We start from the raw sequence: 57,671 nt of genomic DNA on the forward strand, positions 1-57,671 counted from the left end.
CTTAGATAATTGCGAGTTATTCGTAACTTTCAAGGATATAAAATATAGGAGACAAGACTGGATATGGGGTTTTTCGACTTTCTTACAAGTGACATTGCAATTGACTTGGGTACAGCAAATACCCTTATCATACATAAAGATAAAATCGTTGTAGACGAACCGTCTATCATTGCTATAGATAGAAACACAAATAAGGTGTTGGCTATTGGAAAGGACGCGATGAACATGCATGAAAAAACGCATGAAAACATTAAAACCATTCGTCCTTTGAAGGATGGCGTAATTGCGGATTTCGAAGCTGCCGAGCTAATGATCAAGGGAATGATCAAAATGATTGATTTGAAACGAAGAAGCTTTATGCCGTCATCGCATCGAATGGTCATTTGTATTCCTTCTGGAATTACTGAAGTAGAAAAAAGAGCGGTTCGCGATTCGGCCGAACATGCCAACGCCAAAGAGGTGTACATGATTTACGAACCAATTGCTGCGGCCATTGGAACAGGAATTAAAATTGACGAGCCTATGGGCTCAATGATTGTAGATATTGGGGGAGGAACAACAGAGATTGCAGTAATCGCCCTTTCTGGAATCGTTTGTGACCAATCGATCAGAGTAGCAGGAGACACCTTTACCAAGGATATTCTTGATTACATGAGGAGACAGCATAATCTTTTGATTGGAGAACGATCTGCTGAAAAGGTAAAGATTGCCATTGGATCTGCCTTAACAGAATTAGATGATGCACCAGACGACTACGAAATCCGAGGACGTGATTTAATGACTGGAATTCCAAAGGTGATTAAAATCTCTTATTCCGAAATTGCCTTTGCGCTAGATAAATCTGTTTCTAAAATTGAAGAGGCAGTGCTAAAAGCCCTTGAAATTTCTCCACCAGAACTTTCTGCCGATATTTATGATCGCGGAATTCACCTCACAGGTGGTGGTGCAATGCTTAAAGGTTTGGACAGGCGTTTGGCTTTGAAAACCAAATTACCAATTCACATTGCAGACGATCCGTTAAGAGCGGTAGTGCGTGGAACTGGTGAGGCCTTGAAAAACATTGATCAATACAGAGCGGTGTTAATGACTTGATAATGAATGGGTCAGTTATTTGTTTTTCTTTATAAGTACCGAGCTTTTTTTACATTTCTAACACTGGAGTTGCTATGTATTTGGATGATTGTTCGAAACAACAATTACCAAAGGGCGGCATACTTCAGTGCAGCTTCTGGTTTTGTTGGAAACATCAATGAAAGGACAAATAATATCAGCGACTACTTCAGCCTGAAAAAAGTGAACAGCGACTTAGCGGAAGAGAACGCTATGTTAAGAGCGCTTCTTTTAAGGGTAACAGAAACTCCGATAGATTCCCTTAAAACTTTTGATATTGACACCGATACTACTGACGCTATCCATTATAAATTAATTGCAGCTGAAATAGTAGATAATTCTATCCGTCTAAGCCATAACTTCTTTAAAATTAATAAAGGAAGCAAAGACGGGATTCAACCTGGGATGGGTGTGATTAGCCAGAAAGGTGTGGTTGGTAAAATTAGATCAGTTTCTAAAAACTATTCCAGCGGTATTTCCCTACTCAACTCCAGAAATCAAGTTTCAGCTAAACTTAAAAACTCCAACAGAACGGCTACTATTCAGTGGGATGGTGACGGCCGTAATCCAAGGATAGCAAAACTCTTATACATTACTCGAGAAGATGATGTGAATGTCGGAGACACTGTTGTGACTTCTAGCTTTAATGCTGTTTACCCAAAGGACATCATGATTGGAACCGTGGCCAGTGTCAAACCCGACCAAAATCAGCGTGATTTAGAAATTGAAGTAGCCCTAAGTGTTGACTTTGGAACCTTGGCTTATGTCTATGTTATTGAGAATATATATAAGAACGAAGAGGATTCTGTTTCTATCAACAACCCCATAGATTTTAATGAGTAGAAACCTGATCATATTGACTTTTACGGCAATAGTACTGATGCTTCTTCAGGTGCTTATCCTAAAATACTTTGTGCTTTTTGGTATTGGATTTTGTTTTCTGTACCTCATGTTTTTGCTTTTTCTACCATTAGAAATCGGCTTTGCTTCGGCCATGGTCATTGGCTTAATCGCTGGCCTAATCGTAGATTTATTTTATAACACACTCGGTATACATGCCTTCGCATGCGTTCTCATTATGTTCCTTCGTCCTTATTGGATGAAATGGAGCAAACCCAGAAGTGGCTACGAAGTCAATGACTTACCCATGATTACCAATTATGGGCTTGGTTGGTTTGTGATTTATGCGTTACCGCTCATCTTTATTCACACCCTCACCGTATTCTTAATTGAATCAGGAGGAAATCAGTTAATGGGCTTATCAATTCTTAAATCTATTGTTACAACCCTCATTTCGCTGGTTTTTATGATCGCTATTCAGTATCTTTTTTACTCTAAGGCGAAGCGGTAATGTGGGACAACAGAAGGTATATTATACAAGGGGCATTTATTTTGATTGGATTGATCTTTTTGATCAAGCTGTTTGCCATTCAAGTATTAGATAAAGATTATACCGTAAGAGCAGAGCGAAATATCATTCAGCCTATTGTCCAATACCCTTTCCGCGGACTTATTTACGATAGAAACAAAGAGCTCATTGTTTATAATGAACCTGTCTATGACCTTATGGTCGTTCCTAAAGATGTTTCTATTGCCGATACCACAGAGTTTTGTGAGTTGTTGGGAATTGAAAAGGAGGTTTTTCTAGAGAACATGAGGATAGCTAAGACTCTTCCACGCGGAAGACCATCCGTATTTCTAAAGAAAATATCGCATGAGGAATATGGCAAGATTCAAGACTTGCTGTATAAGTTCAGCGGATTTTTTGTAAACCCAAGAACAGTCAGAGGATACACTTCTCCAATTTTGGCCAACGAGTTGGGCTACACGGGCGAAATTAGCAGGCGTCAATTAGACAGAGATACAACAGGCTACTACAGATCTGGTGATAATATTGGAATTACTGGTTTAGAAGAGCAGTATGAAAGACTGTTGAGCGGGAAAAGGGGAGTAAACTATAAACAAGTAAATGTAAGAGGCATAGAAAAGGGCTCGTTCAAGGATGGTGCTCTCGATACTGCATCTGTACCTGGCACAAACTTGATTACCACTTTCGACCTTGAGTTGCAGACCTATGCCGAGAAACTTTTAGAAGGAAAAACTGGTAGCATAGTGGCTATTGATCCTTCTACAGGAGAAGTATTGGTTATGGCCACTGCCCCTACTTATGAGCCTAAAATGCTTTCTGGAAGAGAGTTTGGAAAGAACTTTAGCCAAATAGCTTTAGATAGCTCCAAGCTTTTATTCAATAGAGCACATATGGCCACCTACCCTGCGGGCTCTGTGTTTAAAACCGTGCAAGCACTTATTGCCTTAGATGAAGGCGTTATTAGGGCAGATGAGCAAATCTTTGTCAACTTAAATGGAATTGGAGACCATGCTCCAGCAGGTTACTATGATGTAGCCAGAGGAATAGAGAAATCTTCAAACAACTATTTTCTCGAGGTAATGAGAAGGGTAGTAAATCAGAAAAAAGACCCAAGTATTTTTACCGATTCTCGAATAGGTTTGGCCATATGGGCAGAGGCAGTAAAGAAGTTTGGTTTTGGTGCTCCACTTGGAATTGATATTCCCGGTGAGGCTTCTGGCTTGGTGCCTGATGTAGCCCATTATGATAAGATGTATAAAAATAAAGATTGGGCTTATAGTACCATTAAGTCCTTATCAATAGGTCAAGGAGAGATTTTAGTAACACCTCTACAAGTAGCTAACCTAGCGGCTATTATTGCCAATAGAGGCCATTACATTCAACCACATTTGGTGAAGGGTTTTGAAAAGGACGGAATTGTAACTTTGAAACAGTTTGAGAAGAACTTTACAGGAAAGGGAACGGATTATTATCCTGCGATTATTGAAGGTATGAAACTGTCAGCTAAAGGCACTTTTAGGTCGTTAATCAAAGATATTACGATTGCCAGCAAAACGGGAACTGCTGAGAATGGAGCGAAAGACGAGGCCTTAGACCATTCCGTATTTATGGCTTTTGCACCAGTGGCTGACCCAAAAATCGCTATTGCGGTGTATATCGAAAATGCGGGTTGGGGTGGACGAGCTGCCGCTACCACAGCCAGTTTAGTAATGGAAATGTATCTTAAAGGGGCTCTTGATAAGAGTTCTCAATACAAAGAGGAATACGTTCTCAAGGGTGACTTCTTGGATGAAGAGCAGAAGAAGGAAATTGAGAGAAAGAAATTGGAAAAGGCGAGAAAGAACGCTTTAGTGCAGCATTGAGGAAAAGAGACTCCATATTAAAAAACCTAGATTGGCCTATTGTTTTCCTGTACATCATTCTCGTGATTATGGGTTGGTTCAATATTTTTGCATCAGTTTATGATCCCGAAACCGCATTCAATATTTTTGATATAGACCTAAGCTCAGGCAGACAGCTTTTGTTTATTGGCGGTTCTGTAATCCTGATTATCGTTATTTTACTTTTAGACTTTCGTATTTACGAGTCTTTTGCCCCCTACCTCTATATTTTATTTATCCTTTTGTTGATGGGAGTTTTAGTTTTCGGAGCTAAAATTAACGGGGCAAGAGCTTGGTTCGACTTGGGCATTTTTCGATTACAGCCTTCAGAATTTACCAAGCTAGCCACCGCCCTTTTGCTGGCTAGGTATATTTCTAATAACAATGTTAAGCTTACAGAATTTAAACATCAGCTGATAGCCCTGTTTATCATTTTCTTACCCGTTGGGTTTATTATGCTTCAACCTGACTTGGGTTCATCTTTGGTGTTCTTTGCTTTCGTTCTCCCTCTTTTTAGAGAAGGCTTACCCGCTATTTATTTAATTGTAGCAGGAGCTTTCGCTTTGGTTGGTGTATTGACAATTTTATTGCCTATCCATATCATAATTATTATAGTGTTAGTTGTAGGCGTTATTTGGGTTTTGGTTACCTCAAGATCAGTTTCCAATATTGTGCTTACCTCGTTGTTGATACTTTTGAGTGTCGGCTTTTCGTATGGCTTCGGCTATGCTTTCGAAAACCTAGTACCGAAGTATCAGAAAGACAGAATACTTGTCATTTTCGATTCAACTGCGGTAGACCCTCTGGGAGCTGGCTATAACTTAAATCAATCTAAAATTGCCATTGGATCAGGCGGATTTTCAGGAAAAGGCTTTTTAGAGGGAACGCAAACCAAATATGGCTATGTACCAGAACAAAGTACCGACTTTATTTTTAGCACACTGGCCGAAGAGCACGGGTGGTTAGGAAGTTTCATTGTGATTGCCCTGTTTGTAGTTTTGATGATTAGAATAACCATAATTGCTGAAAGGCAGAAGTTTAAATTTGCACGGTTTTATGGCTATGCGGTGGCCTCTATTATCTTTTTCCACTTCACCATAAATATCGCCATGACCATCGGCCTGTTTCCTGTGGTGGGTATTCCACTGCCATTTTTTAGCTATGGGGGCTCATCTCTTTGGTCATTTACCATAATGCTCTTTGTGCTCCTTAAAATGGATATGCACAGAACTCAGGTGCTTTCTAGGTGATCCGTTCCTAAACCTTTACCGTTTTTTGGAATGAATACTCTGATTATTTAATAAATCTGTATCCTTTTTTTCGAAGTTCACTTGGGTCGGTTATTATTACTTCCGTGGTAATTTTTGTGGCCTCATAGTAGCTTTTAACATCACCTGATTCGTCTAATAGATCAATTCTTAGTGGGAGTCCTTTACTCAGTTCTCTTACTGAGGAAACGCTACTCAAGTCTGCTGTAATACTCGCTATTTTGTCCAAGTTCTCAAACTCTAAGTCTCCCGCAATCCAATGCCAACCAAGGGTTGTTCGACCGTATTCTGTATTGTACTTTTCGATTATGTATTTTCTACATCGGTAGCCTTGAATCTCTCTAAACTCTTCTGTTTCTATGATTTTATCAGGCCTTGCACTACTTGTTTTAGGTTCAGCACCCAACCTCTTCATGGTTCTTTCTTTGTGGGAAATCGAGAGTCTTTCTTTTGTTGAAAATAGAATCAGCAAATCACCGAGGTTTAACATAGCGTTAGTGCTTAGGAGTGTTTTTTCATAAGCGTTATCACTGAAAATGTGTTTTTCTTGCCAAAATATTTGACCACTTCTGAAATAGTTGTACTCAATACTGCCTTCAAATGAGTCGGTTTGAGCTAGAACGGAGTGATTATAAAAACCAATTATGGAGAGTATTAAAAGTATCTTTTTCATCTTTCTTTTTTGATTTTCTGTGGTCAAGTTCTAAATGTAACGCACCTACTTTTTAGTGTTTTGAATGGTTCTTGTAATCAGATTCTCTACTTGAGTTGAAGAGGGTCTTGGTGCGTTGAGGTGAATTATTTCTCCCTTGCTGTCTAAAAGTAAATACCTAGGAATTGAATTGAGGTTGAGTTGTTCAAAGAGCTTTGTGCCTATTCCCTGCTTAATAATGTAGCTATTCTCTTTGGTGCCGTATTTCTGAATTACACTTAGCCATTTTTCGTAATCATCATCTACTGAAATATGAATGTACATAAACTCTGACGGATGGTACTTTGCTATAAGTGCTTCTATATATGGAAATTGCTGATAGCACGGAAGGCACCAAGTAGCCCAAAAATCTAGGTAAATAACCTTTCCTCTATTGACTTTAATTAGCTCTTCCAACCCTATTTCCTTTTGATCAGAGTCAATTAGCCTCGAAGATAAATCAAGCGCTTTTGGATTAATTTTACTGGAATTATAGTACGCTTTGAACGCAGTATCATTGTGGTTTTGGCTGTATTGATCAACCATCATTGTTTCCTCTTCAACCGATAGTTTGGGAAGGTTCTCAAGCAATGCTATTCGACTAATTATTGTTTTTTCTATTGCCGAAATACTTTGATTGGTCAGAATAGGCGGAAGCACATGATAAAGGTCTTCTTTGGTGTAAATGGGTTGAGGTGGAGCGAAATTTTTAGTGTAGATGGTGGTCATTAATTCGCGGTACTCAAATGCATGATGAATCAGTTGAATAGAGTCTTCATCATAAATAGTGGAGAGGAAGAATGAATCGAGCGGAAAGGGATTTTTATTAACAATATCATTTGCATTGAGTAAAACCTTGAACTTATCAAGTTCATTCAACCAAGTGTAGTAATAGTAGGCTTTTACAGTAAGTCTTTGTTCCCTTAGCAAGGAGTCAAGTAAGTCTGCCTCTTTGCTGATCTCTATCAAAGCCTTCTCCCTTAAGTTAAGAATGTCTTTGTTTAGCTCTTCATCCTCATTTTGGGGTTGAATTTTGTTTTGATCGGAGTTCTTAAAATTTAAGAAATCGTAAAAATAAGATTCACTTGAAATCGTATTTGAAAAGAGTGCTGAGTCTCTAAACGCTATATAATCGAAGATTTGATTGCTAGGTTGAAAATAGAAAGGAATACTATCGGGAAGGATATTCAGTTTTTGCGAACCGAAGAGCGAAAGGTTTTGACTCTTTCGGTTATAGGATGCTTGGATAGACAAAGCTTTATCGAGAGGGGAGATACTTTTTATACTCCCGTTATCTGTTGAGTCAAAGCGTATCTCTTCCTCCAATAAGTCATCGTTGATATAATGAAACTTTAAAGCTCCTTTGCGAATAAGTGATATGATTGCTTGGTCAGAGAACTGAAGTACAATGGCCTTTTCGCTGTGGTTAACAGTAGCTTTTTTGCATGAACTAACTGTGACAAAAAGAACAAGAATTAAAAGGGAGTACCTCATATTTTTTGAGGAGTTAGTTCGAGGATTTTTTGATAAACTGCTGGTATAAGGGCTGCTTATTTTTTAAGCTTTCCTTTACCCAATCGGGTAGCGGAATCGGGTAACTTTCCCAAAATCCTGAATTGTAAGGTAATTCGGGTAAGCTATTATTTCTTGGAGTAATTTCCTTGAATTTGATTTTTTTGAAGTCATCCGTATGCACGTTTGGAAATTCTATATAATGAATTTCCATTTCGTCATCGTCCGAATTTCTGTTGATAAAACGAGGGCTAACGCTCTTAATGGATTTGGGATAATAGCGACCTTCTACCTTCTGAAATTTGACTTCAACATCATTCATAAGATGTTCTTGGTTGTATTGAAATCGCCTAAATTCCAAAATAGCATAGTCCCTCAGATCAATTTTAATGGAGGTGCTGCCCCAAAGCGTTGGGTAAGAAATATGACATATGGAATCGTTGAATTCTAAAATCTCGAACTTTTTGTTTTCTATATTTTTAAATGAACCAAATACAGTTGATGGGTTATTAAAAAGGCGAATGTAGTTTCTTTCGTAAACGTTCTGAATAGGGTTAACGGGAGCCTCTTTAACAGGGCTTACTCTATTGAAAAACCGAATGGCAGTACTGTCTATATTTCCTGAATCGGTGGTTTCCCTTTTCTCATTCAGCTTTATCTTAACGTTATCCTTGGCGGGTTTTTTATACCCAGCATCTTGTAGCGAGAAGTCAGCTTCGGTAACCTTGGTTATCTTATCTCCTTCCGTAAAAAGGGATCTATAATAGCCATCTAGCATATGCGCACGGTTGGGGTAATTCGTGCCAAAGAGGTCGAATGTTTTTTCGAGTATTGGAAGTATTTCGATCTTTTTTCCTTCAACAATAAAGTCTTTGAGGATGATTGCGTTAGGAGAAAGCTCAATTTTAAAAGGAATGTCTGTATATGAAATGTCCTTTAAAGGAATCAACACCTGTTGGTAACCTAACACCGAAACCAATAGCCTATCGTTGAGAAAAGAACTATCAAATGATAGGCTGAAAACTCCAGTTGAATCGACCAATTTACCGATGTGGTTATTTTCCTGCAAAAACACGATGACGTTTTCTATCGGTTGCTGATTGGCTTTATCGACAATAAAGGCCTTTAATGTGATTTTGTTAGCCTCTTGGGCTTGAGCGAAAGTCACAATAAAAGCATATAGCAGAAGTGCGATGGCCTTTTTCATATTGCATCAGTCATGAGGAATATATTTCTCCAAAATTGTTTTAATATTCGGATCCTTTGGCCCAGGGGCATCGGATTCTACTAATTTTCCATTGGTATCAATAATCAGGTACCTAGGGATGGTTTGGATTTTTAGGCTTTGAACCCAATCTGAATTTTTGTGATTTAAAGACAGGTAACTGTTTTCCAGATTGCTTAAACCATATCGTTCAGCGGCCTTTTTCCAAGCGCTTTGGTCGTTGTCGGAAGAGAGGTAAACGAAAATGATATTCTCGTTCGCATACTCATTTCTAAGCGCTTCCGCATATGGCATGGCCTCTATACATGGAGCGCACCAGCTGGCCCAATAATCGATGTAGATTACTTTGCCTTTGTTCTCAATTAAAATATCTTGAAATCTAATTACACTACCATCTGCTTTTAACAAGTTCAACCCAACTTTCTCACTAATTTGTTGCTCATAACCCAAAAGGAATTGGGCGGTAAACTCTTGTAAAAAAGTAGAGTCCTGATAAGTCATCATATACTCATTCAGGTAATCGGAGATTTCTACATACGGCTCCTTATATTCGACCATTTTAAATAACGATGTTTCTCTACCTAATTTCAAAAGTTCTCCTTCAGGCATATGGTTGGGAAGTTTATCGTAAGCCTCTTTGTAATTGATGTATTCCATTGACCTACTCCGATCAGTTTTACCTTCTAGCACTACCTGTATGATGAAATTTTGAAAATACCCCATGCCAAAACGACTGTTCACTATAGACTCATCTGTGAACATAGTAGAAGCAAAAGCCTTGTCTTTGATTTCTTCACTTTTTGTCCAACGCAGAAGGCTCATTAGTCTATAAAAGGCCTTTCTTTTTTCTAAATCCAGCCTAAGGTCCTCCCAATCACTTGAGCGTGAAACCCCTTCTTCTAATATTATTTGTTCCGAAAGCTCACCTAACAGGCCGTCAACAAGTAAGTTAAACGCGTCTGGGTTGCTCTTTAGCAGCTTCTTATTGAGAGTGTGCGGAAACCCAAGGTTAATTTTCTCAAAACCTGAGTTGATCTCCATAGGTTTAAACTTGTTGTTTGAGATCATGAATAACCTATATAGAGAGTCGAGGTACGTCTGTTTAGCACCTGATGTTGAAATGCTCTTTTTACCACCACTTAATTGAAAGGCTTCTCCACTTTGCGGCAGCAGAATGCGAATTGAGTCACCTTTGGTCACATAAAGTGTATCGCTATAAATGCTCTTATGGCTTACTAGAACTACTTCCGGCTGATATATAGGAAAGGTAAGGGTGTCTTTTCCTTGGTAAGCATAATAGTCTGCCTCAAGGCTGTCGGCCATACTTCTAAAAAACCTGATTCTGATGGGCGAATCGCTATAGTTATCAACGAAAAAAACGACTTCATTTTTTTCAGGAATGATTATCTCTTCAATAACGGCCTTCTGCTTACAACCAAAGCTCAAGCAAATGATAAATGATAAACTCAGCTTATTGATAACTTCCATATTGAATTAATTTTTTTCGTTGCTTTAAAAGCACACAGCATTTAAAGTACTTCTTAATGTTTTGGGAAGATAAAACTAAAAAATAAGTTATCAAGTGAATTCGTTTTTGATGTTGGCACTTTACTTACATCTTTGATGATTAAACCTCAATTCTTTATTGCCCTTAGCAAAGCAGTTAAAAATCCCTTAGCTTTCTTTTATGAAAGTACTGTTTATCCAAGTAGGAGGGACTATTGATAAGGACTATCCAAAAGTAAATAAAGGTTATGCCTTTGAGATAGGTGAACCTGCCATTTCACGAATTCTAGAACGGAATTTTTTAGGCTTTGATTATGAAATTGTAAGCCTCATGAAAAAGGACAGCCTTGATATGACGGATCAAGATAGAAGCCAGATTCGGGACTTTTGTAATAAGTCTGAGTATACAAAAATTGTCGTTACACATGGGTCAGATACACTAGTAGAAACCGCCAAAACTATTGGGCAGATCAGAGGAAAAACCATTGTACTTACTGCAGCGTATAGGCCTGAAAGATTTTCGAACTCCGATGCAGACTTCAATGTTGGAGTGGCGGTAGGCGCCCTCAGTAATATATTAGAAGGCACGTTTATTGCCATGAATGGGCTGCTGATTCACCCAGACCGATGTTATAAAAATGAAAAAACAGGAAGGTTTGAACAGCTCTAATACTATATTTAAGACCAAGAATTTTAAAAAGATGAAGAAATATACAATATGGATGATTCTCTTGTTCGTTGGCCTTCAGGGCTATGCGCAACAAGGTGTATTAAGTATCCCTCCAAAAAACTGGTTCAACCTAGACCCAGTAGAAAACAAGGTAAATGGAGTAAGCAGCGAAAAAGCTTACAATGAGTTATTGAAAGGAAAAACTTCCAAAAAAGTACTGGTGGCAGTTATCGACTCAGGTATAGATATCGAGCACGAAGACCTTAAGGATGTGATTTGGACTAACCCAGGCGAAATCCCAAACAATGGTATTGACGATGACAATAATGGTTTTATTGACGATGTGCACGGTTGGAATTTCATAGGAGGTAAAGACGGCCGCAATGTGGGCAAAGACAGCTATGAAGTAACGCGCTACTATAAAATTCTTAGTAAGAAATATGAAGGCAAAGAGCTGAAAGACATCGATAAAAAGGATAGAGAAGAGTTTATTACTTGGCAAAAAGTAAAAGGTGAATTCGAAGAAGCATATGGAAAGGCACAAATGGAGTTTGAGCAGTATGGAAGCTTGGCTCGTCAGATTGAGCGCTTCAATAAATTGTTTGAAGCCTATTTGGATGTTGAAGAGGTAACAGCCAAAACTTTGCAAGAAATAGATTCAGACGATGCTGTAATTGATTTAGGTAAGAACTATATGAGTCAAATATTACAAGCTGTTGATGGAGAAGTATCGCTTGACAGTGTTTTAGTATTGATTAATATGGACCTGAAGGAGTTAGAGGCCAATGCTACGATTTCTTATGATTTAAATTTCGACTCTCGAGAAATTGTGGGCGATGACCCAAATAAACTCGATGAGAAAGGTTACGGTAATAACGATGTGAGCGGTAAAGGAACAGATAATTTTCATGGTACTCATGTGGCTGGAATTATTGCCGCCAGCAGAGGCAACGATATGGGAATTGATGGTGTGGCTAGCAACGTGAGTATTATGGCAATTAGGGTTGTGCCCGATGGCGATGAGCATGATAAGGATGTAGCAAATGGTATTCGCTATGCAGTAGATAATGGCGCCCAAATTATTAACATGAGTTTTGGAAAAGCCTACTCTCCCAATCTTCAATATGTGTATGAAGCCATTGAATATGCCAATTCGAAAGGCGTTTTATTAGTGCATGCTGCAGGAAATAGCGGAGAAGATATTGACGAGGCGAATAACTTTCCAAACGATAAATTTGGCAAAAGTGGCGATTGGTCAAACTGGATTGAAGTGGGAGCTTCTTCATGGGGCGGAGATGGCCAATTTGTAGGTAGCTTTAGTAATTACGGAGATAAAACGGTAGATCTATTTGCGCCAGGCGTAGCCATATATTCAACCGCTCCAAATAATGACTACCAAGATGCCCAAGGAACAAGTATGGCATCGCCTGTAACCGCTGGTGTGGCAGCTATGCTTTTATCTTATTTCCCCGATTTAAAGGCAGATCAACTTAAAGATATTTTGATGAAGTCTGTTCGCAAGCTGGACGGTGTTAAAGTAACCAAGCCAGGAACATTCGATCAAGAAGTGAATTTCTCAAAACTGTCAAAATCAGGCGGAATTATCAATGCTTATGAAGCTGTGAAAATGGCTGAATCTATGAAAGTAGGTAAGAAGAAATAGAGGTTCGCTAAAATACACAATGTACAAAAAAGGGCACTTGAATTATTCTCAAGCGCCCTTTTTGATTTCTAATGATACTCTATTTCTCAAGAATCAATTTTCTATGTAAAAAGAAGGAGGAAATAAAGCCAACACCTAACATTAAGAAGATAGTGAAAAAGTAAGCGCCTGGGTGGTCATTTGACCTATAACGATCGAATTGAATATTTGACTCGCTCATGTTACTGAGCAGATTGTCTAATAAGTATCCTAATCCAATTCCTAATGAAAGGCACACAAGCAAACAGCCCAGAATTATCGTAAAGAATAAATTTCTCTTTTTCGGTTCTGTCTGAAATAGGCTTGCATCTGCTCCTTTTTCTATGAGCATGGTACGTTCTCTGTGTCTTGTTAGTAAAGAGAAGAATATCAAACCAGCTATACCAAGCCAAAAAATGACCATAAATAATCCAAATATTAAATCTTCATCCATGATGTCTATGTTTTAGGTTTCATTGTTGTGCTCTTATAGATGCACATTCTAAAATTTAGGTTACACCCTGTTCCAAAGTTTAATTTTTAACTTGGTATAAAAACGAATCTCTAAACTTTAATGTAACCTCAAACCCCGCCTTGTAGTCAAACATAAAAAATGAAACCTCAAAATGAACGATATGCAATGGAGCTAATCATCGCGAAAGTAAAAAAAGGCGATGTTGCGGCTTTCAATGTATTGGTTGACGAGCATAAGGCCATGGCTTTTACGCTGGCTTTGCGTTTGTTAAAGTCGAGGGAAGATGCTGAGGAGGTAACACAAGATTCATTTTTAAAAGCCTATAAAAATATAGGTCAGTTTAAAGAAGAAGCTAAATTTTCCACTTGGCTGTATACTATTGTGTATAATACTGCTTTAACCTCTTTGAGAAAGAAAAAGCTAAAGACCACGGAAATTGACGACCTGTCTTCTGAAAACTTGCTTCAGCTGAGTGAGCCAGATTCAGAATGGAGAAGACTTCAAAAAGAAGAAAGGTCTGGTTATATTAAACTGGCCTTGGCGCAACTTTCAAACGATGATCAGGTAGCGATTACGCTGTTTTATCTCAATGAAAATTCGCTCCAAGAAATTTGTGAGATTACGAACTGGGAGCTTTCAAATGTTAAAGTTAGATTGCAGAGGGCCAGAAAAAGATTATTGAGTGCGTTAGAGCATTTATTGGACAAAGAGGTGAGAGAATTATTATGAAAGAGTTCGATCTATCAGATAAAGAATTAAAGGAATTACTACAAATGGAAGGTTTGGAAGAGCCCTCTATGGGTTTCAATCATGCCTTACTTGAAAAAGTAACACAATACGAAAAAACTAAAATCCGACCTGTTTATATTCCTAAATGGCTCAAGGTAGCTTATTTCTCAATTATCATTGTGGCAGTAGGCTTTCTTTTACTCTCCAAAAAGAACATTGATTTAGAAGGGCTTGGTATATCTAAAATTACAGAGCTCTTTACTCTTAATATCGATTTGTCCTTGCTTGTCCTAGGCTTACTTGGGGTGATTGTAGTTTGGATGGCCTTTCTTTTGAACCGATATTTTAAACACCAAGAACTAGAAAGGGCGGTTAAAAAAAGTTAAATACCAATTTTAGCTTAGGGTTATCTATCAATCAAACGTTACTTTGTAACGTGTTCAAAACCATCACTATCGTATGTCTGCTTTTCTTTTGTTTTTGCCTTAGCGCACAGCAACAAGAAACCTATGTATTGAAAGGGCAACTGGTAGACAAAACGACCCTAGAGCCAGTAGTGTTTGCTACGGTTTTGGTGGTAAACAAAAAACAAGGTGTAGCATCTGATAATAATGGGAAGTTCGAATTTCCTGTTCAGCTGAACGATAGCATCAAGATTACCTCCATTGGTTATAAACCCATCACTTTTTCAGTAACAGCTTCATTATTAGAAACTCATCCAGATGGATTATTTATTCAGTTGGAAGAAGGAACCTATCTGCTCGATTCGGTAGTAGTAACCGCTTTCGCGAAAGGCTTTTATCTTAATCGTCCCGAACGCGTACCTATGGATATGGGCTTTGTAGACCCTAACGCACCCAAAACCGATTGGTCTAAACCACAGCTGGAGACTTTAGAGCAAGGAGGTGTTGGTATTTCTGGCTTACTCAATTTCTTGGACAGAAAGTTTATAGAGAAGCGGAAGTTGAATGTGCTGTTGGCCGCTCAGCAAAAAGAAAAAACACAGAAAGAAGCCGTTGAGGCTAAATTCAATAAGGAGTTCGTGAAATTCGTTACGCGAATAGACGACCGCGTGATTGATGAGTTTATGGAATTCTGTAACTTCTACGATATCGAAATCCTTCGTGTCTCAGAATACCAACTGGCACAAAAAGTACTGAACAAGTACGATGCTTTTTTAAGGCGTTGAAACTCGACTTTCTATTTTTTATCCCTCAGGGAAAATAATTTCTCTTTAACACAGACTCCTAAAGAGTATTTTATTTTATACAGGTGCTATGCGCTACTAAAATAAACCGTTTATTTTAGTAATAGAATAAGCAACATCTGAAATCAACGGAATTGAGTGAGTGTTTGAGAGGAAAAAGATGATCGTTTTCAAAAGTTACCAATGCAAATTAGAAGGGTTTGAACCATGAACAATGAATTAAATAAATTTAGCTTCTACAGGACGCCTAATGGTGATGTGATATTAAGTGTAATCATAGAAGATGAAACGGTTTGGCTTACGCAACGGTCAATGTCAGTGCTTTTTGATACTACTCCTCAAAACATAACTACCCATTTAAAAAACATTTTTGAAAGTGCCGAATTGGATGAATTGACAACTTGTAAGGAAATTTTACAAGTTCAGAAAGAGGGTGAACGTGAGGTAAGTCGAAATCAAAAATTTTACAATCTTGATGCAATAATCTCAGTTGGCTATAGGGTAAATTCTGCCAAGGCTACCCAGTTTAGAATTTGGGCTACCAAAACGCTGAAGGAATTTATTATTAAGGGCTTTGTGCTAGACGATAACCGACTAAAGCAAGGAGAGAGCACTTTTGGAAAAGATTATTTTAGAGAGTTATTAGAGCGTGTTCGTTCTATCAGGGCCAGCGAAAGAAGAATTTACCAACAAATCACAGATATTTTTGCGGAATGTAGTATTGATTATAACCCTCAATCAGAAATTACGAAGAGTTTTTACGCGATGGTTCAAAATAAATTTCATTTTGCCATTACTGGAAAAACGGCCGCTGAAATTATCTATGCAACTGCCAATGCTACCAAACAGAATATGGGCTTGACTACCTGGAAAAATGCTCCAGAAGGTAGAATCTTAAAAACCGATACCATCATAGCCAAAAACTACCTTCAAGAAAAAGAGATAAGACGATTGGAGCGCACTGTAACGGGGTACTTTGATTATATCGAAAATTTGATTGAGCAAGAAAACACTTTTACTATGGAAGGTTTGGCAAAGAGCATAGATAAGTTTTTGAACTTTAATGAATTCAAAATTTTAGAAGGCAAGGGAAGGATTTCGCATAGTAAAGCCTTATCCAAAGCAGGAACTGAATACGATCAATTTAACAAGACACAAAAAATCATTTCTGACTTTGATAAAGAAGTTAAGCGATTAAAGGATTTATGATTTTTCAAACAAGATAGGCTTCACCTCACATACTTCTCCAAATACATCCACACGGTTTCTGCTACAATTTTATGCCCAGCGTGGTTAGGGTGAATTCCGTCCGATTGATTTAAATCTTCTTCCCCTCCTACGTTTTCAAGCAGAAAGGGAATTAAATCTACTTTTTTGTCTTTCGCTACTTTGGCAAAAACCTTACGGAATGATTCAGTGTATTCCTGCCCCAGATTAGGTGGAATCTGCATGCCCGCCAAAAGGATTTTAGTGCTCGGTTTGGCCTGACGCACTTTGTCGATCATGGCTTTTAAGTTGGCTTCTGTTTCTTGAATGCTTAAGCCGCGCAGGCCATCGTTTCCGCCTAATTCCAATACAAAAATATCGGGCTTACCTTGCAGTATCCAGTCAATTCTGTCCAAACCACCAGCCGAAGCTTCACCACTTAAACCAGCATTGATCACCTCATAATTCAGCCCCAAAGAATCTATCTTTTTCTGAATAAGGTTGGGGAAAGCTTCCTCCAAGCTTATACCATAACCAGCCGTAATGCTGTCACCAAAAAAGATGATTTTTTTCTTTTCCTGACTGTTCGGGCTGATCCAAAACGCAACAATGAAAGTTAGAATACTGAGGATCGGAAGTTTTGAAATCATATGTTTCTACACTTAATTGAAAGATCATTAAACATTCAAGAAGGAAAAACGTCTTAAATGTTCACATCCCTATTACTACATGGCAAGTATACTGAAGGTTCAAGACCTAACGAAAACTTACAAAAGCGGTTCTAAAAATTTAACCGTACTCAAAAATGTAAATTTTGAAATTGAAAAAGGCACAAGTTTCTCTATAGTTGGCCCTTCGGGCAGTGGAAAAACCACTTTGCTTGGACTTTGTGCTGGCCTCGACAGAGCCTCATCAGGTACAGTGGTATTAAACGGCCATGCCTTGGAAACCCTCAATGAAGATCAAAGAGCCGCAGTGCGTAATCAGAATGTTGGTTTTGTGTTTCAAAATTTTCAATTGTTACCCACGCTTACCGCGCTGGAAAATGTGATGGTACCGATGGAGCTGAGAAAAGAAAAAAATATAAGAGCACGCTCTTTAGAATTGCTCGACCGTGTAGGCTTAGCCGATAGACACGACCATTACCCAACACAACTTTCAGGTGGAGAACAACAGCGAATTTCAATAGCTCGGGCTTTTTCAAATCAACCTGAAATTCTTTTTGCAGATGAACCTACTGGTAATTTAGATGAAGAAACTTCTGAGAAAGTAGAAGAACTGCTGTTCAGCTTAAATAAGGAAGCGGGCACTACCTTAATTCTGGTAACACATGATTTAGAGCTGGCCAATAAAACCAATCGAATAATTAGAATTAAAGGTGGACAAGTGGTTTTTGATTCGGAATTGGTGAATACCGAAACCTCAATTTGATTGTTTTAGATGAGCATTAATCCAAATAATTTTCAGTCAAATTCTTCTGCTAAGTGGTTATTTTTAATGGCTTGGCGCGATGCCCGAAAAAGTAAATCAAGACTTTTTCTATTTATTTCATCTATCATTCTCGGTATAGCTGCTTTAGTGGCGATTAACTCTTTCAGCGAAAATCTGAAAGATGATATCAATGGTCAAGCAAAGGAATTGCTCGGTGCAGATTTGGAATTAAGCGCCAACAAAGACGATTTCAGCTATCCCTTTCTAGATACACTCGATTATGAAGTGTCATCTGAAAACAGCTTTGCCTCGATGGTGTACTTCCCAAAAAACCAAGGCAGTCGACTGGTAGATGTTAGAGCTTTAGAAGGTGCATTTCCTTTTTATGGAGTGATTGAATCTAACCCTGCTTCAGCCGCGCAATCTTTTAGAGATGGACAAGCCAAGGCTTTGGTAGATCAAAGTGTTTTGGTGCAGTATGATGTTCAAGTAGGCGATTCCGTCCGAATTGGTAAGGTCACTTTTTTGATTGAAGGCGCCTTGATTAGTTCACCATCACAATCAATGGCCGCTACTTTGGTAGCCCCTGCGGTGTATATCCCTATGAAATATGTGGAGGCTACGGGTCTGATTCAGAAAGGGAGCAGAGTTCAATACAGAAAATTTTATAAGCTGAACGACCTTGATCCTGAATTTGACCTAGATGAACAGCTAAGAACCGACCGAGAGTATCTGCGTACCGAAGGCATTCGTGGCGATACAGTAGAGGAAAGAAAGCGAGACACAGGCCGTACGTTTGAAGACTTGAGTAGCTTCTTAAACTTGGTGGCTTTTGTGGCCTTACTCTTGGGTTGCGTAGGCGTGGCCAGTGCGGTGCATATTTACATTAAAGAGAAAATCAGAACCGTGGCGATTCTTCGCTGTCTTGGCGCTAAAGGAAGAGATACTTTTTTAATCTACCTTATTCAAATTGGCGTGATTGGGCTTATTGGCGCAACGATTGGTGCCTTTTCAGGAACACTTTTACAAACCATCTTACCAAAAGTATTTGCAGATTTTCTACCCGTAGAAGTCAATTTCAGCATTTCTTGGCCTTCAATTTTAGGAGGTATTGCAACAGGGCTTGTAGTGTCTATCCTTTTTGCGCTTACACCACTTTTAGCAATCAGAAAGGCATCACCATTACTTACCTTAAGGAACACGCCTGATGGAGAAAAAGGTGCAAGAGATCCACTGAGGTGGTTGGTTTTTGGCGGAATCTTCATTTTCATCTTTGGCTTTGCCTATTTACAAATCGGAGATCTCTCGAACAGCTTTGTGTTTACCATTTCGGTATTAATGGCCTTTGGGTTTTTAGTGCTCATTGCCCGTTTGGCCATGTGGGCAGTGAAGAAATTCTTCCCAACGGGCTGGAGCTACCTTTGGCGACAAAGTTTGGCCAATTTGTATCGACCAAATAACCAGACTACGATATTGATCGCCTCCATTGGTTTGGGCACAGCGCTAATCACCACCCTCTACTTTATTCAGGGTTTACTGATCAGTCAGGTAGAAATTACCACCGATGCAGGCCGCCCGAACATGATGCTGTTCGATATCCAATCCTACCAGAAAGATGAAATTGCAGCCTTTACAAAAGAGCAAGGCTTGCCGGTATTGCAGCAAGTGCCTGTAGTAACTATGAGGCTGTCAAAAATTAACGGCAATACTTTGGCCGATGTAATGGCCGATTCCACCTTGAATTATCGATCTGGAGCTTTCAATCGTGAATGGCGAATTACGTACCGAGATAACCTTATTGAGTCAGAGAAATTGGTGGAAGGTGAATTTAGAACGATGAATGCGCAAAGCGATTCAGTTTTTGTGACCATAGAGAAGGGTTATGCAGAAAGTAGTAGAATTAAATTAGGTGACGAGCTCATTTGGAATGTACAAGGCGTACCCATTACCACCTATGTGGGGGGCTTTAGAGAAATTGATTGGGAAAGAGTACAAACGAATTTCTTGGTGCTTTTCCCAGAGGGAGTTTTAGAAAAAGCACCGCAGTTTCATGTGTTGATTACAAGGGTTAAATCCACTGAAGAAGGAGCGCTTTATCAACGCGATATAGTCAAGAAATATCCGAACGTTTCGGTAATCGATATTGGATTGATTTTGACTACGGTGGATGAAATCTTGGGCAAAATCTCGTTTGTCATTCGCTTTATGGCCTTGTTCAGTATTGTTACGGGGCTTTTGGTTTTAATTGGCTCGGAAATTCTGAGCAAATTTCAACGCATCAGAGAAAGCATTTTGTTAAGAACTTTGGGAGGAAGTAAACGTCAGATCTTGACCATTAATAGCCTTGAATATTTTGTGTTGGGTAGTTTAGCCTCCCTGTCAGGAATTGCCTTGGCACTTTTAGGTAGCTGGGCCTTGGCTTACTTTACTTTCGAAACTTCTTTCGTGCCCAATGTACTTCCGATACTGCTGGTGTATGTTTCCATTACTTCGTTGACCGTTATGATTGGGTTGCTGAACAGCCGAGGTATTTTAAGTAAATCTCCGCTTGAAGTACTCAGGAGCGAAATTCAATGATCGGTTTAATATTTCATTTAACCATTGTATTTCCCTCTCACGTTTTTTTTAGATTCTTGTAGCAGTCTTTTCGTATACATTTGGCCTAATCAAAAACTCAAATTATGAAATTTATAACCACAGTATTACTCGTATTCACAAGTCTTAGTTTTTCATTCCAAGACAACGCCAAAGTGCTTGGCGATTGGAACGGAAAGATTACTACACCTCAAGGTGATTTTGAGTTAGTAATTCATCTTACAGAAAAAGACAAGGCGCTCATCGCAACAATGGACAGCCCAGCACAAAATGCATATGGCTTGGTAATGGACACTGTCAGCTATAAAGAGGGAGTGCTAAAAATGAAAATGGAAGCAATTGGAGGTACTTATGAAGGAACGTTTAAGGAAGGTAAAATAATTGGGAAATGGAACCAAGCTGGGATGAGCTTCGATTTGAACCTTGAGAAAGTAAAAAAGAAATAGCATTATTATTTTTAAGCTATAATTTGAAGCCTCTCAATTTTGTCGAGAGGCTTTTTTGTTTCAAAGACTAAATTTCCCTACCCAATCTTTCCATAAGCATAAGCCCCGTTGTGTTCGGTGATGGAAATAATTATCTTCTGCACAAATTCAACCTTAATCACTATGAAAAAACACTTCTTGAGGGCAATCGCGTCCCTTTTTCTACTCACCATAGTCGCTCAACTGCACGCGCAAATAGAAAAAGCCCCTAACCGCAACGAAGGGGAAGGGCCTTTCGAAAGACTTATCATTCGCGGAGTTACCTTAATTAATGGAAATGGAGCTCCCCCCACTGGTCCTGTCGATATTGTTGTTGAAAAGAACATTATTAAAGGTATTTATAATGTAGGTTACCCGGGTCTAGAAATTCGTGAGCAAGACCGACCAAAGGTAGGGCCAAAGGATCAAGTGATGGATTTAGAAGGCATGTATTTAATGCCTGGATTTGTGGATATGCACGGTCATATCGGTGGATCAGCTCAAGGTACGCCAGCAGAATATGTTTTTAAATTATGGTTGGCCCATGGCATTACTACCATTCGTGATCCTTCCACAGGCAATGGTCTTCAGTGGGTTTTAGACCAAAAAGAAAAGAGTAATCAAAATACCATTACCGCCCCTAGAATTTTGGCTTATACAGGTTTTGGACAGGGATCTAAGGAGCCAATTTCAACCCCAGAAATGGCCAGAGAGTGGGTAAGACAAAACAAAGCCAAAGGGGCTGATGGGATCAAGTTCTTTGGAGCCGCTCCTGAAATTATGCAGGCTGCTTTAGAAGAAAACAAAAAGCTGGGATTGAAATCGGCCATGCATCATGCGCAAATGGACGTAGTGCGTTGGAATGTACTCAACTCGGCCCGAGCTGGATTGACGTCAATGGAGCACTGGTATGGTTTGCCTGAAGCACTTTTCACAGATAGAAGGGTTCAGAACTATAGCTTAGACTATAACTACAGAAATGAGCAAGATCGCTTTGGTGAGGCAGGTAGGCTTTGGGCACAGGCTGCACCTCCTTTTTCAGATCACTGGAACAATGTGATGAACGAATTGATTGAGTTGGATTTCACCTTGGATCCAACATTCAATATTTATGAAGCCAGCCGTGATTTAATGCGTGCTTATACAGCCGAGTGGCACCAGGAATATACACTTCCTTCACTTTGGGAATTCTATCGCCCAAGTAAAAGGTCGCATGGTTCTTATTGGTTCTATTGGGGAACGGAAGAAGAAGTGGCGTGGAAAGAAAACTACCGTCTTTGGATGACCTTTGTAAATGAATATAAAAACCGTGGAGGCCGTGTTACAGCAGGTTCCGATTCTGGGTTTATCTTCCAGCTGTATGGCTTCGCCTATATTCGTGAATTGGAATTGCTTCGCGAGGCAGGGTTCCACCCCTTAGAAGTAATTATGTCCGCTACGTTGAATGGGGCAGAAGCTTTGGGAATGGCTGATAAAATAGGGACGGTTGAAGTAGGTAAATTTGCAGATTTTGTAATTGTAGAGGAGAACCCGCTTCAAAATATGAAAGTGCTTTACGGTACAGGAGCATTAAAACTGAATGACGACAATGAACTTATTAGAGTTGGGGGAGTTCGTTATACAGTGAAGGACGGAATAGTGTATGATGCCAAAAAGCTTCTAGAAGACGTGAAGAAAATGGTAGATGAGAAAAAGAATGGAATGACCTTCAAACTGACGGATAAATACTAAATATATGAAAGCCCACTTATTGATATTGCTATACTGTACCGTATTTTTCTTTGCTTGTTCAGGCGAAAAGGTAGAGGAAAAGGAAGAAGTTCAAGCCTATGCTGTGGATGGCTCCCCTTTGTATATTCCCGAAAGAAGTGATGAAGCTACATCTGCCTTAGAGGCTAACTTAAAAGAAGCCGAAACTAACTATAAAGCCGAATCCAATGAAATGAACACCATTTGGCTAGGAAGACGTTGGGCGTATTTAACCAATTACAATAAAGCTATAGGAGTGTTTTCTGATGGGATTAAACAATTTCCGAACTCTTATAAGCTTTATAGACACAGAGGTCATCGCTACATTAGTACACGACAATTTGAAAAAGCTGAAGCCGATTATAAAAAGGCTTTTGAGTTGATGGATAAGGAGAAGATTGAGGTTGAACCAGATGGTGCTCCTAACAGCATGAATATTCCACTTTCAAATACCCAATTCAACATTCTTTATCACTATGGACTCGCACTTTATTTACAAGGTAAGTTCGAGGAGGCCACAGAAATATATAAAGAATGTTTGAAGTATAGTGTAAATGATGATTTGCTAGTAGCTACTACCGACTGGTTGTATATGAGTCTAATGCGAGAAGGGAAAGCGGAAGAAGCTACCGCAGTACTTGAGCCTATTCATTCGGAAATGACAATTATCGAAAACGATAGTTATTACAAGCGAATTATGATGTATAAAGGCGAACTTGCAAAAGAAGAACTTCTCAGAACGGATCAAATGGATGTTGCTTTGAGTCTGGCTACCCAGGGCTATGGAATGGGGAATTGGTATTTGTATAACGGAGACACTGCCAAGGCGAAAGAAATCTTCCAAAAAGTTATTGATACTGGAAATTGGCCAGCCTTTGGGTATGTGGCTGCCGAAGTAGATTTACATAAGCTTAAAGATTGATTCTATAACTAACAAAACCAAAAAGGCCATCTCAACTGAATTGAGATGGCCTTTTGTTTTATCAGATACTTTTTCTTAGTTACCTCCTGATTTTGCTGCTGGAGCTCCTTCTCCTTCTTTTGGAGTTGGCATTGGAACACCTAATTTTTCAAATACAGCTTTAGTAATATTATCTTCTTCTCTAGCTGCCAAAACGATTCCACCAGTTTCGGTACCAGCGTTTAGAATCATACCGTAGCCTTTTTCTTTTCTTACTTCCTCAATAGCGTTCTGAACCTTCGAATAAATAGGGTTAAACAAGCTGTTTGATTTATTACTTAGAGATTCGTCTGCTTTTTGAGAAAAATTTGCGAAATCAGCTTGTAATTTTCTGATTTCAGTTTCTTTTTCCTGCATAGCTGTTGGCGCAGCAGTTCCTAATTGAGCTAATTGCTGATACTCTGCAATTTTAGCATCAATGGTTTTTTGTTTGCTTTCTACCTGACTGGCCAATTGCTTTTGATAAACTTGTAGGTCGGCATTGATTTGAGGAATTTCTGGCATACTGAATACAATAGCATCTATGCTAGTATAACCAACTTTAAATTCCTGGCTCCAGGCAGTCATTGCCATTAAAAACAATGATGTAGCGAGTAATAGTTTACGATTCATGACTTTAAAATTCAAATTATGTTTTAGTTCTTCTTTTTTAATAACTCCAACTCCTCAAGCACAAACTCTGTGTAATCGTGTTCTGGATTGGAGTAGATAATGCTAACATCGGAAGCCTTATCGAGCATATAATCTAAATTATGCTTTCTACAAACTACCTCCGTGGCATCAGACATTTTTTGCATGAGAGGCCTTAGTAATTCATTTTGTTTTTTATAAATAAGCCCATCATAACCAAAAAGCTCTGTCGATTTGTCGAGGGCTTCTTGTTCTTTCAGTTCAATCTCTTTTTGCTTTTCCTTAATCATTTCAGGAGTAAACAAAATTTCTTTGGCCCTAAGCTCCGCCCTCATCTTCTCTGCTTCATTTTGCAAACTCCGTACCACTTTGTCATACTCCTTGTAGAGATCTTCTATCTCCTTCTTTTTTTGGCCGTGCTCAGGCATTTGCGACAAAATATATTCAGAATCAATATGACCGAACTTTTGCGCTGAGGCTTCGTTTTGAGCGAGCACAAAGTTAGAAATTACGAAGAATAATACTATGACGCGCGAGATTTTGTGCATGCCTACCTAATTTGTTGACCAATAGTGAAGTGAATTTGGCCTTTACTTTCTATGCCCAATTCTCTATCAGAATCAAAACCGTATGCCCAATCTAGACCTAACAAGCCAAATGCAGGAAGGAATACCCTTGCACCCACACCAGCCGATCTAAACAAATTCCTTGGAGAATACTCCGAGTAATTGTTCCAAGCGTTACCTGCTTCTCCAAAGCCTAACAAGTAAATCGTTGAAGATGGCTTAAGAGAAACTGGATACCTTAGTTCAGCTACAAATTTATTAAATATAAGCCCACCTCTAAAGCCAGTTTTCGGGTCTACTGGGACAATACTGTTATCATCATAACCTCTTAACGCAATAATGTCTTGTCCAATTATAAAGTTGTTAGCGCCATTTAGTCCGTTACCTCCTAGGAAGAACCTTTCGAATGGTCCTGTATCCGTTTTATTTCCATATGAACCAATGAACCCAAGGTGTGCTCTAGCATTCAAAACAAGCTTACTTGGAAGCGGAATAAAGAATGATGCATCGAATAATGTTTTATTGTACTCAATAAATTGATAACGCTCTCTTGTGGTAAGATCAGAGCTACCTTCACCATTGAATCGGTCTAGGAATAATGAATAAGGTGGAGTTAAGTTAATATTTAAATTGAATTGAGACCCATGTTTCGGGAATTGAGGGTTATCAATGTTACTTCTGGAAATGGAAGTGTTAAAGGTAATACTATTTGCTTGACCCGTAGAGAAACCAAGCGTGTTTCCAAAATTGAATACATCGTAAAACTGGTATGAAATACTGTTTGAAATACCGAAGTAGTCATCTGGCCAACGTAGTTTTCTACCCAACCCAACGGTAAAACCAGATGCTTTTAAGAATCCATTTACATCAGTTGGATTAAATGCGTCAGTAAAGGTTCTGTTTACCGTTCTGTTAAAGCTAACACTAAAGCTGTTTGGTTTTTTTCCTCCCAACCACGGTTCTGAGAAAGTCATATTATAGTTTTGGAAACGTCTACCGTTAGACTGAACCTGTACAGATAGTCTTTGACCGTCTCCAGATGGGTAAGGTCTCCATTTACTCCAGTCGCCAATACTCTTAATAGAAAAGTTGTTTAGCTGAAGTCCAACGGTTCCCACGAAACCGAATGGTCCTCCAAAGCCTCCTGAAAGCTGAATTTGATCGGATGATTTTTCGACAAGACTAAACTCAATATCTACAGTACCATCACCTACGTTTGGTATTGGCTTTGGATTAATTTGCTCTGGGTCGAAATAACCAAGTTGAGCAAGTTCTCTAGTTGTTCTAATTAATTCTCTTCTACTGAATTTTTGACCCGGCAGTGTTCTGATTTCTCTTAAAACTACATGGTCACTTGTTCTATCGTTTCCTGTAAGAATAATTCTTTTAATTGTGGCTTGCTCCCCTTCATACATCCTCATTTCGAGGTCAATAGAGTCGTTATCAGCTCGTACTTCAACTACTTCTAACCTAAAGAAAAGATAGCCATCATCCATATAAAGCGAGTTGATGTCATCTCCACTTTGGCCATCAAATGACGTTCTAGCTTCTATTCGCTCTCTATTGTAAACATCACCTTTTTTAATTCCTAAGAGATCAGAAAGCTCTGCCGAAGTATATTTATAGTTTCCTGTCCAATCAATATCTCTGATGTAATACTTATTTCCTTCGTCAATTTCTATGTTAAGATCAATATAATCTTCATCTAGCTTGGTTACAGAGCTATTCACTATAGCAGCGTCTCTGTAACCTTTGGTGTTATAGAATGCAATTAGCCCATCTTTATCCGCTTCAAACTCTGTTTGAATAAATTTTGAACTTTGAAGGAAGTTGAGCTTAACGTTATCGTTAATAAAAGACTTAAACCTAGACTCACTCACTGTGTAGGTAGAGTCTACATAATTAGAAACTGTTTTTGGAGAAGTCTTGAAAATCTGATCGAAAAGCCTAGCTACAAGCCAGAAACGAGGCTTCTCATTGGTTTTCTTTAATGGCTTTTTAAGACGTTGGTCAGAAAAAGAATCGTTACCTTCAAATTCAATCTTATTGATTCTTACTTTCGACATTTTGTCAACAACAAAAGTCAATTGAGCACCTTTAGTGCCTGTGGAGTCTGCTTCTTGAAGTGTTTTTACATCTGCATTTAAATAGCCTTTTGCTACAAAGTACTTTTTAATCAGCGTCTCACTATTCTTAATTAGTGGGGCGCTTGCTACCTTCCCAATGACACCAATTTGCTCTTTTAAATCTGATTTTTGAGAAGAGGTAACTCCTTCAACTTCAAACTTTGTAATTCTTGGGCGTTCGCTAATCTTAATTTCTAGAAATGCTCTGTCACCTTCAATTTTTGTAAGCCAAATCTGAACATCGGCAATAATGCCTTGTTTCCACAATTTTTTAATGGCATCAGAAATTTCGTTTCCGGGAATACTGATCTTATCACCAACTTTAATACCTACTAAGCCAGTTAGTGCTCGTTCTTCTATGGTACTTAGGCCGGTGTATTGCACTTCTGCAATTTCAAAAACCCTCGGATTTGTATAATCAATTTGAACACCTTCTGCCGTATTCACACCATATCTCACTTGTCCTTTGACTTGTGTCAAACCACATATGCTAATGATCAGAAGTAAAAATATTTTCTTCATTCCCAAGGTTAATTCTATATCTGTTCGCTCGTTTTACCGAACCTTCTTTCTCTTGTTTGGTACGAGACAATTGCCTCGTATAAATGCTCTCTTCTAAAGTCTGGCCAAAGCGTATCGGTTATAAAAAACTCGGTATATGCCATTTGCCACAATAGAAAATTACTTATTCTTTGTTCACCACTTGTTCTTATCAACAACTCTGGATCAGGAATCCCCGATGTTGACAAATGGTTTTCGATAATTTCATTTGTAATGTTTTCAGCCTTTAATGTTCCGCTTTCACACTTGAGGGCTATTTGCTTTACAGCATTGGTAATGTCCCATTTGCCACTATAGCTTAAAGCCAACACCAATGTCATTCTTTTATTTTTAGAAGTAGTTTCCATTGCTTGCGCCAATTCGCGTTGGCACGACTCTGGTAAACTGGCGATGTCACCAATTGCAGTTAATTTGATGTCATTGTCCATCAAGGTTTTGATTTCCTTGTTAATGGTAGCCACCAATAATTGCATTAAAGCATTAACTTCTAGTTTGGGCCTGTTCCAATTTTCTGTTGAAAAAGCGTAGAGGGTAAGGTATTCAACTCCTAATTCCGCACAGCCTTCGGTAGTATCTCTTACGGCTTTGATAGCATTTTTATGACCAAAAACACGCGCAGCGCCTTGGCTTTTTGCCCAACGGCCGTTACCATCCATGATTACGGCAATGTGTTTTGGAAGTGAGTCGAGCTTTATTTTGTTCTTCATTGTATCTGCTTCGCGAAAAAGCGAGTGCGAAGGTACGAAAATGGTTATTGTTTTTAAACCCTAATTGATTCTTTATCAGTGCTATCTAAATTTGCCTTGTGGACAAACGATTTTATAGAGTGTGTAGCTAATGGATATTGAAGTGAAGAACATCCAATCGTCATCATTAGGATTGCCCCCTCTGTAATCTTTAATGGAAGGAGTATTGATGGATACATTATCTAATTGATCTGAATTAGACTTGATTGCGCTGGTTGATGCGGCTAATGTCCACCTTCTATCAATTCTATATTTAAGGCCTAAACCTATGGGTAATCTTAAGTTTATTCCAGAATCATAGGATGAACCAAAACCATCTTCTCCTGAAAATTTATATGCTCCAATACCAAACAAAATATAAGGAGTCCAGAATTGCTGTAATTTTTCATCTCGATAGTCAAGGAAGTTATACTCCCAAAGAAAATCAATGTTGAAAAAACGCCCCTTGAAAGAAGCTTTCCTATTTGCTGAAAACACGTCAAATGCTTCGTCATCCACACCCTTTAATTTACCAAAACCAGCAGAAATGCGGGTATTGAAACCATTATTGAGATGTTTTTTAACAAAAGCCTGTGCCCCTAAAGTTGAATTTCCAAAATCGTAAGTTCGGGCTACATCGCCAAGGTAGTTATAAACTCCTAGCTCTAAACCTACTTCGGAGTCTTGTGCTTGCGCACTGAAAACCGCCAAGAGTAAAGCCACCACTAAAGATGATTTTTTCAAAAATTTAGGTAATACAGGTTTATCCGTATGATATGCTCGCAAGCTAGATAACATTGTGATTTCGTTTCAAAAATGGCCAGTTAAATATTGTTAATTCAATTTCTGGCGTCTACCCCCCAATTCAACTTATGTCGTAAGGTGTCAAAATAGCTGTTATGGTCGAACCGTACCAGCTTTGCTTCAAACGACTCCCTCTTAACGGATATTTTTACTTTATCGTCTACACTACACGACCTTGAATCTAAAGACACCATAAAACGGTTCGTTCTACCTTCAATTTCAAACGTAATTTCGCTTTGGTCTGAAACAATGATGGGGCGAACATTGAGGTTATGCGGAGAAACTGGGGTAAGAATAAAGTTCTTTAATCTTGGGTGAACCAACGGCCCTCCACAGCTTAATGAGTACCCAGTCGATCCTGTTGGTGTAGAAACAATCAGCCCATCGGCCCAATAGGAATTTAAGTACTCACCGTCTACATAGGTGTGTACTACAATCATAGATGATGTTTCTTTTTTGACGATCGTGAATTCGTTCAACCCAAAATTGAAAGGGGTAAAAAGTTCATCATTAGAGTCAACATGAATTAATGACCTACTTTCTACATTGTACTCACCAGAAATGAGTGATTCAACGGCTTTGTTAATTTCGCCTCTTGGGGTAGTGGCTAAAAAACCCAGTCTTCCAAGATTAATGCCTACGATAGGGGTTTCATATTGTGCGGTATAAGCAATTGTATCTAGCATAGTGCCATCGCCTCCCAAGCTCAAAACAAAGTCGATATTCGTTAGGTCATCTCCTGGTAAAAGTATTCTTTCTGGATTGGATTGGAGCTTTACTTTTTTAAGCTGCTTCTCAAAATCTTTTGACATTGAAATATCAATCGATTTTTCGCCTAAAACCTTGAGTAGATCTTTAACACAATCAATGGCTTCGGGCGTTATGCTTTTTCCGTGGAGCGCAATTTTCATAGGCGGTTATATGTTGAGGTATTTCATCAACAAATCATAGCGATCTTGGTCGTTCGACTTGATCTCAATTTCTTGAAACTTTCCAATTACCCTATAGCCAAAGCGTTCGATAGAGGCACTGATATGCGAAATGTCGGGCTGATTAACCTTTAGGGTTAGTTTGATCCTTGAAGCATCCATATAATCGTTGGTAACACAGCTGCTTAAGATTTTAGCATTTTCGCCTTCAACAATTCTACTGATTTCGGCCAAAGAGTAATCTCTGTAGTTCATAGAAACAATAAGAATTGCTCCTGGTTCTTGAACGGCCATTGATTGGGCAAAGCTGCTGATTGTATCTTCAATGGTTACTACACCAAGGAAGTTACCACTTCTACCTAAAATAGAAACTAGCTGAACTTCATGTTCATGTGCCATTTTAATGACATCATAGAAATGTTGATCTTCAAAAATGAAACAGTCTTCTGCAAACAGATCGTAGTCACTGATTGGGCGGGTAGCATCATTATTTTCGAGAATTACTTCTTCGGAAATAAAGCCCAAAAACTTTCCTTTTTCTACTACAGGCAGCTGATTGGTACGTAATTCTTCCATCCAAATAATAGCCTTGTTGCCATCATCGGTTAGTTTTAATGGAGGAATTAAGTAATTGATCAGTTCTGCTGCGGTCATGCTGCTTTTTGCTCGTCTAAAAATTCTTGAAGTAATTGATTGAATCTTTCTGGGTGTTCCATCATTGGTGCATGGCAACACTTATCTATAAACCTTAGTTTCGTATTAGGAATAAGTCTATCAAACTCATGTGCAACAATTGGAGGTGTAATAGTATCGTTAAGACCCCAAATCAATAGGGTTGGTATTTTTATGTTTGGAATTTCTTTGGCCATATTGTGCCTTTGTGCCGACTTAGCAATAGCTACAATTCGCATACATTTTGGAATGCTCTTGGTGGTTTCAAAAACTTCATTTACATACTCTTCTGTAACGGTTTTAGGGTCGTAGAAAGTATATTCTACTCTTTCCCTAATGTATTCGTAGCTTCCTCTTTTAGGAAAACTTCCGCCCATTGAGTTTTCGAAAAGTCCAGAACTGCCTGTTAGAATTAGCCCGTTGACTTTATCTGGATTGGCGAGTGTATAAATTAAACCTATATGGCCGCCCAATGAGTTGCCCATCAGTTTCATGCTTGTTAAACCCTTTAAGGCTACAAAACCTTCAAGATGTTTTACTAGGCCTTCGAGCCCAGCTTGTTTGATTGGCATTTCATAAATAGGAAGCATGGGAATCATAACTCTATATTCTTTAGAGAAATGATTTACTACGCTTTCCCAATTACTTAAAGCTCCAAAAAGGCCATGAAGCAAAACAATTACTTCGCCCTGCCCCTCATCTATATACTCGTATCCTTTTTCTTCTTTAATTTCTAATGCCATGTGGTCAGGTTTTAGCTAACGATTTAAACAATATTATAAAAACTCACCCAATTTTTCAGCATTTCTAATCCATACTGGGTCAAAATAGCTTCTGGGTGGAACTGTATTCCTGTTACTTTTAATTCAACATTTTCAAATGCCATTAGTTCTCCTTCTTTTGTTTGGGCAATGGAAGAAAGGTTACTTGGCAAATTTTGAAGCACCAACGAATGGTAACGTACCACATCAAACTCATTGGGCAAACCGCTAAATATAACTGCTTCTTTGGTTTTAATCCTAGAAATTTTGCCATGCATTGGGTAATTGGCCTTTCTTAAAGAAGCTCCTAAATACTGGCCAATGGCTTGGTGCCCTAGACAAATACCCAGTATAGGTGTTTGCCCAATTTGGTTTTTCACAACCTCTAATAATATACCTGCTTTTTCTGGCTTCTCTGGTCCAGGGGATAAAACAATGCCGGAATACTTGCCAAAGTTGATACTGTCAATAGCAACATTGTTTCTTTCTACTTCGGTTTTTACATTAAGTTGACCAAAGTAATCCACCAAGTTATAGGTGAATGAGTCGAAGTTATCTAAAATGAGTATCAAGCTACTTGTGGAGAAACCATTTCTTTGATAGAGTCCAGCATTTCTTCGGCAAAAGGCAGTACTACATTGAGGGCTTCAATCAGATTCGGGCCAAGTTTTACCAAATAAGGGTAAAGCACTAAATCTTCATCTTGTCCCGGTAGTTCAATGCCAAAATTATTGGTAAGCCAAAGGAGAATACTTAAACCAATGGCCCATTTTGCAATGCCAACAATGGCACCTGCAAATTTATCTACTCCTCCTAGTAGTGTCATATCCACTACCTTCTTCATTAGCTTTCCGATCATATTTACTAGCAGAATGATAGCCAGAAAAATAACAAGAAAGGAAATGAATGGAAGAAGGTGATCCATGCCTTCTATGTGCTCTTGCAAATAGGAAATGCCAATTTCCATAAGTTTAAAACCACCAATAATTGCCAAAACAAAGGCCAATATTCCGATGATTTCTAAGAGTAACCCTTTTCTAAAACCCATTACCGCCCCAAAAACGAGCGGTATTAATAGTATGATGTCAAGGGTTTTCAATGAACTAGGCTGTCAGTAATTGCTTTACTAAGGTTGAAATGGTTTTGCCATCTGCTTTTCCAGCTAGCGCTTTGGTGGCTGCACCCATTACTTTGCCCATGTCTTGAGGACCAGTAGCGCCTACGTGAGCAATAATTTTCTGAAGCTCAGTTTTTACCTCTTCTTCGGTAAGTTGTTTTGGTAAATATTTTTCGATTACCTCAACTTCGGCCATTTCAATAGCATAAAGATCCTCTCTGTTTTGCTCTTTATAAATTTGTGCAGAATCCCTTCTTTGCTTTACCGCTTTTATTAAGAGCTTCATTTCAGCATCTTCAGAAACTCCTTCGGTATTTCCCTTTTCGGTTTCCGCTAAAAGAATCATTGATTTAACCGCCCTTAAGGCTTTCAAGTCATCCTTACGCTTTTCAAGCATTGCACTTTTAATATCTGCGTCAATCTGTTGTTTTAGGCTCATCTCAAAATTTTTACGATCAATGAAATCATTAACTTGCGGGCAAAGTTATGCAAATAAAAATATTCCATGACTAAGCTCAGTGTCAACATCAACAAGATAGCCACAATTCGGAACGCGCGTGGCGGAAATAACCCCAATGTAGTTCAAGTAGCAATCGATTGTGAACGGTTTGGTGCTCAAGGAATCACTGTGCATCCGCGCCCAGATGAACGTCATATTACCAGACAGGATGTTTACGATTTGAAGAAAGTAGTAACTACTGAATTCAATATTGAGGGTTATCCTGATGAGCGTTTTATGAAAATGGTGAAAGAAGTGAAGCCAGAACAAGCCACACTCGTACCTGATCCTCCAGGAGTATTAACCTCAAATGCGGGTTGGGATACCGTTGCTCATGAAGAATTTCTGAAAGGGGTGATTTCGGAACTAAAGGCGACAGGAGTACGTGTTTCGATTTTCGTAGCACCAGAAATTGATATGATTGAAGGAGCTGCCAAAGTAGGCACCGATCGTATTGAACTATATACCGAAATGTATGCTTCTGCTTACGAAATCGATAAAACGAAATCGATTGCCGATTATAAATTGGCTGCAGTGAGAGCTAAAGAGTTAGGACTTGGAATTAACGCTGGTCACGATTTAGATTTAAAGAATTTAGCCTACTTGAAACAAGAAATTCCTTTTATGGACGAGGTTTCCATTGGTCACGCCTTGGTTTGCGATGCGCTATACTTTGGTTTAGAAAATACTATTCAACTTTATTTAAGAGAATTAAGATAATGCAAGAACTCTATTTTAGAGAATTGGGAGAGGGGAAACCATTAATCATCCTTCATGGCCTATTAGGTACATCAGACAACTGGCTTACACTGGGTAAAAAGTATGCTGAGCATTTTAAAGTATACATCCTGGACCAACGGAATCACGGTCAGTCTTTTCATGACGATGAGTTTTCTTATCCTGCAATGGCAGAGGATTTACTCAGCTTTATGAACAATCAAAATATTGAAAAGGCTCATATTTTGGGGCATTCAATGGGAGGTAAGGTGGCCATGACTTTTGCTACTGAACATCCAAATCGAGTAGATAAATTGATTGTTGCTGATATTGGGCCCCAATCTTACCCACCACATCATACCCTTATTTTTAAAGGCTTGTTTTCACTAGATCTTCCTAATTTAAGCTCTAGAAAAGAAGCGGATGAAAAGCTGGCGGAATATATTCCAGAGTTTGGAGTGCGTCAGTTTTTGCTTAAAAACTTAGCGAGGAATAACGATGCATTTGAGTGGAAAATGAACCTAGATGTAATTGCTAAAGAAATTGATAAAGTGGGTTTGGGGCTAAACCATAATGCTGAGTATAAGGGAAGCACTTTATTTGTTCGAGGTGGAAAGTCGGATTATATAAAGGATTCTGACTTCAACTTAATTCACTCCATTTTTAAGGATAGTAAAATAGAAACCATAAAGGGCGCAGGGCATTGGCTTCATGCCGAAAAGCCAGAAGAGTTTTTAAATCTCACTTTAGATTATTTGCAAAATGGGTAGTGGACAAGTTTTTATGATTCCGAATGTGATTTCGGCCAACACCCAGCAAGCGGTTATTCCCGAGCAAGTGCGAGAAGCCATTCTTAAATGCGACCTGTTTTATGTAGAAGATTTACGAACTGCGAGAAGATACCTCAGTTCTTTAAGGCTAGGTTTAGTAATTGAAGAGCTTCAGTTTGAAATTCTAAATAAGAAAACCTCTTTCGAAGACTGTTTCGAATTGATACAGCCCGCGCTTTCAGGAAAAAACATTGGGGTGATATCAGAGTCTGGCTGTCCTGGCGTGGCCGATCCTGGCGCTCGTTTAGTACACATGGCACATCAGTTTGGGGTGAAGGTAAACCCTTTGGTTGGGCCTTCCTCAATACTTCTGGCCTTAATGGCGAGCGGTTTCAACGGTCAATCATTTACCTTTCATGGCTACTTGCCTATCGACAGAAAGGAAAGGCAACAGGCCATTAGAGATTTGGAAAAAGAGTCTAATTCGAAAAATGTTACCCAAATTTTCATGGATACACCTTACCGAAACGAGGCTTTATTGACAGACATCCTTAAAGTGGCAAAAAAGGAAACTTTCTTATGTGTAGCCAAGGATGTTTCAGGAGCAACAGAGCATATTGTTTCCAAATCAGTAGGTAAATGGAAAGCTTCAGACATTGACATGAAGAAGACTCCTGCTATCTTTCTGCTTTACAGCAGTTAGTATTACAGACATTTGTTTTCATAATAAAATCAAAAGCCTATTTTTGCGCTCCAATATTTGAAAAAACTAACATTATAATATGTCATATCTATTTACCTCTGAATCAGTTTCTGAAGGACACCCTGATAAAGTTTCTGATCAAATTTCCGATGCACTTATCGATAACTTTTTAGCGTTCGATCCTGACTCAAAAGTAGCTTGTGAAACTTTAGTGACTACTGGCCAAGTGATTTTAGCTGGTGAGGTAAAGTCTAAAACTTACCTTGACGTTCAGAGAATTGCTAGAGACGTAATCGAGAGAATTGGTTATACCAAAGCCGAATATCAATTCGATAGCAAGTCTTGTGGTGTGCTTTCTGCCATTCATGAGCAGTCGCAAGACATTAACCAAGGGGTTGATAGAGCAAGCAAAGAAGAGCAAGGCGCTGGCGACCAAGGTATGATGTTCGGTTATGCTACTAAGGAAACTGAAAACTACATGCCTCTGGCATTAGATCTTTCTCATAAAATTCTTCAAGAATTAGCAGACCTCAGAAGAGAATGTAAAGAAATTCCTTACCTAAGACCAGATGCAAAATCTCAGGTTACAATTGAATATTCTGACGACAATGTGCCGTTGAGAATTGACAGTATTGTGGTTTCAACTCAGCATGATGATTTTGCTGGAGACGAAGAAATGTTGGCGACTATCCGTAAGGACATCATCAATATCTTGATTCCAAGAGTGATGGCGAAATTGCCAGCCAATCTTCAGGCGTTATTCAATGACCAGATTAAATACCACATTAACCCAACAGGGAAGTTTGTGATTGGTGGGCCACACGGTGATACTGGTTTAACAGGAAGAAAAATTATTGTAGATACTTACGGTGGCAAAGGCGCTCACGGTGGAGGTGCTTTCTCGGGTAAAGATCCTTCAAAAGTAGACCGTTCTGCAGCTTACGCTACAAGGCATATCGCTAAAAACTTAGTGGCTGCAGGTGTAGCTGACGAGGTTTTAGTACAAGTTTCTTACGCTATTGGAGTAGTTGAACCAATGGGTATTTTCATCTCTACTTACGGAACAGCTCACGTTGACATGACCGATGGGGAGATTGCTAAAAAAGTATCTGAAGTGTTCGATATGCGTCCTTATGCAATTGAAACTAGATTGAAATTGAGAAACCCGATGTATCTTGAAACTGCGGCTTATGGCCACATGGGTAGAAAGAACGAAATAGTGAAGAAAAGCTTTATCGGTGCTGATGGTCAATCACACGAAAAGGAAGTGGAATTATTTACTTGGGAAAAATTAGATTATCAAGATCAAGTAAAAGCAGCTTTCGGGCTTTAAGCTTTACTTTATAAATATTAACCCAAAGCCCGATTCATTGAATCGGGCTTTTTATTTAACTAGCAGCTATGGAACATAATTTAAGAGAAACGATTCTTTCCGCCTTTGAGCGCTTTATGATGATGCCCGAAAACGAAGCCAATTTAAGGCTCGGTGCTGGCAAATGGTCGATTCAAGAAATTGTGGGGCACATGATCGACTCGGCTGCGAATAACCATGCGCGAATTGTAAAGGCTCAATCTACGGATGACTTGATTTTTGAAGGCTACGATCAAGTGGTATGGGTAGAAAACCAAAATTATGCGGGTGCGCAATGGCATGATTTGATTATTCTATGGAGACAATACAACCTGCATATTGATTACATCGTCAGTCAAATTCCTGACAAGGTGTTAACAAAGGAAAGAGTAAATCACAACCTTGATAAAATTGCTTGGAAACCTGTTCCCGTAGACCAACCCACAACGCTTGAATATTTCATCAATGATTATATCAAGCACTTGAAACATCATTTGGGTCAGATTGAGGAGATTATATCTAACACCTGAGATAACAAAAAATAAATTGTCAAATGCGTAGACAATTTATTTTTTGTTAAGTGCTGATGCTATTCTGTTAATCTGAAATTTTCACGCTCTCATTACCAATAATAATTGGAGGTAAATCGTAACGTTTTTCCTCTGGGCCATTTTCTAATTTCAGTACACCTCTTGGACAAACAGCAGAACAAACCCCGCAACCCACGCAACTCGCGCGAACAATATTCTGACCTTTCTGAGCATAAGCCCTCACATCAATTCCTTGCTCACAATAAGTAGAGCAGTTTCCGCAAGAAATACATTGACCGCCATTCGTGGTAATTCTGAATTTAGATTTAAAGCGTTGAATAATGCCCATATAACCTGCCATTGGGCAACCAAAACGACACCAAACACGGTTGCCAAGCATGGGGTAAAAACCTACTCCGATGATTCCTGAGAAAATAGCTCCGATAAAGAAACCATAAGGTTTTTGGAATTTAGAATAGATATCGAGCCCAAAAACGGAACTGACACCAGTAAAATATCCATAGAGCGTAACGGCCGTCATAACGAAAACAAAAACCATTACACTATGAATAAGCCAGCGTTCAAGTTTCCAAGCGCTTAGTTTTTTCGAGGAAAGGTGACGGAAGGGGTCTCCTGCAGTTTCGGCCAAACCGCCACAACCACATACCCAAGAGCAGTACCAACGCTTACCAATCAAGTAGGTCAAAATAGGGGTGCCGATTAAGAACAAGCCAATCCCAACGACTAAATAAATCATTCCGAAAGGCTGATAGGCATTTTCCTGCATCGCGTCTAAATGGTAGCTATAAAAGAAGTCGTAATCGAGTGGCCAAACGTTTTTAATGTCAGTGTCATAATAGCCAACATATTCTCCAGCTGTAGTGGTTACATCGTTATAATTAAGGGCCGCTAAAATTTCAGGAATAGTATAGGCAAAAACCAGTTGCGCAATCATCACCGAAATGGTTCTGATAAGTTGATAACGGCTATGTCGGTATTTGAAAATGAACTTCATTCCCAAAGCCAAAATAGCGATGGTATAAAGGGTTCCGTACATAAACCATTGGCTGGCAGGGCGCCCTTTTATGGCCATGCTCAAGGGGTCGAATAACGCGACTAAGCCTTGGTTTTCACCGTTCTGAACAAAACCTACATAGCCTGGAAACCAATACAACAGTACATAGAAGCCAGTAAGTAAAATCCCGACCGCCCAAGCGAAAGCACCTCTGCTGGTCAATGAGAAATGCCAAACGCCATTATTCTTAATTCCTTCAGGTTGTTTTAAATAGCTTCGGGCACCATAAACTGTGGTTCCGCCAATCATGGAAATGATGGCGATGGGCATGAATACCGAAGCATCTAAGGCTACATTGGCCCAAGCCGCCAGCAGTATAAGTACTCCAAAGCAGGCGACCACTAAGGCTATTTTCTGGATTACATCTGTATCTTCTGGATGCGGATTCGAAATGGATAAATTCGGTTCTGTAGTCGACATTATTGTCTATTTGAATTATGATACAAAGTCTAAAATGCGTTTCCAGCTTTTCTTTTTAAGCTGAATGTTTTTGCCGTTTTCACGATTGAATTGAGCGATGATTTCGGCCTCATAGGTTTTATAAAGCTCAGGGTCAAAGTTGGCGTCCTTTAAGTGTTCAAGCACGTAATCAACTGTTCTTCCCTCTTTAAACCATTTATCAAAAGCGTGGTGTCGAAGTCTAAAGCCTAAATTGTTTACGCCCAATAGCTTACCTGTGGATTTATCCCATCGTAAGCGAAGGCAGATTTTTCCATTCTTATGCTCCCAGTAAAAGTCGTTTTCATTTTCCTTGGCTTTCGCCCAAACCCAACCGTAGGTCTGATACTCTATGTCGAAAAATTTAGCAGAGTTGAACCAATGCCCTGGTTCATATTTGGTGGGTTTATCGCATAATGTTCTGGCGAGCGCTTCGCCCATCATTCGGCCAGTATACCAAACTTGTTCTATGCTTTTTCTTTCTCCATTCGGCTCTAAAAATTCAGCACAATCGCCAAGGGCATATACATTATCAATATTGGTTTTAAGGAATGGGTCAACTAAAACACCTCTTTTTGTTTCAATTCCCGAATCTTTTAAGAATTCGATATTTGGAGAAACACCCGCGGTAAGCCCAACAAATTCACATTTAATGGTTTCGCCTATTCCAGTAATTACTGCTTTCACACGGTCGTTTTCATCTGAAACAATTTCTTTTAATTCGGTCGCCAGCCGTAAGTCTATATGGTGTTCTTTGATGTGGCGGTTGATCATTTGAGATTCTCCGTTTGGCAGAACATTATCCCAAAAGCTTTCTTCCCTCACTAAAAAAGTAACTGGAATATTTCTGGAGCGAAGCATTTCGGCCATTTCAATACCAATCAAGCCTCCCCCGACAATGACAGCCCTAGAAATGTTCTTGGTATTGGCTTCCATGGTTTCTAAATCCTGATAGCTGTAAAGCCCTTGTACACCTTCTAAGTTTTGGCCCGGCCAACCAAATTTATTCGGTTTAGAGCCTGTGGCAATGACCAACTTATCATAAGCCATAGTTTCTCCATTCGAAAAATGGAGGATTTTACCTTCAGTATCTACTTTCTCTACAAGGGCACGCTTCAGATCGATCCTGTTTTTCTTCCAAAACCAATCTTCATAAGGTTTGGTGTGTTCGTATTTCATATGGCCCATGAAAATGTACATCAGCGCAGTTCTGGAAAAGAAATGGTCGGTTTCGGCAGAAATCACAGTGATTTTATGGTCGCTGAGTTTACGGATATGCCGAGCCGTAGTAATGCCCGAAATGCCGTTTCCTATAATTACAATGTTATGCATAGCTGGATGATAATACCCAAGTTGAGATTTTTAGTTGCCCGAACATGTCGTTTTTATGACGGTAATACAACTTCTTGTCATTTGGGTTTTTCGCTTCTGCTGAATTTAAGGAATTAATGCCGCATGTCTAACCTCACCCTTGCTAAATGAACGAACATATTTATCTTGAACCAGTATTCATGATGGGCCATGCAACCTTTTACATTGGCTGCCATCTTTAGGCCAGATTCAAGTTTTAAGAAAATGAAAACATTATTAAGAATTTCGAGACCCACTTTACTTGCCGCTTTTATGGTAATGTTTGCCGCGACCGCTTTTGGGCAAGCCAAGCAGAAGAGGGAAATATCTGGCGTTAGAGAGCTGAGCGTAAGCAATGCCTTTGCGGTTGAAATCCGAGTTGGAAATCAAGAATCTTTGGAAATAGAGATCGATGAGGACTATATGGATGATGTAATCACAGAAGTAAGAGGAGGCCGATTGACTATTAAAATGAGAGATCAATCTGGGCGAAGGAGTTATAGAATGAGAGAAACCCCGAGGGCTTATCTTACTGTAAAGTCGTTAGAATCAATTTCTGCCAGTGGTGCGGTTTCTATCAAAACCATGCAAACTTTGGAGAGTAATAAAATGAGTGTTGACATTTCAGGTGCTTCATCTCTAAGTTTAGATTTAGATATTGATGACTTGAACCTTGAAGTTTCGGGCTCATGTGTAATCAACTTAAAAGGTAGAGCTGACAGACAAACTGTTAGAATTACTGGCGCGTCTACTTATAGTGCTTATGACCTTCAGAATAAAATTGCAGACTTGCGTGTTTCTGGTGCTAGTAATGCAAGAGTTAATGTTTCTGAACGATTAGAAGCCAATGTTTCTGGAGCCTCTAGTGTTCGCTATCGTGGAAATGCTTCTGTAGATTCAGATACTTCGGGTGCTTCAAGTGTAAGAAAAGGAGAGTAATATTTTTGGACCTTGCTCCATTAAAATCATATAGATTCCGAGAATTCGGAACAGAATAATAAAAAGTCCCTTTCGAAAGGGACTTTTTATTTGCTCTTAAATTTTTGAATTAGCTGTATGGCAGCGTTCAGTGCTGGCAAAGAACCAGCTTTAACGGCCTTGGTGATTTCTGGAAGGCTGTTTTTTACGGCATCGTTGGTGTAAAATTCCTGTTCCAATAAGGCACTAATATTTTCCTTCATCCAGTTCAAATTCTGAGCTTTCCTGTTGACATCAAAATAACCGTTGGTTTGGGTGTGACGAACATATTTCTCCATCATTTCCCAAATTTCAGACAATCCAGTGTTTTGCAACGCAGAACAGGTTTTTACTTCGGGAGTCCAGCCCGATTCAGAAGCAGGGAACAAGTGAAGTGCGTTTTGGTATTCAACTTTAGCCCTTTTTGCGGCCTTAATATTGTCGCCATCTGCTTTATTAATAACTACCGCATCAGCCATTTCCATGATGCCTTTTTTGATGCCTTGAAGTTCATCGCCTGCTCCTGCGAGCATCAGTAAAAGGAAGAAATCCACCATGCCATGCACCAAAGTTTCCGACTGACCAACACCCACGGTTTCAATAAAAATAACATCGAAACCAGCGGCTTCGCAAAGCAACATGGCCTCTCTGGTTTTTCCACTTACACCACCAAGCGCAGTACCCGATGCCGATGGACGGATAAAGGCTTTAGGGTTTCTGGCCAAAGTTTCCATCCTCGTCTTATCGCCCAAAATACTGCCTTTGCTTAGTTGACTACTTGGATCGATAGTGAGCACGGCTAAATTTTTATCCTGCTGCGTTAGAAACTCACCAAATGATTCGATGAAAGTACTCTTTCCAACACCTGGAACTCCCGTAATACCAATGCGAATCGCCTTGCCTGCATGTGGAATAATGTTCTCCAATAATGCTTGCGCCAGCTCAATATCTGAGGGTAAATTACTTTCCACCAAAGTAATGGCACGGCTCAAAATCAGGCGATCGGAATTTAAGATTCCTTCCGTATAGGCTTTTACACTAAGTCTTTTTGATTTCAACATCTTCAGTACCCAAAGTAATAATTATTTAACTTGGCCAAACATGATTGTCGAACAAACCGATCAAATATCCTTAAGGAAAGTCAATGGCATTTAAAAAACTTGGAAAACGGATGCTGCTTTGGCCATTAGGGCTTCTGTTTCTGCTGACGACAATTCTCTACTTTACACCGCAAACGGCACGTTTATTCTACCCTAAAGAGGTCTCAAACATTAGCCCAGTAGAGGCGAAGAGCTTAATTCAATCCCAAAAGCTACTGATCTTAGATGTGCGCGAACAAGCAGAATATGAAGTCAGTCATTTGTCGGGTGCCAAACGTTTTACACCAGAAGTGTTGAAAAACGTTGAACCCGATACCGAGATTTTGGTGTATTGTACCGTAGGGGTTCGAAGTGCTAATTTGGCGAAAGAACTTCAGGCGCAAGGTTTTTCGAATGTGCATAACATTGATTTGGGAATTGTAAACTGGAAAAACGAAGGTTTTGAAGTGGTAGACGAAAAGGAGAAACCCACTGAAAAAGTACATGTGTATAAGGGCATCTTTGGCCTTTGGTTGAAAAAAGGAGAAGCGATTAAGTAAGATATATGGGGAAAGCATTGCTCATTATTTTCGTAAAAAACCCAGTGTTGGGAAAGGCAAAAACACGCTTGGCCGCTACTGTAGGAGAAGAGGCTGCTTTGGCGATTTATAAACGTCTGCTGGAGCGTACTAAATCAATAACCCAACCTTTAGCAGTGGACAAAACTGTGTTTTACGATCATGATTTGGGTGAAAATGACTTGTGGTCAGCGGAAGATTTTTCTAAAGACTTACAGTCCAATGGTGACTTAGGTGAAAAAATGTTAGCTGCCGTTCAATCGGCTTTTCAACAGGGCTATGAAAGAGTTTGCGTCATTGGCAGCGACTGCTATGATTTAACTACTGACATCTTGAACCAAGCTTTTTCTTCTCTGGAAAATCATGATGCAGTGATTGGTGGAGCCGTAGACGGAGGTTATTACCTTATAGGAATGAGCAGCTTGATTACTGATGTTTTTCAAAACAAGAAATGGAGCACAGAAGAGGTTTTTCCTTCTACCATTCAAGATTTTAAGAATAAAGGGCTTTCGTATTTTCAACTCCCTGTTTTAAATGATGTTGATACCGAAGAAGACTTGGGCGATTGGGCGCAAGATATTTTGAAAGAACATAAAAAGGCGTAATCATGAAAGCTATTGTCAATTTATTGCTGCTCGTTTTTATCAGTTCTGCTTGCAGCATTCCACAAGATTCAGTTCAAGACCAATATGCACCTAACGAATATTTCGATCAGAATTGGGCCATGAATAAATTGTGGGAAGATGGCTTGGCCGAAGTGGCACATTACAAAGCTGAGACGATGATTTACGGGAAGCCAAGAACTTTCGATCAGGTTTTTATTACGGTAAAAGAAGAGTTCAACAAGGAGTGGAATGTGAAGACAGACGACTATAAAAGAGACGATCTTTTTAGCGTGATGAAGGTGAATAAGTTCGCTCGCATTGAAACCGATAACTATCCTTACCATTATCTCAGCAGCCTTTTCTTTAAAAGAGATCAACCAGATCAATTGTATAAAATGACACATACAGGTCAAGAATGGTGCGGAAATACCTTCAAACAGTTTATAATTGAAGGGGCTAATTATGCTTATGATTACAACAGTTATTTTGATGGGACCGGTGATGGTGAAATGGGAATTAACGGCACCGATTTTTTATGGGAAGACCAGTTGAGTTATGCGCTCAGGGCTTTAAAGTTTGAAGATGGATTAACCTTCGAGAACCAAGTTGTAGAAAGTCAAATCAATACAAAAGTACGGACGCCAACCATTTATAATGCTCAGTTTTCTGTGATGGATAAAAGCGACTCTTGGCAAGTGGAAGTAAAGCTTGACGCAGAAAAAACAAACGTTTATAGCTTTGAAAAGGAATACCCTAATCTTTTGCGCTCCCAACAGTCATGGAATGGCTACAAGCTTGAACTTGATTCTGTAAGCCGATATCAATATTGGAGGTAAACTTTTAACTTGGGGCCACAAAGGAAAAAGCCATGTCGAACTTGATTATTACCGCACTTTACATTTATCCGATTAAGTCATTGGCGGGCATTGAAGTAGCCAAAGCCAAAGTAGAAAGCCATGGCTTCCAAAACGACCGAAGGTTCATGCTGGTAGATGAAAATAATCAATTCATTACCCAGCGTAAATTCGCTAAAATGGCTTTGCTTCAGCCAGAATTGACTGCAACAGAAATCATAGTTCGGCACAAAACAGAAGCAGTAATCCCGCTAAAAATCAGTTTGAACGAGCCCAATACCACTTCTGAAATGGTAACTATTTGGGACGATACCTGCCCTGCAAAACCTGTGAGTCCCGAAGCAGACGAATGGTTCAGTGCTGTGTTAGGAATGAAGTGCAGACTCATGTACATGCACGATGATTCCATCCGCCAAGCCGACCAGCGTTATGCCATTAACGAAACCGACAAAGTGAGTTTTGCCGATGGCTATCCCTATTTAATGATCAGCGAAGAATCTTTAGCACAACTGAATGGGAAGCTTGATGAACCAATGGACATGAGAAGGTTCCGGCCAAGCATCGTTTTCAAAGGCGGAAAGCCGCACGAGGAAGATGAGATAAGAAGAGTGTTTTGCAATGGAATTGAAATGTATGGCGTAAAACCCTGTGCCCGTTGTGTGATGACTACCGTAAATCCTGATACTTCTGAAAAAGGAAAAGAACCGCTAAAAACTCTCAGTACTTATCGTCAAACAGGCAACAAAATACTTTTTGGCGAGAACTTTATCGCCACCAGCAAGGGTGAGTTAAAGGTCGGTTATTTGCTCAAGGTGTTGGAGAGAAAGATACCTTCCTTGCGTTAGAGAAAGAGTACTTATAGTTCAAGAGTCAACTAAAACGGAACCCGTACTTCATCTTGATATTATGTAATTTTTTGAGCGATTTATTAAGTTAATGTATAGCTTTGGTTTTTATCTAAAGTATAACTTATTACTAATGAAAATCAGATTCCTTGCTCTACTGTTTGCCTCAATTTTAAGCTCGACCTGCTTTGCTCAAATTCGTTTTGAGAAAGGGTATTTTATCAACAATTCTGGTGAAACAGTAAGCTGTTTGATAAAAAACGTGGCTTGGCGAAACAATCCAACTCAATTTCAATATAAACTTTCAGAGGAAGGACAAATACAAACTGCAGACCTTGAATCCATTAAAGAGTTCGGAGTTTTGGATGAATCAAAATACGTAAAGTTTGTAGGCGGAATAGATAGGTCAAGCGAAAGCCTTAGTGATATGAGTTCTGACTACGAACCATCGTTCAATAATGAAGAACTGTTTTTAAAAGTAGTTATTGACGGAAAAGCCAGTCTATATGAATACAGAGATGGAAATTTAACAAGGTACTTTTTTGGAATGCAAAATTCAGAGATTAGTCAACTCGTATACAAGTCATACTTAACAGCAGATAAAAGGGCTTTAAAAAATAAGCAATATAAAAAGCAACTTCAGGACGAGCTAAAATGTGAGAGCATTACATTAACTACTATTTCAGAATTGGAATATGACAAAAAGGAACTCGCAAAATTGTTTATTGATTATAATACATGTGCTAATTCTGAGTTAACAGATTTCATGAAAAAGGGCAATAAGGGAACTTTGAATTTTATAATCAAGCCGGGCATTCAGAGAGCTTCTATTTCATTAGAAAGAACGGGGCAATATCACAGCGCCACACAACCATATAAATTGAATTTTGGAGGACAGCAGAGGTTTAGCTTTGGGATTGAGATGGAGTATGTATTTCCTTTTAATAAAAATAAATGGAGCTTTTTTATTGAGCCAACTTATTTATCTCCTTATAAAGTAGAAAAGGAGGTTGAGGTGGATAATGAATCTTTAGAGGTTAAATATAGTTCAATTGATCTTCCGGTAGGTATACGGCATTATTTCTTTCTGAATGACAAGTCTAAAATATCTGTCGATGTATCTTATGTCATGAACTTTGCAGTCGGTAATTCACTATTTGATTATGAACGAAGTGAAGATTTGTCTATCAAAAGAGGTGCTAACTCAATGGTAGGATTAGGCTATATCTACAGTAATAAATATAGTATAGAAGTAAGGCATGGTTTCAAAAGACAGCTATTTAATTATTCTTTTTATGATTCAAAGTATAAGACTACATCAATCGTCTTTGGCTATAAAATTTTCTAACGCATAAAAACTCTAGGGGCTCTTAGCTTTCTTCTTCGTTATCTTTTTAACCAAAAACTCAGCTAACCCACCACCAATAAGTCCCACAATAAGAATAAATAAGCCTTCGGTTAAGCTGTACTGTTTAAGTAAGTATCCAGCAAAAACGATGAGCAATATTAAAGGAATGGAGTATTTAAGCTTCATTAGATGTAATATAAAAAATGAGCTGCCTTTTTACAAAAGCAGCTCATTTGATTTAATGAATTCTTATTTATCGTTAGTGCGCCAAAGATTTCTCTTTGTGCTTTTTGATTTGTCTGCGTAAGGCTTCTGTACAATGGTCGGTTGCGGCTTCAAACGACCCGTTGGTTTTTTCAGCAAAAAGCTGATCGCCAGGAACGTTCAATTTAATCTCAACCGTTTTGTTTTCGATTCCCTCATTATTCACTCTTAAAATCACTTCTGCATCAATAGTTCGGTCGTAAAATGTATCTAGTTTATCTAATTTTTTCTGAATAAAGTCTGTCAATTTGCTGTCTGCAACGAAGTGAACGGATTGAATCTGTACTTTCATAATCGTAATGTTTAAGGGTTAAAACTTAAGCTTTAGGGTGTGCTTGATCAAAAACTGATTTCAGTTTTTCAAGCGAATTGTGTGTATAAACCTGCGTTGCCGCCAAGCTGCTGTGCCCTAAAAGATCTTTCACAGCGTTAAGGTCGGCACCTTTGTTTAGAAGGTGCGTGGCAAATGTATGCCGCAGGGCATGGGGACTTTTCTTCTCGGTAGAAGAAACCATTTCCAAGAAATTATTTACTATTCTGTAAACCATCATCGGGTATGCCTTGTCTCCTTTGTTGTTTACGAGCAATGGCGCATTTGGATTGCCTCCAAACACATGATTTTTCTCAATTTTGTATTGATCTATAAGAGAGAGGAGCGGTGCTGCTATGGGTATAACCCGCTCTTTGTTTCTCTTACCCAATACTTTAAGGGTGTTTTGGTGGTGATTAATATCCGAATCTTTGAGCCCAATTAATTCTGATAATCTTATGCCTGTTCCGTAAAGTAATTCGATAATTAGTTTTTCTCTCAGTCCTTCAAAGTCTTTAGTGAACTCAAACTTGTCTAAAAGGTTGACCAACTCTTTTTCATCGGCAAAGCTGGGCAGGTCTTTTTGGGTTTTTAATAAGCGAACCTTGATGGTTGGATCTTTCTCGATTTCGCCTCGCTTGATTAAGAATTTATAATAAGACCTAAGGCTAGCAATTTTTCGGTTGACGGTGCGGGGCGAAGTGCCAGCGTCCATTAAAGATAGTACCCAAGAGCGCACCATAATTTGAGTGGCCGAACCAAGGTCACTGCATTTAAATTGTTCCGAAATGTAATTTGTGAATTGCGCGAGATCTGATTGATAGGAAATAACAGTATGATTACTGTATCTTTTCTCGAACGATATGTATTTGAGGAATGAATCAACCATGCTAGTACTGCGCATTTGCAAACAGTACTAACATAGTGATTAAATATGATTAGAAAAAGTATGCCTTAGTAGTTTTCGTTGGCGTACATTTTTTCTTTGTAAGCAGCTTTGATCTTCTGAGCTCTGTTAGCAACTGAAGGTTTTTCGTAAGCTTGTCTTGCTCTTAGCTCTTTCAAAACACCAGTTCTTTCAAACTTCTTTTTGAACCTTTTTAGAGCCCTGTCGATAGATTCGTTTTCTTTTACGTTAATAATAATCATAATCCTTGAAACACCTCCCTTCAAATTGGACTGCAAAAATAGGAGTTTTTTTTTCTAAACCATTGATTTCCACAAAAAAAGGACAACTAAGCAGCTGCCCTTTGTAGGTTTTGTCAAAACACCTATCGATTTACTTTAAAATAGATCTAGAAATCACGAGTTTTTGAATTTCAGAAGTTCCTTCACCAATGGTGCAAAGTTTAGAATCGCGGTAGTATTTCTCTACTGGGTAATCTTTGGTGTAACCATAACCGCCAAAAATTTGAACGGCTTCATTAGAAAACTCAACAGCACACTCAGAAGCATAATATTTGGCCATAGCCGATTCTTTGGTAACGCTCTTGCCGTTATTCTTTAACTCAGCTGCTCTAAAAGTGAGAAGTTTAGCGGCCTCTAGCTTTGTGGCCATATCTGATAGCTTGAAGGAAATGCCCTGAAAGTTGAAAATTGGTTGGTTAAACTGTTCTCTTTCTTGAGAATATTTTAGAGCGGCTTCAAAAGCTCCTTCGGCAATTCCTAAACTTAGTGCAGCAATCGAGATTCTACCTCCGTCCAATACTTTCATGGATTGTATAAAGCCTTGACCAACTTCGCCCAAGACGTTTTCTTCAGGAATTCGACAATCTTCAAAAATCATTTCGGCAGTTTCTGAGCTACGCATACCCAGCTTGTCTTCTTTTTTTCCGCCTTTGAAGCCTGGAGTACCTCTTTCTACTACAAAAGCAGTCATTCCATGAGAATCGCCCACTTCGCCAGTACGAACAATAACTACCGTGATATCGCTGCTTTTACCATGTGTAATCCAGTTTTTAGTACCATTAATTACCCATTCGTTACCGTCTTTTTTAGCAGTGGTTTTCATGTTTCCAGCGTCTGAGCCTGTGTTTGGTTCAGTCAAACCCCACGATCCGATCCATTCAGCAGTAGCCAATTTTGGCAACCATTTTTTCTTTTGAGCTTCATTACCAAACTGAAGAATATGCCCTGTACACAAAGAGTTGTGTGCAGCCATTGACAAACCAACCCCTGGGTCAAGTTTGGTCAATTCCATAATCGCGGTAATGTATTCGTCATAACCAAAGCCAGAGCCACCGTATTCCTGAGGAACCACAACGCCCATAAGGCCGAGTTCGCCCAACTTTTTCATTACATCTACAGGGAAGGTTTGGTCATCGTCCCATTTATTTCTAAAAGGAGTTATTTCTTTCTCTCCAAAATCCTTGATCATACTAGCGATCATGGTTTGGTTTTCATTTAGCTCAAAATCCATGGTTGTTATTATTTTCTGAAAATTACGCAATTTCATTAACCGAACAAACGATCGTTAGGTAAATTGATTGTCGAAGATTAATGTTCATTTAAACATTGAAGTGAAAACCCTGTCGAATGTAAAGGTGTCGGATAAGAGCATTCTATTATCTTTGAACATATTCAATACGGATTGCATGAATAAGATTTTAATTACAGGCGGAGCAGGTTTTATTGGGAGCCATTTGGTTAGGCTTTTTGTAAAGAAGTATCCGAATTATTCCATTTATAATTTAGATGCGCTTACCTATGCTGGTAACCTCGAAAACCTGAAGGATATTGAGAATGAAGCCAATTATACCTTTCTAAAGGGAGATATTAATGATGCTGATTTCTTGGATGGTATTTTTAAAGAGCATCAGTTTGATGCAGTGATCCATTTGGCAGCAGAATCTCATGTAGACCGCTCCATCACCGACCCATTGGCTTTTGTAAAAACGAATGTAATCGGAACAGTAAATCTTTTGAATGCGGCCAAAAACACTTGGGCCGGAAACTTCAAAAACAAACTTTTCTACCATGTTTCTACAGATGAGGTATATGGTTCATTAGGCGAAACGGGTTATTTCTTGGAGACGACCCCTTACGACCCACAATCACCTTATTCTGCATCAAAAGCCAGCTCAGACCATTTTGTGAGGGCTTATGCGAATACTTACAAAATGCCTATTGTGGTTTCAAACTGTTCCAATAACTACGGTCCTTTTCAGTTTCCAGAAAAGCTTTTGCCTTTGTGCATCAACAATATAAAAAACAATAAAGCTTTGCCTATTTATGGTAAAGGCGAAAATATTAGAGATTGGCTATTTGTAGAAGATCACGCCAGGGCAATCGATATGATCTTCCATAAAGGAAAAGAAGGCGAAACCTATAACATTGGGGGTTTTAATGAATGGAAGAACATTGACATTGTGAAGCTACTTTGCAAAGTAATGGACAAGAAATTAGGCAGAGCGGAAGGTACTTCTGAAAAGTTAATTACCTACGTAACCGACAGGGCCGGCCATGACATGCGCTACGCCATTGATGCCAGTAAAATTAAAGAAGAATTGGGTTGGGAACCTTCCTTACAATTTGAAGAAGGAATGGAGAAAACCGTAGATTGGTACCTTGCTAATGAAGAATGGTTGAGTAACGTAACTTCAGGGCAGTATCAGTCATATTATAGTAAACAGTACAAAGACTAATTATGAAAGGAATTATACTTGCAGGAGGCTCAGGCACAAGGTTGCACCCATTAACATTGGCAGTGAGCAAGCAGCTAATGCCTGTATACGACAAGCCTATGATTTACTATCCGTTGTCTATTTTGATGATGGCAGGAATTAAAGATATTCTGATCATTACTACACCTCATGACAACGCACTCTTCAAGAAACTGTTAGGAGACGGAAGTCAGTTGGGCTGTAATTTTCAGTATGCGGTGCAAGAAAACCCAGAAGGCTTGGCGCAGGCTTTTATTATTGGGGAAGAATTTATAGGTGATGATAAAGTAGCCTTAGTATTGGGCGACAATATTTTTTACGGTTCTGGTTTACCAAAATTACTTCAGTCCAATACCGAGGTTGAAGGTGGAGTAGTTTATGCTTACCGCGTTTCAGACCCAGAAAGATACGGTGTGGTGGAGTTTGATGAAGAAATGAATGCCTTGAGCATTGAAGAAAAACCTGCTGAACCTAAATCTAATTATGCAGTTCCTGGTCTTTATTTCTATGACAACCGTGTAGTAGAAATTGCTAAGAATTTGAAACCTAGTCCAAGAGGCGAGTTGGAAATTACCGATGTAAACAAAGAATATTTATCCAAAGGCGAACTCAAAGTAAGTATCCTCGATAGAGGAACCGCTTGGTTAGACACTGGTACTTTTGAGTCTTTAATGCAGGCAGGTCAGTTTGTTCAAGTGATTGAAGAAAGGCAAGGTTTTAAGATTAGCTGTATAGAAGAGATTGCCTACAGAATGAAGTTCATTTCTAAGCAACAATTGGAAGCAGTAGCCAAACCTTTGGTCAAATCGGGGTATGGCCAATACTTATTAAGCTTGCTGAAATAACTACTCATTATATATAACAGCTAGTAAGGTTTCGCCTACTGCTTTTAAGGTAGCTTTACTAATTCCTTCCATATTATCTTGAGTGGTATGGTGGCCGGGAAAAAAGCTGTTCTGAGCCTTTCGGTAATCCATAATATCAATCATCGGAATTCGCGCGTATTTATTGACGTAAACATGGTCATCTATAAGTCCGTTTTGTAAAACACTCTCTTGTTTAAAGTATTTCTGATGACCTAATTCATTAGCGATACCCCAAACCTGAGTGAGTATTCGGCCTGCATTTTCTTGCGATACCCCATCATAATAAAATGTGGCATCCTTTGCGCCTACCATATCTAGAAGTACTCCGTAATAGGCCGTGTAATTAGGGATATGCTTTTTCTTGCTCCAATACTGCGAACCCAAACACCACCAAGAATCTTTGTCTCCTTTCATTCTGCCGAAATCCTCACCGGCATCACCCCAGTCTTCACCATCAAACAAAATGATATCGATACCCACATCTGGATTTTGAACTGAACCAATAATTCTTGCCACTTCCAGTAAAACCCCAACCCCACTTGCTCCATCATTGGCTCCATCCAGCGGAGCCTTCTTATCCTCGGGATCACTATCTGCAAAAGGGCGGGTGTCCCAATGTGCTGCCAGCAGCAGGCGCTTTTTCTTTTCTGGGTTGAAACTGGCTACTATGTTCTTGAGTTCTACTTTTACACCATTGTAGGTATACTCTTCAAATTCTTGTAAATAGACCTTAGCACCATAAGATTTGAACTTCTCTTCAAACCATTCGCCAGCCACCTTGTGCGCTTCAGAGTTTGGAACCCTTGGTCCAAAATCAACTTGCTTCTGAATAAATGAATAGGCTGAGTCTATGTTTAATTCAGGAGCAGCAATAAGTGTTTTTGTTTCACTCTTTTCATTTGATGTAGAACAGCCCATGGCTGAACAAAAAATAGCTAGTAACAATACTGAGGATAGCCTGTAATGTGAGATCATTTTTCGATTTGAGTTTAGGCCAAAATAATAGACTCAGATGTTAAAATCTATCTCTCAGACATTTATTTGATTTGAATAAAAAAAACATTAATTTTGCATCACTTAAGGGATTTTACCACGAGGGGACCAAAAGTCCCCTCTTTGTTTATCTGAATTAGTTTATGGATTTAAAGGATTTTGTAGAGAAGGTGGCTTTAAGTAGCCTGAAGGATGAATCCTACTTTATCGTTGATGTGATAGTGAAGGGCGTTAGTGGAAAGACCAAAATATTGGTGCTTCTAGATAGCGACAGTGGCTTTAATATCGATGATTGTGCCGATTTAAGTCGAGCCATCAGTAACGAAATGGAGGCCGAGGCCATCATGGACGATCCATATATCTTAGAAGTTTCTTCGCCTGGTCTTGACCATCCGTTGAAGCTAAAAAGGCAGTATCAGAAAAATGTGGGTAGAGACTTGAAGTTGACTTTAACAGATAACACAATTGTAAAAGGAAAACTTATAGAGGTTTGCGAGAATACCATTAAGTTTGAAAAAGAAGTAAAAGAGAAAAAGAAAATAGGTTCTGAATTGGTGGAAATCAATTTTGATACTATCGAAAAAGCGAATGTATTAGTGTCATTTAAGTAATCAGAATGGACAGTTCAATATTAATCGAATCATTTGCAGAGTTTGCAAAAAATAAAAATGTCGACAGGCCTACTATGATCAGAATTCTGGAAGATGTTTTCAGAACCATGATCAGAAAAAAATACGAGGTTGATGATAACTTTGATATCATTATTAATGCCGATAAAGGTGACTTGGAAATTTGGCGTTTTAGAGAGATCGTTGACGACAACTCTGAAGATATTTGGGATTATGACAAAATAAGCCTTACTGAAGCACGTCAGATTGAACCTGACTTTGAAATTGGTGAGGAAGTTTCTGAAGAAATTAAATTATTAGACTTCGGCCGTAGGGCGGTAATGACTGCCCGTCAGACTTTGATTCAGCGAATTAAAGATTTAGAGAAAGATCTTCTATATCAGAAGTACAAAGACTTAGTGGGTGAAATGATTTCTGCTGAGGTATATCAAATATTGGGTAGAGAAGTATTACTTATTGATGCCGAAGGAAATGAAATTTCTCTTCCAAAGGCAGAACAAATACCAAAAGATCGTTTCCGTAAAGGAGACTCTGTACGTGCGATTATCGACCGTGTAGACATGGTAAATGGTAACCCAAAAATTATTCTTTCTAGAACTTCAGGAGAATTCCTTGAAAGACTTTTCGAGAACGAAGTACCAGAAGTTTATGATGGTTTGATCACCATCAAGAAAGTGGTTCGCGAACCAGGAGAAAGAGCTAAAGTAGCTGTTGAGTCTTACGATGACCGTATTGACCCAGTAGGTGCTTGCGTAGGTATGAAAGGATCTAGAATCCATTCAATTGTGCGTGAGCTTCAAAACGAAAATATAGATGTAATCAACTTTACCGACAATATGGAGTTGTACATCGCCCGAGCGTTAAGCCCTGCTAAAATTACTAGTATGAAAATTCGGGACGAAGACGGTAGAGTTTCAGTTTTCCTTAAGCCAGACCAAGTTTCATTGGCCATTGGTAAAGGCGGGCAGAATATAAAATTAGCTTCTAAGCTAGTTGGATTAGAAATAGATGTGTTCAGAGAACTATCTGAACTAGAAGAAGAAGATGTTGATTTGGATGAATTTTCTGATGAAATCGACAGCTGGATTATTGATGAGTTAAAGAAAATCGGTCTAGATACCGCAAAGAGTGTGCTTGCCCTTTCTCAAGAGGATATTGTGAGAAGAACAGAGTTGGAGGAAGAGACAATAAAGCACGTTTTTGGTATCCTTTCGCAAGAATTTGATAAAGACTGATATTTTTTAAACGCTTAAAAAAAGGGATATTTGAGTATGGCAGAAGAAAGAACGATGAGATTTAGCCAAGTGGCGAGGAAACTGAACGTTGGTAGTAGTACCATCGTGGACTTCCTTTCCTCTAAAGGATTTGATGTTGACAGCAGTCCAAACGCCAAAATCACTGGTGAGCAGTACAGTATGCTCGCTAAAGAATTTGCTGCATCAGCTTCTGAAAAAGAGGAGGCTTCTCATCTAACTATCGGTAATAAGCATACCGAAGAAAAGCCGGCTTCAAAACCTGAGCCTACTCCTTCAGTTGCTCCAAAGAAGGTTGATGAAGAATCGGAACCTGAAGAAAAAGAGGTGCTGATCAAAAACGTTAGCAGCGAAAAGGTTGTAAAGAAGGAAGAACCTAAGCCAGCACCAGCGGCTGAAACACCGAAAGAGGTTAAGGAAGAACCTAAAGCTGAAAAAGAAGAGCCTAAACCTGCTCCTGCTAAGGAGGAAGTTAGCGCGGCTAAGAGCGAAGAGGCTCCTGTTAAAGAAGCTCCTAAGGTTGAAAAAAAGGTAGAAGAGCCTAAAAAAGAAGTGAAGGAGAATAAGCCTCACACTTTTAAAGTATTGGGTAAAATAGACCTTGAGCCAAAGAAAAAGGCAGAGGTTAAGGTAGAAGAGAAGAAACCAGAAGCACCTAAACCAGCACCGGTAGCACCAACTCCAGTAGAAAGTGAAACCATTAAGGCAAAGGCTGATTCGCTTAGCGGATTGAAGGTTCTAGGTAAAATTGAACTACCTACTAAGAAAGAAAAGCCTAAGCAAGAACAAAATAGAGGTAATCAATCTGCGGCAGATAAGAAAAAACGCCCAAGAAAGAGAATTCAGTCTAAACCGGAACACCCTAATAACAGAGGTGGCGCTCCAGCAACTGGTGGAGGCGACAGAAGAGGATCGAATAGAGGCGGAGGAGCAGACTCTAGAAAGAGAGTTCCAAAAGAAGAACTTACTGACAAGCAAATCCAAGATCAAATCAAGGAAACACTTGCCCGCTTAAGTGGTGGAAAAGGTGGCGGAAAAGGCCGATCTAAATACCGTAAAGAAAAGAGAAGTGCTGCAGCTGAAGCTGCTGAAGAAAGAATGCTTCAGGAGCACGAAGAGTCAAGAGTACTTAAAGTAACAGAGTTTATTTCTGCGAGTGACTTGGCCTCTTTAATGAATGTTACTGTAAACGAAGTAATCTCAACTTGTATGAGTTTGGGAATGTTCGTTTCTATCAACCAACGTTTAGATGCAGAAGCCATTACCATTATTACTGATGAGTTTGGCTTTGATGTAAGCTTTACTTCGGCAGACGAAGATGTTGAGGTGACAGAAGAAACTGATGAAGCAGAGGATCTACTAGATAGAGCCCCAATTGTAACCATCATGGGTCACGTTGACCACGGTAAAACTTCATTGCTCGATTATATTAGAGATTCTAAAGTAACTGAGGGCGAAGCAGGAGGAATTACGCAGCACATTGGTGCATATGACGTAACCACCAAGGATGGTAAGAAAATCGCTTTCCTAGATACTCCTGGTCACGAAGCCTTTACTGCGATGAGAGCGCGTGGTGCTAAAATCACTGACGTAGTAATCATTGTAGTTGCGGCAGACGATAACGTGATGCCTCAAACGAAAGAAGCAATCAACCATGCTCAAGTAGCTGAGGTGCCAATTGTAATTGCAATTAATAAAATAGATAAGCCACACGCCAATCCAGATAAGATTAGAGAAGAGCTTTCTCAAATGAATATCTTGGTTGAAGACTGGGGTGGTAAATACCAGTGCCAAGAAGTTTCTGCCAAAACCGGTCAAGGTGTGGAAGAACTATTGGAAAAAGTGTTGCTCGAAGCTGAATTACTTGAGCTAAAGGCTAACCCAGAAAAGAATGCTGTAGGTACAGTTGTAGAAGCTTCTCTAGATAAAGGTAGAGGTTACTTAACCACACTGATGGTTCAAGGTGGCTCGCTAAAAATTGGAGATGTACTTTTGGCCGGACCGCATTACGGTAAGGTAAAAGCCATGTTCGATTACAGAGGTAACAAGCTGAAAGAAGTTGGCCCTTCTACCCCTGTGCAAATGCTAGGTTTAGATGGAGCTCCTCAAGCAGGTGACCGTTTCAACGTGATGAACTCTGAACGCGAAGCGAGAGAAATTGCAAACAAGCGTGAGCAGATTCTACGTGAACAAAGCGTAAGAACTAAGAAGCACATTACCCTTGATGAGATCGGAAGACGATTGGCTGTTGGTAACTTCAAAGAACTTAACGTAATCATTAAAGGTGACGTGGATGGTTCTATCGAAGCTTTGGGAGATTCACTATTGAAACTTTCTACTGAAGAAGTTCAAGTAAATATTATCCATAAAGGTGTAGGTCAAATTTCCGAGTCGGATGTATTGCTTGCCTCTGCTTCTGATGCGGTAATCATAGGTTTCCAAGTAAGGCCATCTAGCGGTGCTAGAAGAATTGCTGAAAACGAAGAAATCGAAATCAGACTTTACTCTATCATCTACGATGCGATCAACGAGATCAAAGATGCAATGGAAGGCTTACTAGAGCCAACCGAGAAAGAAGTAATTACTGGTAACATCGAAGTAAGAGAAGTATTCAAAATCTCTAAAGTGGGTACTGTTGCAGGTTGTTTCGTGTTAGATGGTTTCGTGAAGAGAAACAATCAAATCCGAGTAATCAGAGACGGTATTGTAACCTATACAGGTAGCATTGGTCAATTGAAACGTTTCAAAGACGATGTATCTGAAGTTAAATTTGGCTACGAATGTGGTTTGAGCATTAAAGGCTTTAACGACATTAAAGAAGGAGACGTAATTGAAGGTTTCGAAATTCAAGAAGTAAAAAGAACACTTTAAGTGCTCTAGAACATAAATTGAAAAGCCATTCTGAGAAATCGGAATGGCTTTTTTAATGAAATTAGCTTTCTTTTGGTATGGAAGTTACCCTTAAATTTCTGATTGGTGTTGCCTTATTATCTGTGATTATTGGCCTGTATTCACCTTGGCGAATGCTGTGGTGGATGAGCAGACAAAATCGATTACTTGTACTTAAATACTATGGGATCCCGTTGGTGGTTCTTGGCTTGATTTATCTCCTGTTTTATGGCTACTAACTTTCCAAAAATTTAAAGCTTTGGAAAGTTATTTCAGTATTATGCTTTCTCACACAACACTACCTTTTTACCCGTGTTCTCTTCTAAACAACAAACCTTTAACCCAATGATTCTATAAAATCAGAAAGCTTACCATTGTCATCAAAGGTAGGTATGACATAGATATCTTGGATACCGTCTTTAATCGAATATTTGATAAACACGGGTGTGCTGATATACTGGAGGCTTCCTCTAATTGTATTGGAGT

General features: G+C 39.1%; 59 protein-coding genes (1 of these 59 running past the window's edge). 32 read left to right on the top strand and 27 right to left on the bottom strand.

What is annotated here, in order from left to right; all coding sequences use genetic code 11:
- Window positions 1–63 precede the first annotated feature (63 nt).
- The 5 genes from AAC026_RS03495 to rodA are packed head-to-tail and all read left to right on the top strand — an operon-like array spanning window position 64 to window position 5,609.
- Window positions 64–1,092: a rod shape-determining protein gene (locus AAC026_RS03495; RefSeq protein ID WP_339695067.1), complete on the top strand. Its 1,029-nt coding sequence runs from the start codon at window positions 64–66 to the stop codon at window positions 1,090–1,092.
- A 6-nt stretch (window positions 1,093–1,098) separates the two neighbouring features.
- Window positions 1,099–1,953 carry a rod shape-determining protein MreC gene (gene mreC, locus AAC026_RS03500; protein WP_339695069.1) on the top strand — a complete coding sequence of 285 codons (855 nt, stop codon included), beginning with the start codon at window positions 1,099–1,101 and terminating at the stop codon, window positions 1,951–1,953.
- Window positions 1,946–2,461, top strand: a complete 516-nt coding sequence (gene mreD / locus AAC026_RS03505; RefSeq protein WP_339695071.1) for a rod shape-determining protein MreD — start codon at window positions 1,946–1,948, stop codon at window positions 2,459–2,461. The genes mreC and mreD overlap by 8 nt, the downstream gene beginning before the upstream one ends.
- Window positions 2,461–4,341 carry a penicillin-binding transpeptidase domain-containing protein gene (locus AAC026_RS03510; RefSeq protein WP_339695073.1) on the top strand — a complete coding sequence of 627 codons (1,881 nt, stop codon included), beginning with the start codon at window positions 2,461–2,463 and terminating at the stop codon, window positions 4,339–4,341. The genes mreD and AAC026_RS03510 overlap by 1 nt, the downstream gene beginning before the upstream one ends.
- A complete protein-coding gene (gene rodA, locus AAC026_RS03515; RefSeq protein WP_339695075.1) occupies window positions 4,338–5,609 on the top strand; it encodes a rod shape-determining protein RodA in 1,272 nt (423 codons plus the stop codon). Before AAC026_RS03510 ends, rodA begins: the two co-directional genes overlap by 4 nt.
- A gap of 43 nt (window positions 5,610–5,652) precedes the next feature.
- Here rodA and AAC026_RS03520 read toward each other — a convergent pair whose 3' ends face one another.
- From AAC026_RS03520 to AAC026_RS03535, 4 genes are read right to left on the bottom strand one after another with little or no spacing between them, the layout of a single operon-like run.
- Window positions 5,653–6,300: a hypothetical protein gene (locus tag AAC026_RS03520; RefSeq protein WP_339695077.1), complete on the bottom strand. Its 648-nt coding sequence runs from the start codon at window positions 6,298–6,300 to the stop codon at window positions 5,653–5,655.
- A 45-nt stretch (window positions 6,301–6,345) separates the two neighbouring features.
- Window positions 6,346–7,812 (bottom strand): TlpA disulfide reductase family protein, encoded by a 1,467-nt coding sequence (locus AAC026_RS03525; protein ID WP_339695079.1) that lies wholly within the window; start codon window positions 7,810–7,812, stop codon window positions 6,346–6,348.
- A gap of 13 nt (window positions 7,813–7,825) precedes the next feature.
- Window positions 7,826–9,037, bottom strand: coding sequence for a hypothetical protein (locus AAC026_RS03530; RefSeq protein WP_339695081.1), 1,212 nt, complete (start codon window positions 9,035–9,037; stop codon window positions 7,826–7,828).
- Between the two features lie 6 nt (window positions 9,038–9,043).
- Complete coding sequence (locus AAC026_RS03535) at window positions 9,044–10,543, bottom strand: TlpA disulfide reductase family protein (protein ID WP_339695082.1); 1,500 nt, start codon at window positions 10,541–10,543, stop codon at window positions 9,044–9,046.
- 199 nt (window positions 10,544–10,742) lie between these two features.
- Between AAC026_RS03535 and AAC026_RS03540 the strand changes: the two genes are divergently transcribed.
- On the top strand, window positions 10,743–11,231 hold the full coding sequence (locus AAC026_RS03540) for an asparaginase domain-containing protein (protein WP_339695083.1): 489 nt from the start codon (window positions 10,743–10,745) through the stop codon (window positions 11,229–11,231).
- Between the two features lie 31 nt (window positions 11,232–11,262).
- Complete coding sequence (locus tag AAC026_RS03545) at window positions 11,263–12,894, top strand: S8 family peptidase (protein ID WP_339695084.1); 1,632 nt, start codon at window positions 11,263–11,265, stop codon at window positions 12,892–12,894.
- A gap of 79 nt (window positions 12,895–12,973) precedes the next feature.
- On the opposite strand, the gene AAC026_RS03550 is transcribed toward AAC026_RS03545, so the two are convergent.
- Window positions 12,974–13,366, bottom strand: a complete 393-nt coding sequence (locus AAC026_RS03550; RefSeq protein WP_339695086.1) for a DUF6249 domain-containing protein — start codon at window positions 13,364–13,366, stop codon at window positions 12,974–12,976.
- A gap of 159 nt (window positions 13,367–13,525) precedes the next feature.
- Here AAC026_RS03550 and AAC026_RS03555 point away from each other — a divergent pair, with 159 nt between their 5' ends.
- From AAC026_RS03555 to AAC026_RS03570, 4 genes are all read left to right on the top strand, one after another.
- The gene (locus AAC026_RS03555; protein WP_339695088.1) at window positions 13,526–14,116 is read left to right on the top strand and encodes an RNA polymerase sigma factor; all 591 of its coding nucleotides are present in this window, start codon (window positions 13,526–13,528) and stop codon (window positions 14,114–14,116) included.
- The gene (locus tag AAC026_RS03560; RefSeq protein ID WP_339609341.1) at window positions 14,113–14,502 is read left to right on the top strand and encodes a hypothetical protein; all 390 of its coding nucleotides are present in this window, start codon (window positions 14,113–14,115) and stop codon (window positions 14,500–14,502) included. Before AAC026_RS03555 ends, AAC026_RS03560 begins: the two co-directional genes overlap by 4 nt.
- 50 nt (window positions 14,503–14,552) lie before the next feature.
- On the top strand, window positions 14,553–15,305 hold the full coding sequence (locus AAC026_RS03565) for a carboxypeptidase-like regulatory domain-containing protein (RefSeq protein ID WP_339695090.1): 753 nt from the start codon (window positions 14,553–14,555) through the stop codon (window positions 15,303–15,305).
- Between the two features lie 225 nt (window positions 15,306–15,530).
- Window positions 15,531–16,532, top strand: coding sequence for a virulence RhuM family protein (locus AAC026_RS03570; RefSeq protein ID WP_339695092.1), 1,002 nt, complete (start codon window positions 15,531–15,533; stop codon window positions 16,530–16,532).
- A gap of 20 nt (window positions 16,533–16,552) precedes the next feature.
- Here AAC026_RS03570 and AAC026_RS03575 read toward each other — a convergent pair whose 3' ends face one another.
- Window positions 16,553–17,179, bottom strand: a complete 627-nt coding sequence (locus AAC026_RS03575) for an arylesterase (protein ID WP_339610149.1) — start codon at window positions 17,177–17,179, stop codon at window positions 16,553–16,555.
- A gap of 79 nt (window positions 17,180–17,258) precedes the next feature.
- Here AAC026_RS03575 and AAC026_RS03580 point away from each other — a divergent pair, with 79 nt between their 5' ends.
- The 5 genes from AAC026_RS03580 to AAC026_RS03600 all read left to right on the top strand — a co-directional run bounded on the left by AAC026_RS03580 (window position 17,259) and on the right by AAC026_RS03600 (window position 23,690).
- Complete coding sequence (locus tag AAC026_RS03580; protein ID WP_339610151.1) at window positions 17,259–17,960, top strand: ABC transporter ATP-binding protein; 702 nt, start codon at window positions 17,259–17,261, stop codon at window positions 17,958–17,960.
- A gap of 9 nt (window positions 17,961–17,969) precedes the next feature.
- Entirely contained in the window at window positions 17,970–20,537 is a 2,568-nt protein-coding gene (locus AAC026_RS03585) for an FtsX-like permease family protein (RefSeq protein ID WP_339695094.1), read from the top strand.
- A gap of 104 nt (window positions 20,538–20,641) precedes the next feature.
- Window positions 20,642–21,001 carry a hypothetical protein gene (locus AAC026_RS03590; protein ID WP_339609874.1) on the top strand — a complete coding sequence of 120 codons (360 nt, stop codon included), beginning with the start codon at window positions 20,642–20,644 and terminating at the stop codon, window positions 20,999–21,001.
- A 162-nt stretch (window positions 21,002–21,163) separates the two neighbouring features.
- Window positions 21,164–22,750: an amidohydrolase family protein gene (locus AAC026_RS03595; RefSeq protein ID WP_339609875.1), complete on the top strand. Its 1,587-nt coding sequence runs from the start codon at window positions 21,164–21,166 to the stop codon at window positions 22,748–22,750.
- A gap of 4 nt (window positions 22,751–22,754) precedes the next feature.
- A complete protein-coding gene (locus AAC026_RS03600; RefSeq protein ID WP_339695096.1) occupies window positions 22,755–23,690 on the top strand; it encodes a tetratricopeptide repeat protein in 936 nt (311 codons plus the stop codon).
- Window positions 23,691–23,765: 75 nt separating this feature from the next.
- On the opposite strand, the gene AAC026_RS03605 is transcribed toward AAC026_RS03600, so the two are convergent.
- The 11 genes from AAC026_RS03605 to AAC026_RS03655 form a co-directional block, all read right to left on the bottom strand.
- A complete protein-coding gene (locus tag AAC026_RS03605) occupies window positions 23,766–24,341 on the bottom strand; it encodes an OmpH family outer membrane protein (protein WP_339695098.1) in 576 nt (191 codons plus the stop codon).
- Window positions 24,342–24,364: 23 nt separating this feature from the next.
- Entirely contained in the window at window positions 24,365–24,907 is a 543-nt protein-coding gene (locus AAC026_RS03610; RefSeq protein ID WP_339695100.1) for an OmpH family outer membrane protein, read from the bottom strand.
- 2 nt (window positions 24,908–24,909) lie between these two features.
- Window positions 24,910–27,573 (bottom strand): POTRA domain-containing protein, encoded by a 2,664-nt coding sequence (locus AAC026_RS03615; protein ID WP_339695101.1) that lies wholly within the window; start codon window positions 27,571–27,573, stop codon window positions 24,910–24,912.
- Window positions 27,574–27,587: 14 nt separating this feature from the next.
- Complete coding sequence (locus AAC026_RS03620; protein WP_339606962.1) at window positions 27,588–28,319, bottom strand: isoprenyl transferase; 732 nt, start codon at window positions 28,317–28,319, stop codon at window positions 27,588–27,590.
- A gap of 81 nt (window positions 28,320–28,400) precedes the next feature.
- Window positions 28,401–29,081 carry a DUF6089 family protein gene (locus AAC026_RS03625; RefSeq protein WP_339695103.1) on the bottom strand — a complete coding sequence of 227 codons (681 nt, stop codon included), beginning with the start codon at window positions 29,079–29,081 and terminating at the stop codon, window positions 28,401–28,403.
- 95 nt (window positions 29,082–29,176) lie between these two features.
- Window positions 29,177–30,052: an NAD kinase gene (locus tag AAC026_RS03630; RefSeq protein WP_339695104.1), complete on the bottom strand. Its 876-nt coding sequence runs from the start codon at window positions 30,050–30,052 to the stop codon at window positions 29,177–29,179.
- A 6-nt stretch (window positions 30,053–30,058) separates the two neighbouring features.
- Window positions 30,059–30,724: a CBS domain-containing protein gene (locus AAC026_RS03635; RefSeq protein ID WP_339606965.1), complete on the bottom strand. Its 666-nt coding sequence runs from the start codon at window positions 30,722–30,724 to the stop codon at window positions 30,059–30,061.
- The gene (locus AAC026_RS03640; RefSeq protein WP_339606966.1) at window positions 30,721–31,485 is read right to left on the bottom strand and encodes an alpha/beta hydrolase; all 765 of its coding nucleotides are present in this window, start codon (window positions 31,483–31,485) and stop codon (window positions 30,721–30,723) included. The genes AAC026_RS03635 and AAC026_RS03640 overlap by 4 nt, the downstream gene beginning before the upstream one ends.
- 23 nt (window positions 31,486–31,508) lie before the next feature.
- Entirely contained in the window at window positions 31,509–32,075 is a 567-nt protein-coding gene (locus AAC026_RS03645; RefSeq protein WP_339695105.1) for an aminodeoxychorismate/anthranilate synthase component II, read from the bottom strand.
- Window positions 32,072–32,602, bottom strand: a complete 531-nt coding sequence (locus AAC026_RS03650; protein WP_339695107.1) for a CvpA family protein — start codon at window positions 32,600–32,602, stop codon at window positions 32,072–32,074. Before AAC026_RS03650 ends, AAC026_RS03645 begins: the two co-directional genes overlap by 4 nt.
- 4 nt (window positions 32,603–32,606) lie before the next feature.
- Complete coding sequence (locus tag AAC026_RS03655) at window positions 32,607–33,059, bottom strand: GatB/YqeY domain-containing protein (protein ID WP_339695109.1); 453 nt, start codon at window positions 33,057–33,059, stop codon at window positions 32,607–32,609.
- Window positions 33,060–33,125: 66 nt separating this feature from the next.
- On the opposite strand from AAC026_RS03655, the gene AAC026_RS03660 reads away from it, so the two are divergent.
- The 5 genes from AAC026_RS03660 (at window position 33,126) to AAC026_RS03680 (ending at window position 37,190) form a co-directional block, all read left to right on the top strand.
- Entirely contained in the window at window positions 33,126–33,839 is a 714-nt protein-coding gene (locus AAC026_RS03660; RefSeq protein WP_339695111.1) for a pyridoxine 5'-phosphate synthase, read from the top strand.
- The gene (locus AAC026_RS03665) at window positions 33,839–34,606 is read left to right on the top strand and encodes an alpha/beta fold hydrolase (RefSeq protein ID WP_339695112.1); all 768 of its coding nucleotides are present in this window, start codon (window positions 33,839–33,841) and stop codon (window positions 34,604–34,606) included. The genes AAC026_RS03660 and AAC026_RS03665 overlap by 1 nt, the downstream gene beginning before the upstream one ends.
- Entirely contained in the window at window positions 34,599–35,309 is a 711-nt protein-coding gene (locus tag AAC026_RS03670; RefSeq protein WP_339695113.1) for an SAM-dependent methyltransferase, read from the top strand. Before AAC026_RS03665 ends, AAC026_RS03670 begins: the two co-directional genes overlap by 8 nt.
- A gap of 79 nt (window positions 35,310–35,388) precedes the next feature.
- A complete protein-coding gene (metK, locus tag AAC026_RS03675; protein WP_339695115.1) occupies window positions 35,389–36,642 on the top strand; it encodes a methionine adenosyltransferase in 1,254 nt (417 codons plus the stop codon).
- Between the two features lie 68 nt (window positions 36,643–36,710).
- A complete protein-coding gene (locus AAC026_RS03680; RefSeq protein ID WP_339695116.1) occupies window positions 36,711–37,190 on the top strand; it encodes a DinB family protein in 480 nt (159 codons plus the stop codon).
- 67 nt (window positions 37,191–37,257) lie between these two features.
- Here AAC026_RS03680 and AAC026_RS03685 read toward each other — a convergent pair whose 3' ends face one another.
- Both AAC026_RS03685 and AAC026_RS03690 read right to left on the bottom strand, forming a co-directional pair.
- Window positions 37,258–38,685, bottom strand: a complete 1,428-nt coding sequence (locus AAC026_RS03685) for a 4Fe-4S dicluster domain-containing protein (RefSeq protein WP_339695117.1) — start codon at window positions 38,683–38,685, stop codon at window positions 37,258–37,260.
- 15 nt (window positions 38,686–38,700) lie between these two features.
- Complete coding sequence (locus AAC026_RS03690; RefSeq protein ID WP_339695118.1) at window positions 38,701–40,035, bottom strand: FAD-dependent oxidoreductase; 1,335 nt, start codon at window positions 40,033–40,035, stop codon at window positions 38,701–38,703.
- Between the two features lie 243 nt (window positions 40,036–40,278).
- Here AAC026_RS03690 and AAC026_RS03695 point away from each other — a divergent pair, with 243 nt between their 5' ends.
- On the top strand, window positions 40,279–40,992 hold the full coding sequence (locus AAC026_RS03695; RefSeq protein ID WP_339695119.1) for a head GIN domain-containing protein: 714 nt from the start codon (window positions 40,279–40,281) through the stop codon (window positions 40,990–40,992).
- 86 nt (window positions 40,993–41,078) lie between these two features.
- Here the strand turns inward: AAC026_RS03695 and meaB are convergent, their stop codons facing one another.
- A complete protein-coding gene (gene meaB, locus AAC026_RS03700) occupies window positions 41,079–42,071 on the bottom strand; it encodes a methylmalonyl Co-A mutase-associated GTPase MeaB (protein ID WP_339695120.1) in 993 nt (330 codons plus the stop codon).
- 83 nt (window positions 42,072–42,154) lie between these two features.
- On the opposite strand from meaB, the gene AAC026_RS03705 reads away from it, so the two are divergent.
- The 5 genes from AAC026_RS03705 (at window position 42,155) to AAC026_RS03725 (ending at window position 46,319) form a co-directional block, all read left to right on the top strand.
- Window positions 42,155–42,649 (top strand): rhodanese-like domain-containing protein, encoded by a 495-nt coding sequence (locus AAC026_RS03705; RefSeq protein ID WP_339695121.1) that lies wholly within the window; start codon window positions 42,155–42,157, stop codon window positions 42,647–42,649.
- Window positions 42,650–42,654: 5 nt separating this feature from the next.
- A complete protein-coding gene (locus tag AAC026_RS03710) occupies window positions 42,655–43,272 on the top strand; it encodes a TIGR04282 family arsenosugar biosynthesis glycosyltransferase (protein ID WP_339695122.1) in 618 nt (205 codons plus the stop codon).
- 2 nt (window positions 43,273–43,274) lie between these two features.
- Window positions 43,275–44,108 carry a hypothetical protein gene (locus tag AAC026_RS03715; protein WP_339695123.1) on the top strand — a complete coding sequence of 278 codons (834 nt, stop codon included), beginning with the start codon at window positions 43,275–43,277 and terminating at the stop codon, window positions 44,106–44,108.
- Between the two features lie 32 nt (window positions 44,109–44,140).
- Window positions 44,141–44,971, top strand: a complete 831-nt coding sequence (locus AAC026_RS03720; RefSeq protein ID WP_339695124.1) for an MOSC N-terminal beta barrel domain-containing protein — start codon at window positions 44,141–44,143, stop codon at window positions 44,969–44,971.
- Between the two features lie 133 nt (window positions 44,972–45,104).
- Window positions 45,105–46,319 carry a hypothetical protein gene (locus tag AAC026_RS03725; RefSeq protein WP_339695125.1) on the top strand — a complete coding sequence of 405 codons (1,215 nt, stop codon included), beginning with the start codon at window positions 45,105–45,107 and terminating at the stop codon, window positions 46,317–46,319.
- Between the two features lie 12 nt (window positions 46,320–46,331).
- On the opposite strand, the gene AAC026_RS03730 is transcribed toward AAC026_RS03725, so the two are convergent.
- The 5 genes from AAC026_RS03730 to AAC026_RS03750 all read right to left on the bottom strand — a co-directional run bounded on the left by AAC026_RS03730 (window position 46,332) and on the right by AAC026_RS03750 (window position 49,312).
- Window positions 46,332–46,505: a hypothetical protein gene (locus tag AAC026_RS03730; protein ID WP_339606984.1), complete on the bottom strand. Its 174-nt coding sequence runs from the start codon at window positions 46,503–46,505 to the stop codon at window positions 46,332–46,334.
- 73 nt (window positions 46,506–46,578) lie between these two features.
- Complete coding sequence (gene raiA, locus AAC026_RS03735) at window positions 46,579–46,875, bottom strand: ribosome-associated translation inhibitor RaiA (protein WP_339606985.1); 297 nt, start codon at window positions 46,873–46,875, stop codon at window positions 46,579–46,581.
- Window positions 46,876–46,900: 25 nt separating this feature from the next.
- Entirely contained in the window at window positions 46,901–47,797 is an 897-nt protein-coding gene (locus AAC026_RS03740; RefSeq protein ID WP_339695126.1) for a tyrosine-type recombinase/integrase, read from the bottom strand.
- Between the two features lie 50 nt (window positions 47,798–47,847).
- Entirely contained in the window at window positions 47,848–48,042 is a 195-nt protein-coding gene (gene rpsU, locus AAC026_RS03745; protein ID WP_053222271.1) for a 30S ribosomal protein S21, read from the bottom strand.
- A gap of 130 nt (window positions 48,043–48,172) precedes the next feature.
- The gene (locus AAC026_RS03750) at window positions 48,173–49,312 is read right to left on the bottom strand and encodes an acyl-CoA dehydrogenase (RefSeq protein WP_339606987.1); all 1,140 of its coding nucleotides are present in this window, start codon (window positions 49,310–49,312) and stop codon (window positions 48,173–48,175) included.
- Window positions 49,313–49,487: 175 nt separating this feature from the next.
- Between AAC026_RS03750 and rfbB the strand changes: the two genes are divergently transcribed.
- Together rfbB and rfbA are read left to right on the top strand one after the other, a co-directional pair.
- On the top strand, window positions 49,488–50,537 hold the full coding sequence (rfbB, locus tag AAC026_RS03755; RefSeq protein WP_339695128.1) for a dTDP-glucose 4,6-dehydratase: 1,050 nt from the start codon (window positions 49,488–49,490) through the stop codon (window positions 50,535–50,537).
- 2 nt (window positions 50,538–50,539) lie between these two features.
- On the top strand, window positions 50,540–51,400 hold the full coding sequence (gene rfbA, locus AAC026_RS03760; protein WP_339695129.1) for a glucose-1-phosphate thymidylyltransferase RfbA: 861 nt from the start codon (window positions 50,540–50,542) through the stop codon (window positions 51,398–51,400).
- On the opposite strand, the gene AAC026_RS03765 is transcribed toward rfbA, so the two are convergent.
- Window positions 51,401–52,396 carry a M28 family peptidase gene (locus tag AAC026_RS03765; protein WP_339695131.1) on the bottom strand — a complete coding sequence of 332 codons (996 nt, stop codon included), beginning with the start codon at window positions 52,394–52,396 and terminating at the stop codon, window positions 51,401–51,403.
- Window positions 52,397–52,557: 161 nt separating this feature from the next.
- Between AAC026_RS03765 and AAC026_RS03770 the strand changes: the two genes are divergently transcribed.
- The 3 genes from AAC026_RS03770 to infB are packed head-to-tail and all read left to right on the top strand — an operon-like array spanning window position 52,558 to window position 57,167.
- Window positions 52,558–53,025: a ribosome maturation factor RimP gene (locus tag AAC026_RS03770; protein WP_339606991.1), complete on the top strand. Its 468-nt coding sequence runs from the start codon at window positions 52,558–52,560 to the stop codon at window positions 53,023–53,025.
- A gap of 5 nt (window positions 53,026–53,030) precedes the next feature.
- Window positions 53,031–54,278, top strand: coding sequence for a transcription termination factor NusA (nusA, locus tag AAC026_RS03775; protein ID WP_339606992.1), 1,248 nt, complete (start codon window positions 53,031–53,033; stop codon window positions 54,276–54,278).
- Window positions 54,279–54,314: 36 nt separating this feature from the next.
- Entirely contained in the window at window positions 54,315–57,167 is a 2,853-nt protein-coding gene (gene infB, locus AAC026_RS03780) for a translation initiation factor IF-2 (RefSeq protein ID WP_339695133.1), read from the top strand.
- Window positions 57,168–57,522: 355 nt separating this feature from the next.
- Here the strand turns inward: infB and AAC026_RS03785 are convergent, their stop codons facing one another.
- Window positions 57,523–57,671, bottom strand: partial view of a hypothetical protein gene (locus AAC026_RS03785; protein WP_339695135.1) — the 3' portion only. It continues 409 nt past the right edge of the window; the window shows 149 of its 558 coding nt (coding positions 410–558); its start codon lies off the right edge, out of view; the stop codon is at window positions 57,523–57,525.

The organism is uncultured Roseivirga sp. (genome assembly GCF_963973945.1).
Classification (GTDB): Bacteria; Bacteroidota; Bacteroidia; order Cytophagales; family Cyclobacteriaceae; genus Roseivirga.

Coding starts and splice junctions, on each gene's coding strand:
- AAC026_RS03495 (WP_339695067.1), top strand. CDS start 64: ATGGGGTTTTTCGACTTTCTTACAAGTGACATTGCAATTGACTTGGGT.
- mreC (WP_339695069.1), top strand. CDS start 1,099: ATGGGTCAGTTATTTGTTTTTCTTTATAAGTACCGAGCTTTTTTTACA.
- mreD (WP_339695071.1), top strand. CDS start 1,946: ATGAGTAGAAACCTGATCATATTGACTTTTACGGCAATAGTACTGATG.
- AAC026_RS03510 (WP_339695073.1), top strand. CDS start 2,461: ATGTGGGACAACAGAAGGTATATTATACAAGGGGCATTTATTTTGATT.
- AAC026_RS03520 (WP_339695077.1), bottom strand. CDS start 6,300: ATGAAAAAGATACTTTTAATACTCTCCATAATTGGTTTTTATAATCAC.
- AAC026_RS03525 (WP_339695079.1), bottom strand. CDS start 7,812: ATGAGGTACTCCCTTTTAATTCTTGTTCTTTTTGTCACAGTTAGTTCA.
- AAC026_RS03530 (WP_339695081.1), bottom strand. CDS start 9,037: ATGAAAAAGGCCATCGCACTTCTGCTATATGCTTTTATTGTGACTTTC.
- AAC026_RS03535 (WP_339695082.1), bottom strand. CDS start 10,543: ATGGAAGTTATCAATAAGCTGAGTTTATCATTTATCATTTGCTTGAGC.
- AAC026_RS03540 (WP_339695083.1), top strand. CDS start 10,743: ATGAAAGTACTGTTTATCCAAGTAGGAGGGACTATTGATAAGGACTAT.
- AAC026_RS03545 (WP_339695084.1), top strand. CDS start 11,263: ATGAAGAAATATACAATATGGATGATTCTCTTGTTCGTTGGCCTTCAG.
- AAC026_RS03550 (WP_339695086.1), bottom strand. CDS start 13,366: ATGGATGAAGATTTAATATTTGGATTATTTATGGTCATTTTTTGGCTT.
- AAC026_RS03555 (WP_339695088.1), top strand. CDS start 13,526: ATGAAACCTCAAAATGAACGATATGCAATGGAGCTAATCATCGCGAAA.
- AAC026_RS03560 (WP_339609341.1), top strand. CDS start 14,113: ATGAAAGAGTTCGATCTATCAGATAAAGAATTAAAGGAATTACTACAA.
- AAC026_RS03570 (WP_339695092.1), top strand. CDS start 15,531: ATGAACAATGAATTAAATAAATTTAGCTTCTACAGGACGCCTAATGGT.
- AAC026_RS03575 (WP_339610149.1), bottom strand. CDS start 17,179: ATGATTTCAAAACTTCCGATCCTCAGTATTCTAACTTTCATTGTTGCG.
- AAC026_RS03580 (WP_339610151.1), top strand. CDS start 17,259: ATGGCAAGTATACTGAAGGTTCAAGACCTAACGAAAACTTACAAAAGC.
- AAC026_RS03585 (WP_339695094.1), top strand. CDS start 17,970: ATGAGCATTAATCCAAATAATTTTCAGTCAAATTCTTCTGCTAAGTGG.
- AAC026_RS03590 (WP_339609874.1), top strand. CDS start 20,642: ATGAAATTTATAACCACAGTATTACTCGTATTCACAAGTCTTAGTTTT.
- AAC026_RS03595 (WP_339609875.1), top strand. CDS start 21,164: ATGAAAAAACACTTCTTGAGGGCAATCGCGTCCCTTTTTCTACTCACC.
- AAC026_RS03600 (WP_339695096.1), top strand. CDS start 22,755: ATGAAAGCCCACTTATTGATATTGCTATACTGTACCGTATTTTTCTTT.
- AAC026_RS03605 (WP_339695098.1), bottom strand. CDS start 24,341: ATGAATCGTAAACTATTACTCGCTACATCATTGTTTTTAATGGCAATG.
- AAC026_RS03610 (WP_339695100.1), bottom strand. CDS start 24,907: ATGCACAAAATCTCGCGCGTCATAGTATTATTCTTCGTAATTTCTAAC.
- AAC026_RS03615 (WP_339695101.1), bottom strand. CDS start 27,573: ATGAAGAAAATATTTTTACTTCTGATCATTAGCATATGTGGTTTGACA.
- AAC026_RS03620 (WP_339606962.1), bottom strand. CDS start 28,319: ATGAAGAACAAAATAAAGCTCGACTCACTTCCAAAACACATTGCCGTA.
- AAC026_RS03630 (WP_339695104.1), bottom strand. CDS start 30,052: ATGAAAATTGCGCTCCACGGAAAAAGCATAACGCCCGAAGCCATTGAT.
- AAC026_RS03635 (WP_339606965.1), bottom strand. CDS start 30,724: ATGACCGCAGCAGAACTGATCAATTACTTAATTCCTCCATTAAAACTA.
- AAC026_RS03640 (WP_339606966.1), bottom strand. CDS start 31,485: ATGGCATTAGAAATTAAAGAAGAAAAAGGATACGAGTATATAGATGAG.
- AAC026_RS03655 (WP_339695109.1), bottom strand. CDS start 33,059: ATGAGCCTAAAACAACAGATTGACGCAGATATTAAAAGTGCAATGCTT.
- AAC026_RS03660 (WP_339695111.1), top strand. CDS start 33,126: ATGACTAAGCTCAGTGTCAACATCAACAAGATAGCCACAATTCGGAAC.
- AAC026_RS03665 (WP_339695112.1), top strand. CDS start 33,839: ATGCAAGAACTCTATTTTAGAGAATTGGGAGAGGGGAAACCATTAATC.
- AAC026_RS03670 (WP_339695113.1), top strand. CDS start 34,599: ATGGGTAGTGGACAAGTTTTTATGATTCCGAATGTGATTTCGGCCAAC.
- metK (WP_339695115.1), top strand. CDS start 35,389: ATGTCATATCTATTTACCTCTGAATCAGTTTCTGAAGGACACCCTGAT.
- AAC026_RS03680 (WP_339695116.1), top strand. CDS start 36,711: ATGGAACATAATTTAAGAGAAACGATTCTTTCCGCCTTTGAGCGCTTT.
- AAC026_RS03685 (WP_339695117.1), bottom strand. CDS start 38,685: ATGTCGACTACAGAACCGAATTTATCCATTTCGAATCCGCATCCAGAA.
- AAC026_RS03690 (WP_339695118.1), bottom strand. CDS start 40,035: ATGCATAACATTGTAATTATAGGAAACGGCATTTCGGGCATTACTACG.
- AAC026_RS03695 (WP_339695119.1), top strand. CDS start 40,279: ATGAAAACATTATTAAGAATTTCGAGACCCACTTTACTTGCCGCTTTT.
- meaB (WP_339695120.1), bottom strand. CDS start 42,071: ATGTTGAAATCAAAAAGACTTAGTGTAAAAGCCTATACGGAAGGAATC.
- AAC026_RS03705 (WP_339695121.1), top strand. CDS start 42,155: ATGGCATTTAAAAAACTTGGAAAACGGATGCTGCTTTGGCCATTAGGG.
- AAC026_RS03710 (WP_339695122.1), top strand. CDS start 42,655: ATGGGGAAAGCATTGCTCATTATTTTCGTAAAAAACCCAGTGTTGGGA.
- AAC026_RS03715 (WP_339695123.1), top strand. CDS start 43,275: ATGAAAGCTATTGTCAATTTATTGCTGCTCGTTTTTATCAGTTCTGCT.
- AAC026_RS03720 (WP_339695124.1), top strand. CDS start 44,141: ATGTCGAACTTGATTATTACCGCACTTTACATTTATCCGATTAAGTCA.
- AAC026_RS03725 (WP_339695125.1), top strand. CDS start 45,105: ATGAAAATCAGATTCCTTGCTCTACTGTTTGCCTCAATTTTAAGCTCG.
- AAC026_RS03730 (WP_339606984.1), bottom strand. CDS start 46,505: ATGAAGCTTAAATACTCCATTCCTTTAATATTGCTCATCGTTTTTGCT.
- raiA (WP_339606985.1), bottom strand. CDS start 46,875: ATGAAAGTACAGATTCAATCCGTTCACTTCGTTGCAGACAGCAAATTG.
- AAC026_RS03740 (WP_339695126.1), bottom strand. CDS start 47,797: ATGCGCAGTACTAGCATGGTTGATTCATTCCTCAAATACATATCGTTC.
- rpsU (WP_053222271.1), bottom strand. CDS start 48,042: ATGATTATTATTAACGTAAAAGAAAACGAATCTATCGACAGGGCTCTA.
- AAC026_RS03750 (WP_339606987.1), bottom strand. CDS start 49,312: ATGGATTTTGAGCTAAATGAAAACCAAACCATGATCGCTAGTATGATC.
- rfbB (WP_339695128.1), top strand. CDS start 49,488: ATGAATAAGATTTTAATTACAGGCGGAGCAGGTTTTATTGGGAGCCAT.
- rfbA (WP_339695129.1), top strand. CDS start 50,540: ATGAAAGGAATTATACTTGCAGGAGGCTCAGGCACAAGGTTGCACCCA.
- AAC026_RS03765 (WP_339695131.1), bottom strand. CDS start 52,396: ATGATCTCACATTACAGGCTATCCTCAGTATTGTTACTAGCTATTTTT.
- AAC026_RS03770 (WP_339606991.1), top strand. CDS start 52,558: ATGGATTTAAAGGATTTTGTAGAGAAGGTGGCTTTAAGTAGCCTGAAG.
- nusA (WP_339606992.1), top strand. CDS start 53,031: ATGGACAGTTCAATATTAATCGAATCATTTGCAGAGTTTGCAAAAAAT.
- infB (WP_339695133.1), top strand. CDS start 54,315: ATGGCAGAAGAAAGAACGATGAGATTTAGCCAAGTGGCGAGGAAACTG.